52 protein-coding genes, 2 tRNA genes and 1 pseudogene (2 of these 55 running past the window's edge) are annotated in these 57,671 nt (G+C 67.9%); 13 read left to right on the top strand and 42 right to left on the bottom strand.

The annotated features are described in order from the left end of the window. The 3 genes in view from N4R40_RS04085 to smc are tightly spaced (at most 56 nt apart) and all read right to left on the bottom strand, a layout consistent with a single transcriptional unit that may run on beyond the window. Positions 1-300: the 5' portion of a DUF2004 domain-containing protein gene (locus tag N4R40_RS04085; protein WP_261606080.1), read on the bottom strand. Its footprint begins 201 nt before the window's first position; the window shows 300 of its 501 coding nt (coding positions 1-300); it begins with the start codon at positions 298-300; the stop codon falls past the left edge of the window. A 56-nt stretch (positions 301-356) separates the two neighbouring features. Continuing rightward, entirely contained in the window at positions 357-1,229 is an 873-nt protein-coding gene (gene ftsY / locus N4R40_RS04080; RefSeq protein WP_261606079.1) for a signal recognition particle-docking protein FtsY, read from the bottom strand. A 31-nt stretch (positions 1,230-1,260) separates the two neighbouring features. Next, positions 1,261-4,770: a chromosome segregation protein SMC gene (smc, locus tag N4R40_RS04075; protein ID WP_261606218.1), complete on the bottom strand. Its 3,510-nt coding sequence runs from the start codon at positions 4,768-4,770 to the stop codon at positions 1,261-1,263. A 369-nt stretch (positions 4,771-5,139) separates the two neighbouring features. Between smc and N4R40_RS04070 the strand changes: the two genes are divergently transcribed. The 3 genes from N4R40_RS04070 to N4R40_RS04060 are packed head-to-tail and all read left to right on the top strand — an operon-like array spanning position 5,140 to position 7,613. Then, complete coding sequence (locus N4R40_RS04070) at positions 5,140-5,403, top strand: hypothetical protein (protein WP_261606078.1); 264 nt, start codon at positions 5,140-5,142, stop codon at positions 5,401-5,403. 39 nt (positions 5,404-5,442) lie between these two features. Then, positions 5,443-6,543, top strand: coding sequence for a GNAT family N-acetyltransferase (locus N4R40_RS04065; RefSeq protein WP_261606077.1), 1,101 nt, complete (start codon positions 5,443-5,445; stop codon positions 6,541-6,543). After that, positions 6,540-7,613: a GNAT family N-acetyltransferase gene (locus tag N4R40_RS04060; protein WP_261606076.1), complete on the top strand. Its 1,074-nt coding sequence runs from the start codon at positions 6,540-6,542 to the stop codon at positions 7,611-7,613. The genes N4R40_RS04065 and N4R40_RS04060 overlap by 4 nt, the downstream gene beginning before the upstream one ends. 12 nt (positions 7,614-7,625) lie before the next feature. On the opposite strand, the gene mutM is transcribed toward N4R40_RS04060, so the two are convergent. The 6 genes from mutM to N4R40_RS04030 form a co-directional block, all read right to left on the bottom strand. Then, positions 7,626-8,519: a bifunctional DNA-formamidopyrimidine glycosylase/DNA-(apurinic or apyrimidinic site) lyase gene (mutM, locus tag N4R40_RS04055; protein ID WP_261606075.1), complete on the bottom strand. Its 894-nt coding sequence runs from the start codon at positions 8,517-8,519 to the stop codon at positions 7,626-7,628. Continuing rightward, positions 8,512-9,204 carry a ribonuclease III gene (rnc, locus tag N4R40_RS04050; RefSeq protein WP_261606074.1) on the bottom strand — a complete coding sequence of 231 codons (693 nt, stop codon included), beginning with the start codon at positions 9,202-9,204 and terminating at the stop codon, positions 8,512-8,514. Before rnc ends, mutM begins: the two co-directional genes overlap by 8 nt. 16 nt (positions 9,205-9,220) lie before the next feature. Then, positions 9,221-9,430, bottom strand: coding sequence for a 50S ribosomal protein L32 (gene rpmF / locus N4R40_RS04045; protein WP_100810879.1), 210 nt, complete (start codon positions 9,428-9,430; stop codon positions 9,221-9,223). Positions 9,431-9,432: 2 nt separating this feature from the next. Next, on the bottom strand, positions 9,433-9,981 hold the full coding sequence (locus tag N4R40_RS04040; protein WP_261606073.1) for a YceD family protein: 549 nt from the start codon (positions 9,979-9,981) through the stop codon (positions 9,433-9,435). Between the two features lie 69 nt (positions 9,982-10,050). Continuing rightward, positions 10,051-10,545: a pantetheine-phosphate adenylyltransferase gene (gene coaD, locus N4R40_RS04035; protein ID WP_261606072.1), complete on the bottom strand. Its 495-nt coding sequence runs from the start codon at positions 10,543-10,545 to the stop codon at positions 10,051-10,053. 9 nt (positions 10,546-10,554) lie between these two features. After that, positions 10,555-12,720, bottom strand: coding sequence for an ATP-dependent DNA helicase RecG (locus N4R40_RS04030; protein ID WP_261606071.1), 2,166 nt, complete (start codon positions 12,718-12,720; stop codon positions 10,555-10,557). A 30-nt stretch (positions 12,721-12,750) separates the two neighbouring features. Here N4R40_RS04030 and N4R40_RS04025 point away from each other — a divergent pair, with 30 nt between their 5' ends. Both N4R40_RS04025 and rsmD read left to right on the top strand, forming a co-directional pair. Continuing rightward, on the top strand, positions 12,751-13,329 hold the full coding sequence (locus N4R40_RS04025) for a 1-acyl-sn-glycerol-3-phosphate acyltransferase (protein WP_261606070.1): 579 nt from the start codon (positions 12,751-12,753) through the stop codon (positions 13,327-13,329). Further along, on the top strand, positions 13,326-13,883 hold the full coding sequence (rsmD, locus tag N4R40_RS04020) for a 16S rRNA (guanine(966)-N(2))-methyltransferase RsmD (RefSeq protein WP_261606069.1): 558 nt from the start codon (positions 13,326-13,328) through the stop codon (positions 13,881-13,883). The genes N4R40_RS04025 and rsmD overlap by 4 nt, the downstream gene beginning before the upstream one ends. 1 nt (position 13,884) lies before the next feature. On the opposite strand, the gene thiL is transcribed toward rsmD, so the two are convergent. Further along, positions 13,885-14,868, bottom strand: a complete 984-nt coding sequence (gene thiL / locus N4R40_RS04015) for a thiamine-phosphate kinase (RefSeq protein WP_261606068.1) — start codon at positions 14,866-14,868, stop codon at positions 13,885-13,887. Between the two features lie 22 nt (positions 14,869-14,890). Between thiL and N4R40_RS04010 the strand changes: the two genes are divergently transcribed. Next, positions 14,891-15,361 (top strand): DUF3515 domain-containing protein, encoded by a 471-nt coding sequence (locus N4R40_RS04010; RefSeq protein WP_261606067.1) that lies wholly within the window; start codon positions 14,891-14,893, stop codon positions 15,359-15,361. A 7-nt stretch (positions 15,362-15,368) separates the two neighbouring features. Here N4R40_RS04010 and N4R40_RS04005 read toward each other — a convergent pair whose 3' ends face one another. The 7 genes from N4R40_RS04005 to N4R40_RS03975 form a co-directional block, all read right to left on the bottom strand. Then, entirely contained in the window at positions 15,369-16,451 is a 1,083-nt protein-coding gene (locus N4R40_RS04005; RefSeq protein ID WP_261606066.1) for a D-alanine--D-alanine ligase family protein, read from the bottom strand. Next, the gene (locus tag N4R40_RS04000; RefSeq protein ID WP_261606065.1) at positions 16,357-17,484 is read right to left on the bottom strand and encodes an NAD(P)H-dependent glycerol-3-phosphate dehydrogenase; all 1,128 of its coding nucleotides are present in this window, start codon (positions 17,482-17,484) and stop codon (positions 16,357-16,359) included. Before N4R40_RS04000 ends, N4R40_RS04005 begins: the two co-directional genes overlap by 95 nt. Next, the gene (locus N4R40_RS03995) at positions 17,474-18,238 is read right to left on the bottom strand and encodes a lysophospholipid acyltransferase family protein (protein ID WP_407665826.1); all 765 of its coding nucleotides are present in this window, start codon (positions 18,236-18,238) and stop codon (positions 17,474-17,476) included. Before N4R40_RS03995 ends, N4R40_RS04000 begins: the two co-directional genes overlap by 11 nt. Before the next feature lie 5 nt (positions 18,239-18,243). Next, a complete protein-coding gene (gene murA, locus N4R40_RS03990; protein ID WP_261606063.1) occupies positions 18,244-19,620 on the bottom strand; it encodes a UDP-N-acetylglucosamine 1-carboxyvinyltransferase in 1,377 nt (458 codons plus the stop codon). Between the two features lie 68 nt (positions 19,621-19,688). Further along, on the bottom strand, positions 19,689-20,285 hold the full coding sequence (leuD, locus tag N4R40_RS03985) for a 3-isopropylmalate dehydratase small subunit (protein WP_261606062.1): 597 nt from the start codon (positions 20,283-20,285) through the stop codon (positions 19,689-19,691). Between the two features lies 1 nt (position 20,286). Next, on the bottom strand, positions 20,287-21,732 hold the full coding sequence (gene leuC, locus N4R40_RS03980) for a 3-isopropylmalate dehydratase large subunit (protein WP_261606061.1): 1,446 nt from the start codon (positions 21,730-21,732) through the stop codon (positions 20,287-20,289). A 307-nt stretch (positions 21,733-22,039) separates the two neighbouring features. Next, entirely contained in the window at positions 22,040-23,149 is a 1,110-nt protein-coding gene (locus N4R40_RS03975) for a TerC family protein (protein WP_261606060.1), read from the bottom strand. A 237-nt stretch (positions 23,150-23,386) separates the two neighbouring features. On the opposite strand from N4R40_RS03975, the gene N4R40_RS03970 reads away from it, so the two are divergent. Together N4R40_RS03970 and N4R40_RS03965 are read left to right on the top strand one after the other, a co-directional pair. Then, positions 23,387-23,947 (top strand): RNA polymerase sigma factor, encoded by a 561-nt coding sequence (locus N4R40_RS03970; protein ID WP_261606059.1) that lies wholly within the window; start codon positions 23,387-23,389, stop codon positions 23,945-23,947. Positions 23,948-23,973: 26 nt separating this feature from the next. Beyond that, positions 23,974-25,044: a DUF4349 domain-containing protein gene (locus N4R40_RS03965; protein WP_261606058.1), complete on the top strand. Its 1,071-nt coding sequence runs from the start codon at positions 23,974-23,976 to the stop codon at positions 25,042-25,044. A gap of 4 nt (positions 25,045-25,048) precedes the next feature. On the opposite strand, the gene N4R40_RS03960 is transcribed toward N4R40_RS03965, so the two are convergent. Together N4R40_RS03960 and N4R40_RS03955 are read right to left on the bottom strand one after the other, a co-directional pair. Continuing rightward, complete coding sequence (locus N4R40_RS03960) at positions 25,049-26,527, bottom strand: phytoene desaturase family protein (protein WP_261606057.1); 1,479 nt, start codon at positions 26,525-26,527, stop codon at positions 25,049-25,051. A 76-nt stretch (positions 26,528-26,603) separates the two neighbouring features. After that, positions 26,604-26,676 (bottom strand) — tRNA-Glu (locus N4R40_RS03955). Positions 26,677-26,789: 113 nt separating this feature from the next. Here N4R40_RS03955 and N4R40_RS03950 point away from each other — a divergent pair. Further along, a complete protein-coding gene (locus N4R40_RS03950) occupies positions 26,790-27,428 on the top strand; it encodes an MBL fold metallo-hydrolase (protein ID WP_261606056.1) in 639 nt (212 codons plus the stop codon). Between the two features lie 72 nt (positions 27,429-27,500). Here N4R40_RS03950 and N4R40_RS03945 read toward each other — a convergent pair whose 3' ends face one another. The 4 genes from N4R40_RS03945 to N4R40_RS03930 are packed head-to-tail and all read right to left on the bottom strand — an operon-like array spanning position 27,501 to position 31,604. Then, entirely contained in the window at positions 27,501-27,767 is a 267-nt protein-coding gene (locus tag N4R40_RS03945) for an HPr family phosphocarrier protein (RefSeq protein ID WP_261606055.1), read from the bottom strand. Between the two features lie 29 nt (positions 27,768-27,796). Beyond that, entirely contained in the window at positions 27,797-29,836 is a 2,040-nt protein-coding gene (locus N4R40_RS03940; protein WP_261606054.1) for a PTS fructose transporter subunit IIABC, read from the bottom strand. A gap of 41 nt (positions 29,837-29,877) precedes the next feature. Then, complete coding sequence (pfkB, locus tag N4R40_RS03935; RefSeq protein ID WP_261606053.1) at positions 29,878-30,825, bottom strand: 1-phosphofructokinase; 948 nt, start codon at positions 30,823-30,825, stop codon at positions 29,878-29,880. Next, positions 30,822-31,604 carry a DeoR/GlpR family DNA-binding transcription regulator gene (locus N4R40_RS03930; RefSeq protein WP_261606052.1) on the bottom strand — a complete coding sequence of 261 codons (783 nt, stop codon included), beginning with the start codon at positions 31,602-31,604 and terminating at the stop codon, positions 30,822-30,824. The genes pfkB and N4R40_RS03930 overlap by 4 nt, the downstream gene beginning before the upstream one ends. Before the next feature lie 292 nt (positions 31,605-31,896). Between N4R40_RS03930 and N4R40_RS03925 the strand changes: the two genes are divergently transcribed. Then, entirely contained in the window at positions 31,897-33,744 is a 1,848-nt protein-coding gene (locus N4R40_RS03925) for a YhgE/Pip domain-containing protein (protein WP_261606051.1), read from the top strand. 70 nt (positions 33,745-33,814) lie between these two features. Here N4R40_RS03925 and N4R40_RS03920 read toward each other — a convergent pair whose 3' ends face one another. Beyond that, positions 33,815-34,588, bottom strand: a complete 774-nt coding sequence (locus N4R40_RS03920; protein WP_315902486.1) for a hypothetical protein — start codon at positions 34,586-34,588, stop codon at positions 33,815-33,817. Between the two features lie 127 nt (positions 34,589-34,715). Here N4R40_RS03920 and N4R40_RS03915 point away from each other — a divergent pair, with 127 nt between their 5' ends. Then, a complete protein-coding gene (locus N4R40_RS03915; RefSeq protein WP_261606049.1) occupies positions 34,716-36,743 on the top strand; it encodes a DUF262 domain-containing protein in 2,028 nt (675 codons plus the stop codon). 46 nt (positions 36,744-36,789) lie between these two features. Here N4R40_RS03915 and N4R40_RS03910 read toward each other — a convergent pair. From N4R40_RS03910 to N4R40_RS03900, 3 genes are all read right to left on the bottom strand, one after another. Next, positions 36,790-36,861, bottom strand: a tRNA-Gln gene (locus N4R40_RS03910). A gap of 72 nt (positions 36,862-36,933) precedes the next feature. Further along, positions 36,934-38,448, bottom strand: a complete 1,515-nt coding sequence (gene gltX, locus N4R40_RS03905) for a glutamate--tRNA ligase (protein WP_261606048.1) — start codon at positions 38,446-38,448, stop codon at positions 36,934-36,936. Positions 38,449-38,458: 10 nt separating this feature from the next. Then, a complete protein-coding gene (locus N4R40_RS03900) occupies positions 38,459-39,418 on the bottom strand; it encodes a LysR family transcriptional regulator (RefSeq protein ID WP_261606047.1) in 960 nt (319 codons plus the stop codon). A gap of 81 nt (positions 39,419-39,499) precedes the next feature. Between N4R40_RS03900 and N4R40_RS03895 the strand changes: the two genes are divergently transcribed. Then, positions 39,500-40,546 (top strand): aminotransferase class V-fold PLP-dependent enzyme, encoded by a 1,047-nt coding sequence (locus N4R40_RS03895; protein WP_261606046.1) that lies wholly within the window; start codon positions 39,500-39,502, stop codon positions 40,544-40,546. Positions 40,547-40,561: 15 nt separating this feature from the next. Here N4R40_RS03895 and N4R40_RS03890 read toward each other — a convergent pair whose 3' ends face one another. The 5 genes from N4R40_RS03890 to N4R40_RS03870 are packed head-to-tail and all read right to left on the bottom strand — an operon-like array spanning position 40,562 to position 46,334. Further along, complete coding sequence (locus tag N4R40_RS03890; RefSeq protein WP_261606045.1) at positions 40,562-41,794, bottom strand: MFS transporter; 1,233 nt, start codon at positions 41,792-41,794, stop codon at positions 40,562-40,564. After that, positions 41,787-42,554, bottom strand: a complete 768-nt coding sequence (locus tag N4R40_RS03885; protein WP_261606044.1) for a fumarylacetoacetate hydrolase family protein — start codon at positions 42,552-42,554, stop codon at positions 41,787-41,789. The genes N4R40_RS03890 and N4R40_RS03885 overlap by 8 nt, the downstream gene beginning before the upstream one ends. Next, positions 42,551-43,660, bottom strand: coding sequence for a branched-chain amino acid aminotransferase (locus N4R40_RS03880; RefSeq protein ID WP_261606043.1), 1,110 nt, complete (start codon positions 43,658-43,660; stop codon positions 42,551-42,553). The genes N4R40_RS03885 and N4R40_RS03880 overlap by 4 nt, the downstream gene beginning before the upstream one ends. A 43-nt stretch (positions 43,661-43,703) precedes the next feature. Continuing rightward, entirely contained in the window at positions 43,704-44,753 is a 1,050-nt protein-coding gene (locus N4R40_RS03875; RefSeq protein WP_261606042.1) for a 3-isopropylmalate dehydrogenase, read from the bottom strand. A 33-nt stretch (positions 44,754-44,786) separates the two neighbouring features. Beyond that, positions 44,787-46,334, bottom strand: coding sequence for an MFS transporter (locus N4R40_RS03870; protein WP_261606041.1), 1,548 nt, complete (start codon positions 46,332-46,334; stop codon positions 44,787-44,789). Positions 46,335-46,399: 65 nt separating this feature from the next. Between N4R40_RS03870 and N4R40_RS03865 the strand changes: the two genes are divergently transcribed. Further along, positions 46,400-46,942: a TetR/AcrR family transcriptional regulator gene (locus N4R40_RS03865; protein WP_261606040.1), complete on the top strand. Its 543-nt coding sequence runs from the start codon at positions 46,400-46,402 to the stop codon at positions 46,940-46,942. A 120-nt stretch (positions 46,943-47,062) separates the two neighbouring features. Here N4R40_RS03865 and serA read toward each other — a convergent pair whose 3' ends face one another. The 10 genes and pseudogenes from serA to N4R40_RS03815 all read right to left on the bottom strand — a co-directional run. Continuing rightward, positions 47,063-48,667, bottom strand: a complete 1,605-nt coding sequence (serA, locus tag N4R40_RS03860) for a phosphoglycerate dehydrogenase (protein ID WP_261606039.1) — start codon at positions 48,665-48,667, stop codon at positions 47,063-47,065. A 111-nt stretch (positions 48,668-48,778) separates the two neighbouring features. Continuing rightward, positions 48,779-49,123, bottom strand: coding sequence for a bacitracin resistance protein (locus N4R40_RS03855; RefSeq protein ID WP_261606217.1), 345 nt, complete (start codon positions 49,121-49,123; stop codon positions 48,779-48,781). Beyond that, a complete protein-coding gene (locus N4R40_RS03850) occupies positions 49,123-49,608 on the bottom strand; it encodes a DNA polymerase III subunit gamma/tau (RefSeq protein WP_261606038.1) in 486 nt (161 codons plus the stop codon). The genes N4R40_RS03855 and N4R40_RS03850 overlap by 1 nt, the downstream gene beginning before the upstream one ends. After that, the gene (locus N4R40_RS03845; protein WP_261606037.1) at positions 49,605-50,330 is read right to left on the bottom strand and encodes a copper homeostasis protein CutC; all 726 of its coding nucleotides are present in this window, start codon (positions 50,328-50,330) and stop codon (positions 49,605-49,607) included. Before N4R40_RS03845 ends, N4R40_RS03850 begins: the two co-directional genes overlap by 4 nt. A gap of 146 nt (positions 50,331-50,476) precedes the next feature. After that, the gene (gene ilvC, locus N4R40_RS03840; protein WP_324291874.1) at positions 50,477-51,661 is read right to left on the bottom strand and encodes a ketol-acid reductoisomerase; all 1,185 of its coding nucleotides are present in this window, start codon (positions 51,659-51,661) and stop codon (positions 50,477-50,479) included. After that, positions 51,573-52,046, bottom strand: a pseudogene (gene ilvN, locus N4R40_RS03835) (acetolactate synthase small subunit); the annotation flags it as partial. The gene ilvC and the pseudogene ilvN, both read right to left, overlap by 89 nt. A 1-nt stretch (position 52,047) precedes the next feature. Further along, complete coding sequence (locus tag N4R40_RS03830; protein ID WP_261606034.1) at positions 52,048-53,850, bottom strand: acetolactate synthase large subunit; 1,803 nt, start codon at positions 53,848-53,850, stop codon at positions 52,048-52,050. A 35-nt stretch (positions 53,851-53,885) separates the two neighbouring features. Further along, positions 53,886-55,592: a dihydroxy-acid dehydratase gene (gene ilvD / locus N4R40_RS03825; protein ID WP_261606033.1), complete on the bottom strand. Its 1,707-nt coding sequence runs from the start codon at positions 55,590-55,592 to the stop codon at positions 53,886-53,888. Between the two features lie 9 nt (positions 55,593-55,601). Further along, positions 55,602-56,369, bottom strand: a complete 768-nt coding sequence (otsB, locus tag N4R40_RS03820) for a trehalose-phosphatase (RefSeq protein WP_261606032.1) — start codon at positions 56,367-56,369, stop codon at positions 55,602-55,604. Then, a protein-coding gene (locus N4R40_RS03815) for an alpha,alpha-trehalose-phosphate synthase (UDP-forming) (RefSeq protein ID WP_261606031.1) crosses the window boundary here: on the bottom strand, positions 56,366-57,671 show its 3' portion. Its footprint extends 119 nt past the window's final position; only the last 1,306 of its 1,425 coding nucleotides appear in the window; its start codon lies off the right edge, out of view; it ends in the stop codon at positions 56,366-56,368. The genes otsB and N4R40_RS03815 overlap by 4 nt, the downstream gene beginning before the upstream one ends.

The following is a 57,671-nucleotide window of genomic DNA, read 5'->3' as shown; positions in this document are numbered from 1 at the left end:
GAGCACGTCCTCGATCTCCTCGCCCAGGGCTTCCTGTTGCTGCAGCAGGTACTCCGTCACTTCACTCGTGCGGTCGTCGAGTTCGGTGACCATGGCGTTTCGCGACTTCAGGTCGATCGCTTCGAGCGCCGAGATCATGGCGGCGGCGACATCGAGCGCCGCCTCGGAGACATCGTCCTGATCCGGGGCTGTGAGATCGATCGTGACGTGCTGATCACCCAGCTCGACGTGCTCAGACCAAAAGATCGACCCGTCGGGGCCAGACTCCAAGAGTCCGAAGTAGTCGTGCTCGATCGCCATACGCCCATGAAACCAGCACCGCCGCCGCTTCGCGACCCCGACGGCGTGTCGGCGTGTCAGTCCACGAGCGCTGAGACGAAGACGTGCGGGGTGAAACCGGTGAGATCGCCGATGCCTTCGCCCTGACCGAGAAGCTTCACGGGGATCCCCGTGCGCTCCTGCACGGCGAGAACGAACCCGCCCTTGGCCGAGCCATCCAGCTTCGTGATCACGAGCCCCGTGACGCCGGCGTGCTCGAGGAAGGCCGAGGCCTGCATGACGCCGTTCTGCCCCGTGGTCGCGTCGAGGACGAGAAGAACCTCGCTGATCGGCGCCTGCTTCTCGATCACCCGGCGGATCTTGGTGAGCTCATCCATCAGTCCGGCCTTGGTGTGGAGACGCCCGGCCGTGTCGACGAGCACGATCTCGATGCCGTGCTCCTTGGCGTAGTCGATCGTCTGATAAGCGACGGATGCCGGGTCCTGACCCTCGTGCTGGGGTCGGACGATCGTCGCGCCGCCGCGCTCCGCCCAGGTGGCCAGCTGATCGACAGCGGCCGCGCGGAACGTGTCGGCCGCGCCGACGACGACGGTGCGTCCGAACCGCTTGAGGTAGTTGGCGAATTTGCCGATCGTCGTCGTCTTGCCGACGCCGTTGACGCCGACGACGAGCACGACAGCGGGCCGTTCGGTCAATCGGAGTGTCGTGTCGAACTTCGCGAAGTGCTCTTCGAGCGTCTCCTTGAGCATGCGCTGCAAGTCCCGAGGGTCCGTCGTCCGGTACCGGTCGACTTTCTCGTGCAACTCATCGATGAGGCGCTCGGTGATCTCGGGACCGAAATCCGCCGTCAGCAGAGCCGTCTCGAGGTCCTCCCACGTGGTCTCATCGATCGTGGGTTTGACGAACATGCCGCGTAGCGCGCGACCGAGCGACCAGGGATTCTCCGCCATGACTCCAGCCTACGGTCGTCCGGCGGGGCGGTCACGCCGTCTCGCGCTCACGCACGCGCTGTCCGACGACGGCGGAGACGCCGTCCTGCCTCATGGAGACCCCGTACAGCGCGTCAGCGATCTCCATCGTGCGCTTCTGATGCGTGATGACGATCAGCTGACTCGATGCCCGCAATTGCTCGAAGACGCCCAACAGGCGTCCGAGATTCGCGTCGTCGAGGGCGGCCTCCACCTCGTCGAGAATGTAGAACGGACTGGGACGGGCCTTGAAGATCGCCGTGAGCAGCGCCACCGCCGCGAGCGATCGCTCGCCGCCGGAGAGCAGCGAGAGCCGCTCGATCTTCTTGCCGACCGGGCGCACGGACACTTCGATACCGGTCGTCAACGGATGCTCCGGATCGGTGAGCGAGATACTGCCGGTGCCGCCGGGGAAGAGAATCGGGAACACCTCGCCGAAGGCGACGCGGGTGTCTTCGAACGCCGCGAGGAAGATCGTCTGCATCCGCTCATCGAGTTCCTCGATGATCGTCATGAGGTCGGTCCGGGTCTGCACGAGGTCGGCGAGCTGCTCGGTGAGGAACGCGTGCCGCTGCTCCAAAGCGGCGTACTCTTCGAGTGCCAACGGATTGACTCGACCCAGCTGGCCGAGTTTCCGGTCGGCATCCTGGAGTCGGCGCCGTTGCGCGGCGCGGTCGAACGCGACGGGTTCACCCTTGCCGTCATCGGCAGGGACGACCTGATCCGGTCCATATTCCTGAACGAGAATGTTCTCGTCGAGGCCGAGCTCCGAACTGATCCGCTCCCGCAGACTCGTGACATGCAGACGCTTTTCATGCATCTGCAATTCGAGTCCGTGCACGCTCTCCGTCAGCCCGCTGAGCCGCTCGCGGACGCTCACGTCCTGCGCGCGCAACTGGGCGAGTTCGGCCGTGACGGCGGTGCGCGTCTGCTCGGCGAGCTCCAATTCGACGCGCGCCTGCGCGACCGATCGGTCGACGGAGTCCAGGAGCGGCGGCAGAGTCTGCGCGACCTCGGCCGCGATCTCACGCTGGGCCCGCCGGATCACCGAGCGCCGCGCCGCTTCATCCGCCGCCGCACGCTCACGTTCACGCTGCCGCTCGAGCTGGACCACGCGCGCTTCGCCGGCGCGGACACGCTCCTTGAGCGTCTCCACATCGAGCCGCGCGCGCATCTCCGAATCACGCGCCGTTTCCAGCGCCGCGAGCAGCCCCTCCCGCGCCGACGCATCGAGCATGGGGCGGGGCGCTTCCCGCGCCATCGTCAACGCGTCGTCGGCGGCACGCGCCGCGGTCTCCGCTTCGGTCACCGCAGCCTGCGCCTGGCGCACACCGCTCTCGAGGCGCTCGCACTCCGCGACGGCTGCCTCATGCCGCACGGTCGCGCGGTTGACCTGTTCCGCGTGGGCGGCGAGAGCCGCATCATGCTCGCGGAGGCGTGTGAGAGCTTCACGGGTCCGCCGACGCGACTCTTCCCACCCCTGCTGACTGTCGGCGAGAGCCTCGCGGAGCGAATCGACCACGACGGTGATCTCACGGAGCCGATCCAGCGCTCCGTCACGCTCCGCCGCGAGCTCCAGTCGTGACCGACCCGATCCCGACCCCGCGCGCACGGTGAAGGTCGTGACGATCTCCCCCGCGCGAGTGACGAGCGTCACATCGGTCCGACCGCCCGCCGTCAGCCGGTCCCGGGCATCCACTGCCGCCGGCAGGTCATCGACGATCACGACCCGAGCAAGGATGCCCACGATCCCCGGAGGAGCCGACACCACATCTCGCGCACGAGTCGCGCCGACAATGTCAACCGGTGATTCGGTCGAGGCGAGGGCGTCGGCCACAGCGATGTCGATCGTTCCGAGGTCTTCGTCGCGCGCGGCGCGGGCCACCTCGAGCGCCGCCGCGACGTCGTCGACGAGGACACCCTCCGCCAGCGCGCCGAGAGCCGCGGCAATGGCAGGTTCGAATCCGGGCGTCACCTTCACGGCGTCACCGATCAATCCCCGTACGCCCTGTCCGCCGCGCGCGACGACCGCCGCTGCCGCATTGCGGACATCGAGGGCACGGCCGAGCGCGGCGGCCTGCGCCGTGAGCGACTCGACCTCGCGTTCGGCGGCGTGCAGTCGCTCGCGGAGTGCGGCCACCTGCGTCTCGCCGTCGGCGGCGTCGCGTTGCGCTCGTTCGTAGGTGGATGCGTGCTTCGCCGTAGAGCCCTCGGGGACGAGAGACGGATCGACACCCGCGAGCACCGCCTCGGCCTCGGCGCGACGGGTGAGTGCGGCATCCCACGCGCGCTGCTGACGCTCGACGGCACCGCGCACGGCCTCGAGCCGTGATGTCGCCGCGTCCGCGGCCCCGCGAAGCTTACTCAGACGCATGTCGTGCGCGGACACCAGGGCGCTCTGCGCGGCGATGTCCGCGTCCAGTGCGTCGAGTTCCGCCCGCGCGCGGATCACATCCCTCGAAGCCGCTGCCGCGGCATCCTGCGCCGCACCGAGTCCTCCGCCGATCTCGTCGATCTCGGCACGGGCCTCATCGATCGTGCCCTGGCCGACCGTCGCGACTTCGAGCGCGAGCTGGCCGTCGTCTTCCAGAAGAGCAAGCCGTTGACCGGCCAGCGAGTACAGCCCCCGCAAGCGCTCCTGCACCTGCGCGAGGGAGAACGTGACGCTGCGCGCACGATCGACGGCCTCGGAGCGCTGCTGCGTCTCAAGCGTGTCGATACGCACCTTCAGCTGATCGGACTCGTCTTGGAGCACCAGCCTCTCGGTGTGGCGTTCCTGCTCGTTGCGCGCGTGATCGGCCAACTGGGTGCGCAGCGCCACCAGATCGTCGGCGTACAGGCGCGCCTTCGCGTCGCGGACGACAGCCGCAATCGTCGCGGCTTCTCGCGCGATCTCAGCCTGCTTCCCGAGCGGCTTGAGCTGGCGGCGAAGTTCACCGGCAAGGTCGCTGAGACGAGTGAGGTTGGCCTCCATCGCCTCGAGCTTGCGGAGGGTCTTCTCCTTGCGTCGACGATGCTTGAGGATGCCGGCGGCCTCCTCGATGAAGCCGCGCCGATCTTCGGGACTCGCGGCCAAGACGCTGTCGAGGCGACCCTGCCCGACGATCACGTGCATCTCACGGCCCAGTCCGGAGTCACTCAAGAGCTCTTGGACGTCCAGGAGTCGACACGTCTGCCCGTTGATGGCGTACTCGCTCGCACCGTTGCGGAAGAGGGTGCGGCTGATCGTCACTTCGCTGTACTCGATCGGGAGGGCCCCGTCGGCATTGTCGATCGTCAGCTGCACTTCCGCGCGACCGAGCGGGCCCCGCGTCGACGTGCCGGCGAAGATGACGTCCTCCATCTTGCCGCCGCGGAGCGTCTTGGCGCCTTGCTCGCCCATGACCCAGGCGAGAGCATCGACGACGTTGGACTTGCCGGATCCGTTCGGGCCGACGATGCACGTGACGCCCGGTTCCAGGGCGAACGTCGTCGGCTGTGCGAACGACTTGAAGCCCTTGAGCGTCAGGCTCTTCAGGTGCATGCTCGCCTCTCGGATGCGGGTGTCGGCACCCACGCTACCGGCACCCTCTTGACACCGGCGCTCGCCACGCGCTAGCGTCACTTCTCGCGTAGAACGTCGAGAGGAGGTCCCAGACATGATGATGATCACGCCCATCCGTACGACGGGACCCGTCTCCGTCCGCACCAGCGTTTCCTAGCGACGCGCATCGCCTCCGGGCGACGCTCGGCAGCAATCTCCTTGGCGCAGATGCTGCCTCTTCCGCCGCCATCCCGGCGTTCACCGGATCTGCCCGGTACAGCCGCCCGGCTCCGGCATCCGCGCTCCGCCCGGTGATCACTGAGGCGGCTCCGTGCTCTGCATCCATCTTCTTCTCCGAAGGCGCACACCGTGAATACGACCACGTCCGAGACCGCACGGTCCGGGACGCTCCGCCCATCCGACACCCTCCGATTGCCGGGTCGCACCCCGCGCACAGCGCTGCCTGATCGTCTCGCCATGCGCGTAGCCCTCTGGCTCGTGCTCTGGGGAACGCGCCCCGCTCGCCACCGCGCGGGCAATACCGATCCCTGGCTCGATCACCGTCGCGATGTCGACCGTGACGGGCGGGAGCAAGCCTGGCTCGCCCTGGCCCGCCACACGCATCCGTACTGACTCCTCTTCTTCCCAGAAAGGCCCCGCACGCGGGACATCATGAACGCAGACAGTCCGACCACCGCCGCCGCCGTATCGTTTGACCCCATCCCTCTCCCCGCCACGGGGGGTGACGCGCTGTCCGCCGACTTCGAGGACATGACGCGCGTGCGCAACGCCGTCCTCCGCGAGGTCATGGGCTCCGACGTCGACGCCCAGACTCCGGAGGATCTGGCGCCCTTGTTCCTTCCCGACCCCGACGAACTGCGCTACCTGTGGCTCATCCGTCGGGGCGGGGAGGTCATCGGCCGACTCGGCGTCGACATCCCGCAGATCGAGGGATCCCGAACTGCCTTCTGGTTCCTCGACATCCTTGCCGCGCACCACGGGCAGGGAATCGGGACGCGCGTCCACGAGGAGGTCGTCGAACCGACCGCGCGCTCCCACGGACGCAGCGTCTTGCAGACGTGGGCGCAGCACACCGAAGAACCGGGCGAGCGACTGCATTCTCCCGCCGGGCTCGGATCGATCCCCCGTGATCACGCGGCGCGCTTCGGTCTCCGCCACGGCTATACCCTCGCGCAGGTCGAGCGTCGCAGCGAGTTCGATCTGACAACGGGTTTGCCGCACGTGGAAGAGCTCTTCGCCCAGGCGCAGTCCGCCGCCGAGGGATACCGCATCGTGCAGTGGCAGGTCCCGACCCCGGCAGAGTTCGTCGAGGACTACGCGTGGATGAAGTCGCGGATGAGCACCGACGCTCCCGCCGCCGATCTGGAATGGGATGAGGAGCCCTGGGACGCCGACCGCATCGCCCGCCACGACGCGATGCTCGTGCGGGGTGAGGGAGGGCGCGCCCTAGTGACCGCCGCGCAGCACATCGCGACGGGCCGCCTCGTCGCCTTCAACGAGTTGACCATCCAGTCCGACCCGGAGGGGGTCACGTCGCAGGAAGACACGCTCGTCCTCAAGGAGCACCGGGGACATCGCCTGGGGATGCTCGTCAAGTGCGCCGGCCTGCGAGCATGGCCGGCTCTCGCGCCGCGGTCTCGCCGGGTCGTCACATACAACGCCGAGGAGAACCGGCCCATGCTCGACGTGAACGAGACCATCGGGTTCGTCCCGGTGGCCTACGAGGGCGCGTGGAAGAAGGTTCTCGAATGAGCGTGGAGATCACCGCGGTTCCCGTCCCCGCCGACCTCTTGGACGTCGGCGATCACCCCTTCGTGCAGATGGCCACCGTGTTCAATCAGGCCGTGATGTTCGACATCGGGCTGGACCATCTGCGGTGGGAGCCTGCGGAGATGCTTCCCGATTGGCACGACGAGAGCTACCGCATGCACCGCGGGTTCCTCGCTCGTGATGATTCCGGCCGCCCGGTGGGAGCGCTCCAACTCGTCGCACCGTGCGAGGACGGCGCAACCGAGATCGAGTTCGATGTCGCCGTCCTCCCCGACGCCCGCGACGGTCACATCGAGCGGCAGCTTCTGGAGCGGCTCGAGCACGAGGCGCGTGCACTCGGGCGCTCGGCGCTGCAGACCTACTCGATCCACCGGATCGACACCGATCACCAGCGCCTGCCGTCTCCGTCCGGCTTCGGATCCGTGCCGATCGACCACCACACTCGGCTATTCCTGGATGCCGGCTTCACTCTCGCGCAGGTCGAACGCAACAGCAGGCTGGATATGACCGAATCGCACGAGGGAGTGCGGGCCATGCTCGACGAAGCCATTCGGTTCGCCGGGCCCGACTACCGCATTGTGACGTTCTCCCCTCCCACTCCGCCCCTCTTGCGGGAGAGCTTCGCGTTCGTCCTGTCTCGTATGTCCACCGACGTGCCCGCGGGCGGCCTGACGATCACCGAGGAGACCTGGGATGCGGAGCGAGTCGATGTGCGTGACGCGCGCATCGCGGCTGCCGGGCTCACTGTTTCCGTCGCCGCCGTCGAGCACCTCCCGAGCGGGCGGATCGTGGCCTACAACGATCTCGGCATCGGCGCCGACCGGAGCCGTCCGACGTCCCAGTGGGGGACGCTCGTCGTGCGTGGACACCGCGGCCACCGACTGGGAACGATCGTGAAATGCGCGAACATCCTGCGATGGCGCGAACTCGTACCCGAGTCGCCGTTCATCTCCACGTTCAACGCGGAGGAGAATCGGCCGATGCTCGACGTGAACGAGCGGATCGGTTTCACTCCCCTCACCGTCGCGGGGGCGTGGGAGCGACGCCTGTGACGGGACGTGCCCTCACCGCTGCCGCTGGCACTTCGGGCAGTAGTGCGAGCCGCGGTTCATGAAGCTCTCCCGCACGATCGGAGTCCCGCAGCGCGGGCACGGCGCGCCCTGCCGGCCGTACGCGTTCAGCGAATGAGCGAAGTATCCCGCTTGCCCGTTGACGTTGACGTATTGGGCGTCGAAACTGGTTCCGCCCTCGGCGAGGGCCTTCTCGAGCACGGCCCGCACCTCCAGGAGGATGCGGGTGACTGCACTCGACGTCAGTGACGCTGCGGGCGTCTCCGGGTGGATGCGCGCGGCCCACAGGGCCTCATCGGCATAGATGTTGCCGATGCCGCTCGTGACCGTCTGATCCAGGAGGACCCGCTTGATGCCGGATGCCTTTCGCCGCACTCGCGCCGAGAAGGCATCCTCGTCGAACGCAGGATCGAGTGGATCGCGGGCGATATGGGCGACCTGCTGTGGCACCGTCGCCGCGTCTGTTCCCCATCCCCCCGCCGCTCCGTCGGCCGTCGCGACGAGGGCGTCGATCGCGAGCGAGCCGAACGTGCGTTGATCGGCGAACACGATCGCCAGGTCTCCGTGCAGGGGGTGGACGATGTCCAACCGGATGCGTTCGTGTCGCTCCCTCGCGGCGCCCGGAGCGCGCAGCAGCATCTGACCGCTCATCCCCAGATGGACGAGAAGCGACTCGTCCTCCCCCTCGATGGGCAGCCAGAGAAATTTGCCCCGACGAGCGGCACCGACGAATCGGCGACCCGTGAGTGTCGCTTCGAAATGCGATCCGCCGCCGAGATGCCGCGTGAGCGCACGTTGATCGAGCACCGTGACGCCGGTCACGGTGCCCCCCGTGACAGCGGGGTCGAGCCCTGCGCGGACGACCTCGACTTCGGGGAGTTCAGGCACGGTCAGACAGAGCGTGCCAGACGGCGAGGGCCGCGGCCATCTCCGCCTGCTTCTTGCTGGAGCCCACGCCGGAGCGCTCGACCTCGCTGACCGCGACAGTCGCCGTGAACATACGGTTGTGGTCGGGGCCCTCGGCTATCACGGTGTAGACCGGCGGCGACATGCCCAGTTGAGCCGCCCGTTCCTGCAGGCTGGTCTTCGGATCCATCGCCGCCCCGTACCGTTCCGGGTCCGCCATGAGCGGCGCGACGAGACGCAACACGAGCGCGCCGGACGCTTCTGCTCCCGCTGAAAGGAACGCTGCACCGATGACAGCTTCCATCGTGTCGGCGAGGATCGAGTCCTTGTCGCGCCCGCCGGTCTGATCTTCGCCACGTCCGAGGCGGATGTGCGCGCCCAACCCGATCGTGCGCGCCACTTCGGCAAGGGCGACGGTGGACACGACGCTCGCGCGGCGCTTCGCCAGGGAGCCCTCATCCAGGCCCGGATGGGTGGTGAAGAGATGGACGGTGACCGCCTGACCGAGGATCGAATCGCCCAGGAACTCGAGGCGCTCGTTGTGGGCAAGCCCCCCGTTCTCATACGCGTACGACCGGTGTGTCAGCGCAAGCGACAGAAGCTCGGGGTCGATGTCGACCCCGAGCTTGTCGGTGAGCACCGCGTGCTCAGCAGAGATATCCGTCACGGCTGTGCCGCGATGATCAGACGTCGGCGACCTTGCGGCCCTTGTACTCAAGGAACAGCTCGGTGCCCTGCGAGTCGGTGACGACCTTCGCCTGGTGCGGGCGGCTGTAGACGACCTTGCCGTTCTCGACGGTCTTGACGAGCGCGATCGGCTCGGCCTTCCACTGCGCGCGACGCGAACGAGTGTTGGAGCGGGAGACCTTCCGCTTCGGGGGGTTACCTGCCATGGCTAGCTCTTCTCTGTGTTGGAGGTGACGTGGCGCGGGGCCTCGTCCTCTGGGTCTGGGGTGAGGGCCTTTAGCGCGGCCCAGCGCTCGTCGATCGGGATCTCCGGCTCGGCGGTTTCGGTCAACTTGTCGCCCGTGGCCGGATCAAGGCCGGGGCAATCCGGCTGACACACCGGCTGGAACGGAAGCGACAGGACGATCGAATCCCTGACCAGACTTTCAAGATCCACGTGGTCGTCTTGAACGTCGAAGTCCGTCACTTCCTCCCCAGGATACCCGAAGAGTTCCTGAAACTCGACTTCCAGCGGCTGGACGATGTCGATGAGGCACCGACCGCAGACTCCGGCATACTCGGTCGCGATCTCGGCCGTGACCAGAATTCCCTCATGCACCGACTCCAGGCGCACCGAAAGGTCGAGCGGCTCACCCTCCCGGACCGCCACCAATCCTTCGCCCCACTTCTCCGGAGCGTCGATCGTGCTCTCGAACTCGCGCATCTCCCCCGGATGCCCGACGATGTCTCGCACGGGATAGATGAACGGACCGCTCACATGCCTTCTTCTGACCACTACGCCATGTTAGCGTCCGCCGACTGGCGAAGGCCCGGCGCTCCGGGCGTCTCAGCGCTCAGGGCCTGACGCAAGGAATCGGGCGACGGGTCCCGGGACGAACGGCGTCACATCGCCACCGAGTCCGGCGACCTGACGCACGAGCGAGCTCGAGACCAGGGCGTGCGTCGGATCGGGCAGCAGGAAGACGGTCTCGATGTGGGCAAGGTGACGGTTCACGATCGCCATCGGCGTTTCGTACGCGACATCGACTTGCGAGCGGATGCCCTTCACCAGAACACCGGCTCCGACGTCCTCCGCGTAGTCGACGAGCAGACCCATACTCCAGGACGCGACGACCACGTTGCCTTCGATGCCCTCTTCCGCGATCGACTGCTCCAACAGCGTGAGTCGTTGAGCGATGGGCAACATGGCCTCTTTGCCGGGATTGTGCACGACCAGCACGTGGAGCTCGTCATAGAGCGCCGCCGCGCGTCGGATCACATCGAGGTGTCCGAGTGTCGGAGGGTCGAACGAACCGGGAACCACGGCAATGCGGTTGCTCATGCGTCCATCCTAGTTTTTGGCGAGGGCAGCGCGCTCCTGCTGACCGACGCGGCGGCTGATGGATGCGGCGAGCCCGGGATGGCTCATGAGCGCCGGGTCGTCTGAGAGCACGCGCTCGGCAGCCGCCCGGGCCACAGCGATGAGATCGGCGTCGGTGACGACGCGGAGCAGGCGCAGCGACGAGCGAACACCCGACTGCGCGTCGCCGAGGACATCGCCCTCGCCGCGCAGCTCGAGGTCGACTTCGGCCAGCGCGAATCCGTCGGTGGTCGATGCGACCGCTTCGACGCGCGAACGGGCCGGCGTGCCTGCCTGCGCTTCGGTCACGAGAAGGCAGATGCCGGGAACCGCACCCCGACCGACGCGTCCTCGCAACTGATGCAACTGCGAGACGCCGAACCGGTCGGCTTCGAGGATCACCATCGCCGACGCGTTCGCGACGTCGACGCCGACCTCGACGACGGTCGTCGCGACAAGGACGTCGATCTCGCCTCGGGCGAAGGCCTGCATCGTGGTGTCCTTCTGATCACCCGGCATCTTGCCGTGGAGCATTTCGACGCGGATGCCCGCATAGGCCGGATGATCGGCCAGCAACGCATGGACCTGCACGACACCCCACCGCGTACGTTCTTGCTCCCCTTCGAGCACCGGCGCATCGGGACCCGGTTCGACCCCCGCCTTCGTCGTCGCCTCCGCGTCGATCGCGGCGCACACGATGAAGGCCTGATGGCCTTCGGCGGCTTCTTCGGCGACACGCTCCCACACTCGCCCGAACCACGCGGGCTTCTCCGCAAGCGGTGCGACATGAGTCGTGATGCCCGCGCGGCCGCCGGGGAGCGAGCGGATCGTCGACACATCGAGATCACCGAACACCGTCATCGCCACGGTACGCGGAATCGGGGTCGCCGTCAGCACCAGCACGTGGGGTGCGGTGCCCTTGGCGCGGAGGCTCTCGCGCTGCTCGACGCCGAACCGGTGCTGTTCGTCGACGACCACGAGCCCCAGGTCGGCGAATGTCGTCGACTCGCTCAACAGGGCGTGGGTGCCCACGACGATCCGCGCCTGCCCGGCGGCGACACGCAGGGCGGCCTTACGTCGCTCCGCGGCGGGCTGCTGACCGGTGAGGAGGGTCGGCATGAGTTCCGGTGCGAGCTGAGGTCCCAGCATCCTCGCGATCGAGCGCAGATGCTGGCCCGCGAGCACTTCCGTCGGCGCGATCAGCGCGCTCTGCCCCCCGGACTGCGCGACCTGCAGCATCGCGCGGAGCGCAACGAGGGTCTTCCCCGATCCCACCTCGCCCTGCACGAGGCGGTTCATCGGCCACTCCCCCTCGAGATCGGCCGCGACGCGCTCTCCGACGACCGCCTGATCGGGCGTCAATGCGAACGGCAGTGCGGCGTCGAACCGGGCCAGGACATCGCCCGCGGGACGGCTGGTCGCCGCCATCGCGCGCACGAATTGGCGCTGTTGCAGGAGGGCCGCTTGCAGAACGAAGGCTTCGTGCATGCGCAGGGTGTCGCGGGCCGGCTCGATCTGCTCGGGAAGATCAGGGCGGTGAATTCGCTCGATCGCGGTGCGGGCATCCAACAGACCGTGCGCACGGCGGAACTCGTCCGGGAGCGGATCGGGGACCTCTCCGAGCACGTCGAGGACGACTTTCATCGTCTGGGCGATCTGCCAACTGGTGACGGTGCTGGTGGCCGGATAGATCGGAATCGGCTCGTTCTGGTGCGCGACGGCGGTGAGTCGGGCAGCATCCTCATCATCGAAGAGCTGGTAGTCGGGATGCGCGAACTGCAGGTGTCCCTTGAACGCGCCGACCTTGCCGGAGAAGATGCCCTGCCGACCGACGACCAGTTCGTTCTGGCGCCACGGCTGATTGAAGAACGTGAGACTGAGCACTCCCGCTCCATCGCTGATGACGACTTCCAGCAGCATGCCTTTGCGCTGACGCATCGGTCGGGTCGAGACGCTGCGGACCTCGGCCACGATCGTGACCTGCTCCCCCAGCGGCAGCGAGGCGATCGGGGTCAACTCGCCCCGTCTCGCGTAGCGGCGCGGGTAGTGGTCGACCAGGTCGCCGACGGTCGCCATGCCGAAGGCCCGCGACAGAGCGGTCGCGGTCTTGCCGCCCACGACACCCTCCAGGCGTGTCTCCAGGGTCACGGCGGGCATGTGACGAGTCTAGGGACGTAGGGTGACAAGGTGATCCGCCGAACTCTCGCCCGTGTGTACTGGGCCCTCAGTCGCTGGCAGCTGCGCACCGAGCCGGCCCCCACGCGCCCCACGATCCTCATCGGCGCACCCCACACGTCGAACTGGGACTTCGTGCTGATGCTCGCGATCTCGTGGCGGTTGGGGATTCCCATCCGCTGGCTCGGAAAGGAGAGCCTCTTCGCCGGGTGGCGCGGACCGATCATGCGCGGACTCGGCGGGATCGCGGTGGATCGCGCGGACGCCGGACAGGTTGTCTCCGAGGTCGTCGCGGGCGTCCACGCGGGCGACGTCTTCGGGCTCGTCGTGACCCCGGACGGCACCCGCGGAGGCAACACGCACTGGAAGAGCGGCTTCTACCGGATCGCCCGAGAGACCGGCATGCCGGTCACCCTCGGCTACGTGGATCGCACGACGATGACGAGCGGTCTGGGGCCGACGATCGAACTGACCGGAGACGTCGCGGGCGATATGGACCGCATCCGCGCCTTCTACGCTGACAAGGCGGGCCTGCGTCCCCACCTGCGCACGGAGCCGCGCCTCCGCGACGAGAGCACTGCACGGCCGTGACCAGGATCATTGCCGGGCGTGCCGGGTCGTTGACTCTCGTCGTTCCGGATGCCGGGACGCGCCCGACGAGCGACCGCGTGCGCGAGTCACTGTTCGGCGCCCTGGAGTCCGCGGACCTGATTCAGGATGCCGGCGTCCTCGATCTCTACGCAGGATCCGGTGCGCTCGCGCTCGAGGCGGTCAGCCGCGGTGCGGTGCAGGCCGACCTCGTGGAGAAGTCGCCACGAGCTGCTGGCGTGGCCGACCGCAACGCGCGCGCCGTGGGCCGTGCGGTACCGGATGCCACAATCCGCGTACATCGGACGAGTGCCGATGCGTTCCTGCGAAGCACGACGATCGGGTTCGATCTGGTCTTCCTGGATCCGCCCTACGACATCTCGGACAGCGACATCGCCGCGACGCTTACGCTCCTGCGTCCGCGATTGCGCGCGGGCGCCGCCGTGATCATCGAACGGTCATCACGGTCTCCCGAGCCCGTGATGCCCCCCGGGCTCACGATCGAGCGGTCGAAGACCTACGGCGACACGACACTCTGGTGGGCGTTCGCCGACTGACTCAGCCCCGGTGCGCGTCCCAGTCGCGGTAGGGATCCCAGCCACCGCGCCCGGAAGCCGGGATGCCCCCCACGGTGACGGCGGCATCTCCGGGACCCGCCACCACACCGAGCCGGACGAACCCGTCGGGGATTCGCACGGTCGGCGGGAAGCACGCCAACAGCGCGTGGTCTTCGCCGCCGCGCAACGCATGATCATCCAACGGTCCGTCGAACGCGATCGTGACATGCGAGGCCTCCGCCATGCGCGTCGCATCGAGCAGAAGGCCGTCCGAGACATCCATGAGTGCGCTCGCGCCGGCGCGCGCAGCGACCGGTCCCAGGCCGATCGGTGGGTTCGGGCGCAGCTGGGCGTCGAGGTCCGCGCGCTCCGTCGCGTCGAGCAAAGCCGCATCCACCGCCAGCGGAGTCCCGTCAGGCGTCCGGAAGCGGTCGAACAGGATCGCGAGACCTCGCGCCGCCGCACCGAGCTCACCCACGACGGCGACGACGTCGCCGGGGCGCGCCCCCGAGCGCAACACCGGCGCCAAGCCGTCCAACACGCCCACCGCGGTCACCGCGATCGTGAGCGTGTCGGAGGCCGTCAGATCGCCGCCCTCGATGGCGCACCCCGGCGCGAGCCGGTCGCACGCCGCCCGGAGCCCGCGGGCGAGCTCGTCGACGAAGGCGACGGGGAGCGCATCGGGCAGTGCGAGCGCGACGAGCAAGGCCGTCGGCCGCGCGCCCATCGCGGCGACATCGGCGAGGTTCACGGCTGCGGCCTTGACCCCCAGGTCATATCCCGTCGACCAGGCCAGGCGGAAGTCCGGACCGTGCACGAGCGTGTCCGTCGTCAGGACGACCCGACCGTCCGGGACCGCGAGGACGGCGGCATCGTCACCGGGACCGACCTCCGCTTGCGATGCATCGCCGACGGCGGCGAGGATGCGGGCCAGGAGCGCCCGCTCGGACAGGTCACCCACGGTCTGCTCGCGCTCGGTCTCCATGCCTCCACGGTAGCCTGGACAGGTGTTCCGACTGCGCGCCTCCGTGCCCCTCCTGGCCGCCGCCGTCCTCGCGGCGAGTCTCACCGGCTGCAGCACGACCGTCGCGATGACGCCGGCATCCGAGTCGAATGATCCGGGTTGCGCGGCCGTGACGGTCAGGCTCCCGGACAGCGTCGACGGCCAGTCGCGCCGGTGGACGGACGCACAGGCCACGGGTGCCTGGGGAACACCGACGACGGTGCTCCTGACGTGCGGCGTGGCCGCCCCCGGGCCCTCCACTCTCCCGTGCCAGAGCGCGGGTGGTGTCGACTGGCTCATCGACGACTCCGAGGCGCCGAACTATCGGTTCACGAGCTTCGGGCGCACCCCCGCGGTCGAGGTCTACCTGGACTACGACGTGGTGAGTGCCCGGACCGTGCTGGATGCTCTCGGAACGGCCGTGCAGCAGCTTCCCGCGGACGGCAGCATCTGCACGGAGCGCCCCACGAGCTGACGGGGAGTCAGCGCACGTCCGCGAGATCGATCAACTCGCTGAGGAGCTCTTCGTACGTCATACCGGAGGCGATCCAGCACGTCGGGAACATCGAGATCGGAGTGAAGCCCGGCATCGTGTTGACCTCGTTGACGAAGAATTCCGTGCCGGTGAAGAAGAAGTCGACGCGGGCGAGGCCTTCGCCGCCGACAGCCTCGAACGCGCGTGCCGCGATGCGTTGCATCTCCGCGAGTTCGCCGTCGCCGAGGTCCGCGGGGCACACGAGGTCGATGCCGGCGGCACCCTGATACTTCGCGTCGAAATCGTAGAAGTCACGTCCCGTGATCACGATCTCGCCCGCCACGCTGACCCGGGGGGCTCCCCCGTCGCGCCCGGCGAGCACGCCGCACTCGACCTCGCGTCCGGTCACCGCCTGCTCGACCAGCACCGTCCGGTCTTCGGCGAATGCGGTCGCCAGCGCGGCGTCGAGCTCACTCCAGTCCGAGACTTTCGAGACACCGACACTCGATCCGGCGCGCGCGGGCTTGACGAAGACCGGCAGCCCGAGCGCGCGGATGCGGCGCTCCCACAACTCGCGGTCACGGCCGAGGCCGCGCTGCGTCACGGTGACCCAGGGGACGACCGGAACCCCCGCCGAGCGCAGGATGCTCTTGGTCGTGTGCTTGTCCATCCCGATTGCGGACATCAGCAGCCCGGCTCCGACATAGGGAAGGTCCAGCAGCTCCAGGAAACCCTGGATCGTGCCGTCCTCGCCGAAGCGGCCGTGCAAGATCGGGAAGACCACGTCGATGTCTCCCAGGGAGCGCACGCCGTCGGCGTCCGCGACCTTGATCTCCCGTGAACACGCCGAGTCAGGCCAGATGATCCGGGTGTCGTTGTCGCTCACTTCCGGCAGGTGTCCGGGGGCCAACGCGAACTTGTCCGGATCGTCGTCCTCCAGAATGAAGGCTCCGTCACGGGTGATCCCGATCGGGATCACGTCGAACCGCTCGCGATCAATCGCGCGCAGTACGCCCCCGGCCGTTGCGGAACTGATCGAGTGTTCGCTGGAGCGACCGCCGAAGAGCACCGCCACCGCCATCTTGTCCATTCTGGGTCCTCTCGCCCTTGGGCTTGTCGTCCGTCGTCAGGTGCGGTGCGATGTCACGCGGATTCATCGTGCCGTCCAGCACCATCTTCACCTGCTCGACGATGGGCATGTGCACCCCCGCCTCGCGCGCGAGCTGCAGGATCGGCGCGACGGATGCCAGGCCCTCTGCCGTCTGGTTCATCTGCTTGACGACATCCTGGAAGCTGTAGCCCTGCCCGAGCAGACGCCCGGCCGTGTTGTTGCGACTGAGCGGCGATTGGCAGGTCGCGATCAGGTCGCCGAGCCCGGCGAGTCCCTGGAGGGTTTCGGGCTGCGCGCCTTGGGCGACCGCGAAGTCGGTCATCTCGACGAGGCCGCGCGTGATGATGGATGCTTTCGTGTTCTCGCCGTACCCGACCCCGTCGACGATGCCGATCGCGACGGCGATGAGGTTCTTCAGCACGCCGCCGAACTCGGTACCGATGACATCGGTGTTGACGAACGTCCGGAAGTACGCGTTCCGGGAACGGAGTGCGACGGCTTCGGCCGTCTCCCGGCTCGTCGAGGAGATGACGGCCGCCGTCGGCTGCTCACGGGCGATCTCGAGCGCGAGGTTGGGGCCGGACGCGACCGCGATGCGTGCGGGATCGCAGTGCAGTTCTTGCTCGATGACCTGACTCATCCGCAGGCCGGTGCGCTTCTCCACGCCCTTCATGAGCGAAATGATCGGCGCGTCCGACTGGGCGACGAGGGGCCGTACCGCCTTGAGATTCTGCCTGAGGGCTTGACTGGAGATCGCCAGATAGATCTGGCTGGCACCGTCGAGCGCTTCGGACAGGTGCGTCGTCGCCGACATCGTGCGTGGGAGGTTGATTCCCGGAAGGTACTCGCTGTTGCGCTTGCCTTCCTGGATCTCCTGGGCGAGCTCGGCGCGGCGCGCCCACATCACGACGTGTGCGCCACCGTCGGCGAGCACCTTGCCGAATGTCGTGCCCCAGCTTCCGGCACCGATGACAGCGACCCGCGGCAGCGCGGAATCGGCTCTACGGTTCAAGGCGACCCGTTTCCTTCTGTCCGTGCGCAGACGGATTCCATCGCTCGGCCGGTGGGGTGAGCCCGCGGAGTTCGCCGAGCAGAGCCGACACGTCCGCCATGACGACGTCGGTCGCGGCCACGAGTTTCGCCGGTCCCGTCGTTCCCCGGAAGGCGGACAGATCGCTCGCGGGGCCGAGACGCACCTGCACGCGCTTTCGGGGCGGCCAGAAGCGCAGCTTGCCGTAGCGGGGCATGATCCGATCGACGCCCCACGTCGCGACCGGGATCACCGGGATGTCGCCGGCGACCGCCAGGCGCACGGCGCCTGTCTTCCCGCGCATCGGCCACATGTCGGGGTCCCGGGTGAGCGTGCCCTCGGGGTAGACGATGACCCCGCGCCCGTGCTCCACGAGAGATTCGGACTGCTTGAGAGTCTGCTTCGCCGCCGCGGCCGAGGATGACCGTGCGACCGGGACCATGCCCGTGGCGCGCAACGCCCATCCCAGGACCGGGACGCGGAACAGGCTTTCTTTTGCCATGAACCGGGGCGCGCGCCCCAGCCGCCACGTTGCGACGGCGATGATCAGCGGGTCGAACTCGCTGTAGTGGTTGGGGGCCAGGACATACGGTCCTTCGACGGGAAGGTGTTCCGCGCCCGTGATCTCGATCTTCGCGAACCAGCCCGTCACCGGGACGACGACCGCCGCGAGTGGCCAGAACACCGTCGGCCGGGACTTCTCGGGCGAGATCTGTCGGCGTGGAGACTTCGACACTCCGGTCACCCGACGACGTCGAAGTCGGCGCCGACGTCGGTCAGCTTGTCGAGGAACTTCTCGTATCCGCGGCGGATGATGTCGACGTTGCGCACCGTGGAGGTGCCTTCCGCCGTCAGTGCGGCGATCACGTAGGAGTACCCTCCGCGGAGATCGGGAACGACGACATCGGCGCCGTGCAGAGGCGTCGGGCCGTTGATGACGGCGGCCTGCTCGAGTTCGCGGCGCGGCACGCGACGATCGGCGCTCGCGATGCCCTCCGGGTGCACGACGATGTCGGCGCCCATCTGGACGAGCGCTCGCGTGAAGCCCAAGCGGTTCTCGTACACCGTCTCGTGGACGATCGAGGTGCCCTCGGCCTGCGTGAGCGCGACGATCAGCGGCTGCTGCCAGTCCGTCATGAATCCGGGGTGCACATCGGTCTCGACGACGACCGGCTTGAGCGGGCCACCCCGACGGAAGCGGATGCCGTCCTCCGCGATGTCGAAGTCGCCACCGGCTTTGCGGAAGACGTTGAGAAAGGTGAGCATCTCCTGCTGCTTCGCGCCCCCGACGAAAATGTCGCCGTCGGTGGCGAGCGCCGCGCAGGCCCAGGATGCTGCTTCGTTCCGGTCGAAGATGCACCGGTGGTCGTAGCCACGAAGCGAATCGACGCCCTCGATGAAGATGACCCGGTTGGGCTCGTAGGAGATGATCGCGCCCATTTTCTGCAGGACGGCGATGAGATCCATGATCTCGGGCTCGATCGCGGCGTTGCGCAGTTCCGTCGTGCCCTTCGCGCGGACGGCCGTGAGCAGGACCTGTTCGGTTGCGCCGACGCTCGGGTACGGGAGCTCGATGTCGGCCCCGGTCAGTCCCTCCGCCGGCGCGGAGAGGCGAATGCCGCTCGGGAGCTTCTCGACGGTCGCGCCGAACGCACGCAGCGCATCGAGGTGGAAGTCGATCGGGCGATCGCCGATCCGGCATCCACCGAGGTCGGGGATGAAGGCCTGACCCAGAAGGTGCAGCAACGGCCCACAGAACAGGATCGGGATGCGGGATGCCCCCGCGTGCGCGTCGATTTCCTCGAAGTGCGCCGACACGGCGCCGCTCGGGTCGAGCCGCAGCACACCCTCGCCGTCGTCTTCGACTGTCACACCGTGCACCTCGAGCAACGAGCGCACGACGTGCACGTCGCTGATGTCGGGGACATCGCGCAACACACTCTCGGTACCGCCGAGGAGTGCGGCGACCATCGCCTTGGTGGCGAGGTTCTTCGCGCCCTTGACCTCGACACGCCCGGTGAGCGGACGCCCGCCACGGATCGTGAGCGCTTGACCGGGCGACACGTTGCCGCCCGAGCCGGGCTGGGGCGATGCCGACTCGCTGAGAAGGGTATTCATCGAGGGAACCTCACTTGTTACTCGAGGATGCAGCCAGCGACGCCCCAGGGTGTGGGGCGTGCTTCGGGCTACGGAACGGGGATCGTCCGTGGTCGCCACGCCTCACGGCGCGCCTCGAACTGCGCGATCTTGTCTTCGTTGCGCAGAGTGAGCCCGATGTCATCGAGCCCTTCGAGGAGCCGCCACCTAGTGTAATCGTCGATCTCGAAACCGACCCGGAGATCGCCGATGACGGCGGTGCGCTCCTGCAGATCGACGGTCATCGCCACACCCGGTTGCGCCTGGATCGCTGCCCAGATCGCCTCGATGTCGGCCTCGGCCACGACGCCCGTGACGAGTCCCTGTTTTCCGGCGTTGCCACGGAAGATGTCGGCGAACTTCGGACTCAGCACGACGTGGAAACCGAAGTCGCGGAGCGCCCAAACGGCGTGCTCGCGGCTGGAGCCGGTGCCGAAGTCGGGCCCGGCGACCAAGATCGACGCGCCCTGATAGGCAGGCTGATTGAGGATGAACTCGGGATCCTGACGCCAGTTCGCGAACAACGCATCGTCGAAGCCGGTCTTCGTGACCCGCTTGAGGTAGACGGCCGGGATGATCTGATCCGTGTCGACCGCCGAACGTGTCAACGGCGCGGCAATCCCGGTGTGGGTGTGGAACTTCTCCATGTCAAGCCTCCACTCGCTGGATCGCAGGCACATCGCTCGGGCTGGCCAGGTGGCCCAGAACGGCCGTCGCGGCGGCGACGAGCGGTGACACGAGATGCGTGCGGCCGCCCTTGCCTTGACGCCCCTCGAAGTTCCGGTTGCTCGTCGACGCGCACCGCTCACCGGGTGCGAGCTGATCGGGGTTCATCCCGAGACACATCGAGCACCCCGCGAAACGCCACTCGGCACCGAAGTCGGTGAACACCTTGTCCAGGCCCTCGGCTTCGGCTTCCAGGCGCACGCGTGCGGAGCCGGGGACGACCATGACGCGAACGCCGTCGGCCTTCGTGCGACCTTGGACGATCGATGCGAACTGACGAAGGTCCTCGATGCGGCTGTTCGTGCACGAACCCATGAACACGGCATCCACCGGCACGTCTTTCAGTGGCGTTCCGGCAGTCAGGTCCATGTAGGCGAGGGCCCGCTCCGCGGCAGCGCGCTCGTTGGGATCGGCGAAGGATGCCGGGTCGGGGACGACGTCACTCAGCGACACGCCCTGACCGGGGTTGGTCCCCCACGTCACGAACGGCTCGAGCTCCGCGGCATCCAGGAACACCTCGGCGTTGTACACCGCGCCGTCATCGGACGGCAGGGTCCGCCAATAGGCGACCGCCTCGTCCCAGTCCGCGCCCTGCGGAGCGTGCGGCTTGTCCTTCACGTACGCGAACGTCGTCTCATCAGGAGCGATCATGCCGGCGCGAGCGCCCGCTTCGATCGCCATATTGCAGATCGTCATGCGGCCCTCCATCGAGAGAGACCGGATGGCGGAGCCGCGGAACTCGAGCACGTAGCCCTGACCGCCGTTCGCCCCGATCTTCGCGATGATCGCGAGGATGATGTCTTTCGCGCTCACGCCGGGCGCGAGCTCGCCCTCGACCGTGATCGCCATCGTCTTGAAGGGCTTGAGCGGCAGCGTCTGGGTCGCCATGACATGCTCGACCTCGCTCGTCCCGATCCCGAAGGCCATCGCTCCGAACGCGCCGTGCGTCGACGTGTGCGAGTCGCCGCACACCACCGTGATGCCGGGCATGGTGAGACCCAGCTGGGGACCGACGACGTGCACGATCCCCTGCTCCTTGTCGCCCAGCGAGTGCAGGCGCACGCCGAACTCCTCCGCGTTGCGCCGCAGCGTCTCGATCTGGGTGCGACTGGTGAGGTCGGCGATCGGCTTGTCGATTGCCAGGGTGGGCGTGTTGTGGTCCTCGGTCGCGATCGTCAGATCCACGCGGCGCAGGGGGCGACCCTCCGCGCGGAGACCATCGAACGCCTGGGGGCTCGTGACCTCGTGGACCAGGTGGAGGTCGATGTAGATGAGGTCGGGCTGACCGTCTTCGCCCTTGACGACGAGGTGGTCATCCCAGACCTTTTCGGCCAGGGTGCGGGGATGCTCGGAAATGGGAGTGCTCATGATGTCTCGTTCTTGTCGACGTCGGATGTGCCCGCGAAGGACTCCGCGACGAGAGTGGGCTCAGAGCGAGATCTCGTCGCGGCCGCTAAGGAGAAGTCGAGCGATCCGCACGAACGTCACATTACCACCGCGGCGCGGACACCCGTGCGGTGCCTCCACGAGGCGCCGCGCTCTTCGGACCTGCGCGATCTCCGCAGAAATGCGCGAACTCCGCACTCGATGGCGCCATCGGATGCGGAGTTCGCGGCATTCTGCGGTGATCGTGACCCGCGCGGGGGCGGGTCGGATCACGCAGGATGACGTCGGTTCAGCGCGGATCGGTCGGGGGCTGTTCGACGGTCGGCGGCGTGCCCTTCTCGTCAGCGACCTTCTCGGCTGCCGTGACCGGTGTCTTCTCCGGCGCGGCCTCGGCGTCGATCCGTCCGGCGGTGACCGGAGCGGCCTTCCGCTCACGCGACGACGCGATGAGGCTCGCGACGGTCGCGACGACCATGGACGCGATGATGACGCCGAGCGACATCCAGGTGGAGATCTCCGGAGCCCATTCGATGTGCTCGCCGCCGTTGATGAACGGCAGTTCGTTCTCGTGCATCGCGTGGAAGACGAGCTTGACACCGATGAAGGCGAGGATGAATGCGATGCCGTAGTGCAGGTACTTGAGGCGGTCGAGCAGGTCGCCCAGAAGGAAGTACAGCTGGCGGAGGCCCATCAGCGCGAACAGGTTCGCGGTGAAGACGATGAACGGACTCTGGGTGATGCCGAAGATCGCGGGAATCGAGTCGAGCGCGAACAGCAGGTCTGTCATGCCGATCGCGGCGAACACGATGATCATCGGGGTGAACATCTTCTTGCCGTTCACCACGGTGCGCACCTTCGCACCGTCGTACTCGTCGGAGATGTCGACCGTGCGGCGCAGGAGGCGCACGATGAAGCTCTCCTGCTTGACGTCGGAGTCGTGATCGCCGCCGGGGAACGCCTGACGCCACGCGGTGAAGACGAGGAACGCACCGAAGATGTAGAAGACCCAGCTGAACTGCTCGATGATCGCGGCGCCGGCGAGGATGAAGAGGCCACGCAGGATCAGCGCGATGATGATGCCCACCATCAGCACCTCCTGCTGATAGCGCCGCGGGACCGAGAACTGGCTCATGATCAGCACGAAGACGAACAGGTTGTCGATCGACAGGCTGTACTCCGTCAACCAACCCGCGACGAACTGGCCGGCGTACTCACCGCCGGCGAAGTACCACATCAGACCGGCGAAGATCAGCGCGAGCGTGACGTAGAACACGACCCACAGGGTCGATTCGCGGGTGGAGGGGATGTGCGGACGCTTGAGGATCAACAACAGGTCGGCGACGAGGATGAGCGTCAGCACGACGAGCGAGCCGATCTCAAACCAGATGGGGAGCTCCATGCGGGCCTTTCGGAGGGATGGACGAATCGTCGAAAGTCTCTCCCCCGCAGAATGCGGCGCGCACCCGGAGCCTCGACTGCAAGACCCGTATTGACGGATGCGCGAGAACGGGATACTCCCTCTCGCTCGCACAAGAATACAGTCCCCACCAGGCGGTACCGTCCATCTGAGACGATCACCGTCCGGTCGACACTCTTCTCACAGGGAGGATGATTCTCCCCGGACGACAAGGACACGATGAGCGACACGGCGACGCACGGCGATGCAGAACTGGTCGCCGCCGCGGCGGCGGGCAGCGAGCATGCCTTCCGCCAGTTGTACCGCGCCTACGTACGCCCGGTCTTCTGGCTGGCGCACGGGCTTCTCGGATCACGCACGGATGCCGAGGACGTGGCGCAGGAGACGTTCCTGGCCGCGTGGCGCAAACTGCCGGAGCTCGACCTCGTCAGCGATTCCCTGCTCCCGTGGCTCGTCACGATCTGCCGCTTCCAGTGCGCCAACCGCATCCGGCGTCAACAGCGCGACCGCGCCCACCTGACGACGGCGGCGGAAGAGGCCATACCCGCGGCCGTGGACATCGAAGCGCAGGTGATCGACGCGGCCCTGGTGGAACGGATTCTTCACGAGGTGGGATCGCTCGGTGTGCTCGACCAGCAGATCTTCCGGCTGTGCGCCGCCGAGGGCTACGCCTATCAAGCCGCAGCCGATCAGCTCGGTGTGAGCCATGGCGTCGTCCGCAATCGTCTGTCCCGCATCCGCACGCAACTGCGGAACACGATCGAACCGGAGGGGACATGAACACCGACGAAGTGACACTACCGACGTTGAGCGATGCACGTGTCGAAGAGATGGAGACGGCCGTCTTCGCACGGATCGCCGACGAACGGGGCGAGGAGCGTGCCCGCATCGAACGTGCACGCGTGCGCGCCGTCCGTCGCGGACGATGGTGGATGGGCGGGGCTGCGGCGGTCGCCGTGATCGCTGTCGCCGCCGTGATCGCACCGCTCGTGCTCTCAGGCATCCAGGGATCGACCGGAGCTGCGGGCTCGGCTCACTCGGCGGCCGTCGCACCGGCATCCGCACCCCAGATGGGCGGGTCGTCACTCACCGATATCGCCGAAAGCTCGGGCGATATGGCCGGGACGGAGGCCGGCACCGGCGGCGCGGAACGAGAAATCGCCGTTTCCGCTTCCGCGACCGTCGAGGTCGACGATGCGCCCTCTGCAGCCGCGTCGATCGGTGAGGCGGCTGTCCTGGCCGGTGGGTATGTCGAAACGATGAGCATCGGCTCGTCGGCACCGATGGACCCCGCAGTCTCCACCGACGTCTACGCGCCGATGCCGACGGGCACATGGATCACCGTGCGCGTGCCGTCGGATCAGCTCGCCACAACACTGTCGGGCTTGACCGACCTCGGAACGGTCACCTCGTCGCAGATCGACCGACGGGATGTCACGACGGAAGCTGTCGACCTTCGCGCACGCGTCGCGGCACTGGAAGCGTCGGTCGCCCGACTCACCGAGCTCATGGCGCAGAGCGCGTCGACCGCCGACCTGATCGCGGCGGAGTCGGCTCTCTCGCAGCGCCAATCGGAGCTCGACTCGCTGCGTCAGCAGCTGACGTGGCTCGAGGGTCAGGTCGACATGTCGAGTGCGATGATCACGCTCACCGAACCGACACCGGTCGTTGTGGCCGACCCCGCCGGTTTCGGCGACGGGGTCACGGCCGGCTGGTCGGGACTTGTCGCGACGGTGAACGGGATCGTCATCGCGATCGGTTTCCTCCTCCCCTGGCTCGCCGTAGCGGCGCTCGCCGGCAGCCTCATCTGGGCGGTGCGTCGCGCCGTGCGCCGACGGCGATCGCGGAGCGCGAGCTCGTCACCTGCCGAGGAGTGATCGGCTACCGTGTTGCGGCCGTCGGCGAAAGGTCGGGGGACGTACGGATGCCGAACTCGTTCCGCAGGGCGCTCTGCGCGGCGTGCCACCCGGCGAGACCGTGCACGCCCGGCCCCGGGGCGGTCGAGGCCGACGCCAGATACACGCCGGGAATCGGCGTGCGCCACGGGTCGGTGCGCACGACAGGCCGTGCGAACAGCTGGCCGAGCGTCGGTGCGCCGCTGGATATGTCTCCTCCGATGTGGTTCGGATTGACGTGCTCCATCCCGACCGCCGTGCGCGACGACACCGCGAGGATCGTGTCGCGGAAACCTGGCGCGAATCGCTCGATCTGATTGATGACCGCCTCCCTGCGGTCCACGGGGCTTCCCGCGGGGACGTGCGTGTAGGACCACAGGGTGTGCCGGCCGGCGGGAGCACGCGTCGGATCGAACGCCGATGGTTGCGCCACCAGGACGTACGGGCGCTCCGGATGCCCGCCTCGCAGAACCTCCCGCTCCGCGGCGACCATCTCTGCGCGCGTGCCGCCCAGATGAACTGTGCCGGCCCGGCGGAGGTCGGCGTCGGCCCAGGGCACCGGCTCGCCGAGGGCGAAGTCGACTTTGGCGACTCCCGCGCCGTAGCGGAACCGCTCCATCGCCTGCCGATACCGGGCCGGCATGAGCGGCCCGGCCAACCGGACGAAGGCGCGCGGCGTGACATCGAGCAGAATCGCGCGTGCGCGTGGAACCGCGGCGAGGTCGGCGACCTCATGGTCGCTCACGATCTCACCGCCGTGCGCCTCGAGGTCGGCGACCATGGCCGCGATGATGGCGCCGCTGCCACCGATCGGCACGGGCCAGCCCTCCGCATGTGCGTAGGCGGTCAAGACGAGGCCCGCGCCCGCGGCAGCGATACTCGGTTGAGGCAGAAGCGTGTGCGCGCTCGCGCCGGTGAGGAGAGCGGGCGCCGCGGCGTCTCGGAAACGCAGGCCCCACCCACGGCTCCCCTGCTCGAGCGCACGCGCCGCCAAGACACCGGCAGCGACCAGATCCCGGGGAATGCGCAGGAGCGAGCCACCCGTGAGGGCGGCGATCCCGCCTGTCCGATCGACGAGAGGACGGAGCAGCCGCGCATACGTGGCACCATCGCGGCCGAGCCGGTCGGCGGTCCGCTCCACGTCGCGGTACGCGATCGCGGAGTGGCCGGGAACGAGGGGTTGTGCGAACGACACGTCGGGCGTGACGAAGCGCACACGATCGCGGAGACCGAACTCGCGGAAGAAGTGGGATGCGAACGCCAACGGATGGATTGCGGCTCCGACATCGTGGTGAAACCCCGGGAGCGTCAGCTCGCGCGTCGCTGCACCGCCGCCGGGCCACCCAGCCCGCTCGTACACCCGCACGCGCAGACCGGCGCGCGCCGCCGTGACCGCCGCCGCGAGGCCGTTGGGGCCGGCGCCCACGACGATGACATCAATCTGCGCGTTTCTCCGGGATGCCATGCGGTCTCCCTTGCCCCTGCGTACATTCCGGATACGGAAGAAGCCCCGACCATTCGGTCGAGGCTTCTTCGTGTTGTGACCCCAGCGGGATTCGAACCCGCGTTACCGCCGTGAGAGGGCAGCGTACTAGGCCGCTATACGATGGGGCCATTTCCTTCGAAAGCTCCGAAGGCAACCGTTCGATTATGCCATGCTCCTCCGGTCTCAGCAAAATCGCCGCCGATCCTTGCCGACTGACGCGCGGCGGCGTTGACTGGAGCGCATGCGCGTCACAAAGCACGAACATGCCTGCCTCCGCCTCGAGCTGGAGAATCGGACCCTGCTGATCGATCCCGGTTCGTTCACGCTCCCCCTTGCTGATCTTCGCCATGTGGTGGCCGTGGTGCTCACGCACGAGCATCCAGATCATTGGACCGCCGAGCATCTTTCACGTATCCGCCAGCAGTTCCCCGAGGTGCCGGTGTATGCGCCGGCGGGTGTGGCGGCCGCGGCCGCGGGTGAGGAGATCCACCTCGTCGCACCGGGCGAGACCGTCACCGCCGGACCCTTCACCCTGAGCTTCTTCGGCGGGCGTCACAACGTCATCCACGAATCGATTCCCGTCGTCGACAACGTCGGCGTCCTCGTCAACGAGACCTTCTACTACCCGGGGGACTCGTATGCGCTACCCGGCTCGTCGAAGATCGATCTCCTGGCGGCACCGGTCGGCGCACCGTGGTTGAAAATCGGCGAGGCGATGGACTTCGTTCTCGCTGTCGCCCCGCGGCGCGCCTTCGCGACTCACGACATGACCCTGTCGCGGGTCGGCCTGGACATGGGCCGCGCCCGGATCCGCTGGGCCGTCGAGCAGGGCGCTGGCGAGTTCGTCGCCCTCGAACCGGGTGAGAGCACCGACCTGTAGCGCACACGCGGATGCCGCATCCCGAGCGCTGTGCGCGGGATACGGCATCCGTCGTTCTGCGAGGAAACAGCCTTACGCGTCGTGGTCCGTCTCGAGGAACGCGACGAGGGTATCGAGCGCCGCGTCGGCACCCTCGCCCTCGGCCTTGAGCGTGACGACCGTGCCTTGCGTCGCGCCCAGACCCATCAGGGTCAGGATGCTGCCGGCGTTCTGATCGGGTCCGCCTTCGACGGCGATCGTGACGGGCACACCGGTCTGCTGAACGGCCTGCACGAAAAGCTTCGCGGGGCGGGCGTGCAGCCCCGAGCTACTGGCGACTGTGGCCTGGCGTTCTGCCATGGGATCCTCCTAGATCGTGTCTTTCGAGACTATGCCGTGACGGCGACCGACGGTACCGTTTCGGCGCCGGAAGTACCGTCGTCGGCGGCACCACCTCGACGGGCGAACCGCTTCAAGGCGACCACGGTGAAGGCCGAGACGACCGCGCCCGCTGCAATCGCGATCAACCACAACCAGAAGCCGTCGATAGCGAAGAACACGAACACACCGCCGTGGGGCGCCTTGCTGGTGACCGCGAACGCCATCGAGAGCGCACCGGTGACGGCGCCGCCGAGCATCATCGCCGGGATGACGCGGAGGACGTCGGCGGCGGCGAACGGAATCGCCCCCTCGGTGATGAAGGCCGCGCCGAGCAACCACGCGGCCTTGCCGTTTTCCCGCTCGGGTTCGGTGAACAATCCTCGCCCGAGAATCGTGGATGCCAGGGCCATCGCGAGCGGCGGGACCATTCCGGCGGCCATGACCGCCGCCATGATCTGCAGGTATCGCTCATCTCCGGCGATGCCGGCGGCGAGGTTCGCGGTGGCGAAGCCGTACGCAACCTTGTTGACCGGGCCGCCGAGGTCGAAGCACATCATGAGCCCGAGCACGACACCGAGGATGATGACGCCGACACCGGTCAAGCTGGAGAGCCAGTCGTTCAGCACGGTCATCAGCCACGCGATCGGACCACCGAGCACCAACAGCAGGAGCCCGGAGGCGAAGATCGATGCGAGCAGCGGGATGATCACGACCGGCATGAGACCGCGCAGCCAGCGCGGGACGTCGAGCGAGTTGAGCCACCGCGCCGCGATACCGGCCAACAGACCACCGACGATGCCGCCGAGGAACCCGGCGTTCATGAAGCCGGCCACGGCACCCGCCACGAAGCCGGGTGCGATACCCGGGCGGTCGGCGAGACCGTAGGCGATGTATCCCGCGAGCGCGGGCACGAGGAAGCTGAACGAGAGCGAACCGATCTTGAACAGCACCGCGCCGAGGTAGACGATGAGCGACGTATCGCCGGGATTCCAGATCGTGGATGAGCCCAGGATGTCGTCGACGGTGAAGGCGATCTCGTAGCCGCCGAGCAGGAAGCCGAGAGCAATCAGCAGACCACCACCGGCGACGAACGGGATCATGTAGCTCACACCCGTGAGCAACGACCGCTTGATGCTGCCACCGAGTGATGCCCCGGTCGCCCCGGCCGTGTCGGAAGGGCCGGCGGCGGAGCCGCTGACGCGGGTCGCGTTCGGGTTCTTCGCGGCGGCGATGGCTTCCGCGACCAGTTGGGCCGGCTGCTCGATGCCGCGCTTGACGCCGGCGCGGACGACCGGCTTGCCGGCGAAGCGCTGGGGTTCGCGGACATCGACATCGACGGCGAAAATCACGGCATCCGCGTCGTCGATGATCTTCTGGTCGATGGCTTTGTATCCGCTCGAGCCTTGCGGCTCGACGACGAGGTCGATCCCGTCCTTCCCGCCCTGCGCGGTCAGCGCGTCGGCGGCCATGAAGGTGTGCGCGATACCGGTCGCGCACGCCGTGACGGCGACGATGCGCGCCGGTCGGCCGTCGATGAACACAGCGGAGTCCGCGGGAGCCGGGGCGGTCGCACCCACGGGCGCGGCTGTCGCGGGAGTCTCACTGACCGCGGCGATCACGAGGTCCACGACCTCCTGCGGCGTCGCCGCAGAGCGCAGCCCCGCCGTGAAGTCGTCCCGCATGAAGCTGCGGGCGAGCCGCGAGAGCACCGCCAGGTGCTCTTCGGCGGCGGTATCGGGCGCCGCGATGAGGAACACCAGGTCGGCGGGGCCGTCGTCGGCGCCGAAGTCGACACCCGGGCTCAGGCGCGCGAAGGCGAGCGTCGCCGCGAGCACCGCAGGGCTCTTGGCGTGCGGAATCGCGATCCCGCCCGGAAGTCCGGTCTCATCCTTCTGCTCGCGCGCCCAGGCGTCGGCGGCGAGGGCGGCGGCGTCGCTGGCCCGTCCGGCCGACGCCACGCGAGCGGCGAGGGCCTCGATGACGGCGCGTTTGTCCGCACCGAGAGATTCGTCGAGGCTGACGAGCCCCGAGGTGATGATGTCAGACACGGTGACCTCCAGTGGTCGTGTTCTTGTGGGATGGGGGGTGTTCAGGGAGCGAGAGAGCGAACCGGGACGTCCCCGGGGAGCAGATCAGCCGGTGTCGGGGCCTGCGTGCCGGGGAGGGCCGCGGCTGCGGATCCGTAGCGGATGCCGGTGCGCACGCACTCCTCGGCCTCGGCCCCCGCGACGCGCGCGAGGAGAAAGCCGGCGAGCGAGCTGTCGCCGGCCCCCACCGTGCTGCGCACGCGGGTCGGCGGCGGTGTGCCGTGCCACGCACCGTCGGCGGTCACGAGCACGGCGCCCTGCGCGCCGAGAGTGACGAAAGCGGCTCCCACCTGGGTCGGCACGAGAGTGCGCGCGACGTCGTGGACGGCCTCGGCGAGGTCGCGAGCGCCGTCGAGAGCGATGCCGGCCAGTTCGGCAAGCTCCTCATCATTCGGCTTGATGAGATCGGGATGGGCACGGGCCACCACAGCGTGAAGCGCCGGACCGGACGCGTCGACCGCGATCAGCGGCGCACGATCGTGAGCGGCTCGGACTGCGTCGATCACGCGGACGTAGAAGTCATCCGGCAGGCCAGGCGGCAGTGAGCCTGCCAGCACCAGCCACGACGCCGATGCGGTCGCTGAGACGACGGCAGCGATGAGCGCGTCCGCATCGGCGTGGGTGCGGGCGACACCCGGAAGGTTGATCTTGGTCGTCGTCCCTTCGCTGTCGGCGATCGTAAGATTCGCGCGGGCAGCGCCGTGGACGGCCACCGCGAGCGACGGCACATGCGCCGCGCGCAACGCCGCGGCGAACGGGTCTTCATCGTCGAGCGGCAGGACGGCGAGCGTCTCGCGGCCGGCTGCGTCGATCACGCGTGCGACGTTGATGCCTTTCCCCCCGGCATCTTCCCGAGTACTGCGCGCGGTCTGCACTTCTCCCGGACGCAAGGGGCCCGAAAGTGTCACCGCCCGATCAAGCGACGGATTCGCGGTCAGAGTGACGATCATGGCTGCCACACCTCCATGTCGGCCGCGTCGACCGCGTCAGCGAGCGTGCGGGACAGTACGCCGTCGGTCACCAGGACGTCAACATCGTCGAGGCGCGCGAAGGAGACGAGGAGCTCCGCCTCGAGCTTGTCGGCGTCTGCCAGTACGACGCAGCGTCGGGATGCGGCAACAATCGCGCGCTTGACGGCGGCTTCGTCGGGATCGGGGGTGGACAGACCGAACGTCGCCGAAAGTCCATTCGTGCCGATGAAGGCGATGTCCGGACGCAGACGGGATATCGCATCGACAGTCTGTGACCCGACGGCCGCCGCGGTCAGCCCGCGGACCCGCCCACCGATCGCGGTCAGGCTCAGCCCGGCGGACCCGGCCAGGACATGCGCGATCGCCATCGAATGCGTCACCACCTCGAGTGGACTGTGGCCTGCGCCTCGCTCGATCATCAGCTGCGCCAGCGCCGCCGTCGTTGTCCCCGCGTCGAGATAGATCGACCCGTCGAATCCCGCGGGAACGGCATCCAGAGCGCGGCGGGCGATCGACAACTTCGCCTCGCGACGACGTTCGGTGCGTTCGGCTACCGACGACTCCGCCGTGCTGACGCGCGACCGTACCACCGCCCCACCGTGCACTCGCCGAACGACTCCCGCCGCTTCGAGCTGGCCGAGGTCGCGCCGAACGGTTTCGGTCGTGACGCCGAAACGCCGTGCGAGATCGACCACGGCCACACGGCCATCGATGCTCACGAGTTCCTCGATCACCTGCTGACGCTCCGTTGCGTACATCACCCCTCCTTGGAATATCCACACAATACAACACAAAACAACATTTAGACAAGGCTTCGTGAACACGATCACGCGAGACGGACCCTCACCTCCCGCGGAAGCCGGCTTGTAGGCAACCTCCAAGACACTCAGCCCCACAAGCCGTGAGACTTGGTCTCACTCGGCAGAGCCGTGACACGCATGAGAGTTTCCTCATTCACCACTGTTACGTTCAGTTCGCCTCACCCCGGTCCCCCGGGAGAGCCCCTACCCACGCCTGCAACGATGCAGGCGCGAGACAACGGAGTCCTCAATGACGAGAACCGACACCCACACCCATGGCATGGGTATGCGCGTCACCGTCATCGTGCTCAGCATCCTGCTGGCCGCGATGACGATCATGTACTTCCTGACGGCGGCCAAGCTGTCCGACGGCGCTGCACAGCTCGACACCGGCGCAGCTCAGGCGGCCGACGGTTCCGGAGACCTGTCTTCCGGGGCACGGTCGCTCGCGGACGGAGCCGATGACCTGTCGGCCGGGGCCGCGAAGCTCGACGCCGGCGCCGCCGCTGCCACATCCGGTGCCACCGAGCTTTCCGCAGGCGCCACGACGGCCGCCGCCGGAGCCGACGCACTGTCGACCGGGGCCGGCACGCTCGCCGCGGGCGCGGTGACCCTCGCGGAGGGAACCGTGACGGCACGCGAGGGCGCAACTCGCCTGAATGTGGGCGCGGCCACCGCCGCGAGCGGCGCGGGACTCCTCGCCGATGGCGCCGGGCGTCTCTCCTCCGGGATCAACGACGCGAAAGCCGGAATCGACAAGTTGGATGCCGGCGCGCAGCGTCTCGACGGCGGCGTCACGGCGGCGAACACCGGCGCCGGAGCGCTCTCCGCCGGTCTCGGGCAACTGGCCACGGGCGCCAGCGCACTCTCCGGTGGCATCGGCACCGCGTCCTCGGGCGCGTCGCAGATCTCGGCCGGTCTCGGCTCCGCGGCATCCGGCGGCGCTCAGCTCTCCGCCGGGCTGTCCGGACTGAACGCGGGCGCCGCATCTGCGTCGACCGGCGCGACAAACCTCGCAGCCGGAACCGCGCCGCTGGCCGCAGGCACCGCGTCCCTGGCGACCGGCGCGAAGGGCGTCGCAGACGGCACGGCCCAGGTTGCCGGTGGCGTCGCCGCTCTGCAACAGGGTCTGATCGACTACGCGAACGCACTCGAAGGCGCGGGCGCTGACGCCGGCATCGTGGCCCAGGTGCGTGGACTCGCCACCTCGGCCGGTCAGGTGCGCGCGGGCGCCGACGGCGTCAGCGCGGGCGCACAATCGCTGAAGGCCGGCGCAGAGGCAACGCGCGATGGCGCGGCTGCCGTCGACGCGGGTGCCCTCGCGCTCAAGAACGGAGTCGCCACACTGGCCGGTGGAGCGGCGCAGCTCGACGCGGCCGCCGCCACACTGTCCGGCGGTCTGACCACGCTGTCCACGAAGTCGGGCGAGCTGGCGAGCGGACTCGGCACATTGACGACCAAGTCCGGCGAACTCGCCGGTGGCATGGGGACCGCATCGACCAAGTCCGGCGAGCTCGTCGCCGGACTCGGACAGCTCGACGGCGGCGCCGACGAGCTCGCCGCGGGCCTCGCGACGCTGAAGGCGCGGTCGGGGGAACTCACGACCGGCGGCGCCACGCTGGCCGGCAAGGCGGGTGAGCTGTCGACCGGGCTGCAGACCTTGACCGCGGGAACGCAGACTCTGAATGACGGATCGCTGCGCCTTATGACCGGCGCGCAGAACCTGTCGACCGGAGCGGGTTCGCTCGCCGAGGGCGCTTCATCGCTCGCCGAAGGGACGGGGAAGATCTCCACCGGCGCCTCAAGCCTCGCGGACGGCCTCGGTGAGCTCTCCGCGGGAGCGACGTCTCTCGCCGAGGGATCGACGCAGCTTGCCGACGGGTCGGACGAGCTTTCCGCCGGCGCCGTCGCGTTGGCGGACGGCAACGCTCAGATCGCCGATGGCACCGGCCAGCTGGCTTCGGGGACATCGAGCCTCACGCCGACGCTGTTGCCGTGGCTGTTCGGCGCGGCGATTCTCGGTCTCATCGGCATTGCCGCATGGGTGGCGCACCGCTTGGCGCACCGGACCCGAGAGCGCGAACTCGCGATGGCGTGATCGACAGACGCAGAACAGAGCGGGTCCCGACCGATCGGTCGGGACCCGCTCTGTTCGTTTCAGAGAAGGCTTATGCCTCGCTCATGACGTTGACCTCGACCTGACCCCGGGCGGCGAGGGCCGCGGCGCGAGCCGCGATACGGCGCGCCTGCTCGGCCTGTCCGGCATCCAGCGTCTCCTGGTCGACGGGGTAGCTATCGACCTTGTTGACGCCGTTGTACTTCGCGATGTACGCGTCGAGCTCGGGACCGCTGGTCCACGAGGTGATGAGGCAGTAACGCGGTTCGTCACCGTAGTGCGCCGCCGCGTGCCAGAGGCGTTGCGTGTCGACGATCAGCTGAGCACCGGCGGGGAGAGCGATACGCGTCTCTTCACTCGGGTCCGTGCGGTTCTCGCGGAGCACGAAGTAGCTCGTCTTGTCATCCGTGAGGTTGAAGAATCCGCGGACGACCCAGCCGGTGCCATCCGGGTTCAGCCGGTTGTTGTCGTCCTGATGCAGGTTGTACAGGCAGTCCGCATATGTATTCGGCTGCAGTTCGATGATGCGGCAGCGTCCGACGTTCGCGCCGGGCTCCTTCGCACGTGCGGTGAGCGTGGGGGCCTTCTCGGTCTGCGAGTCGATCCACACACCGTCCTTGTCGGTGCGCGGCGGCTTGTGGTTCCAGAAGCCGTTGCATTCGATCTCGCCCTTGGCCGATGCGAGCGGCGCGAACCGCGTGTCGCCGGAGCTCTTCCAGTCGTTGTACTCGACATCGAGCCATTCTTTCGGGTCGATCTCTTTGTTGTAGCGGTCGAGGACGACGTAACCCGTCTCTTCCAGTGCCGCAGACTTGATGTATCCCATGATGAGAGTCATGCCCTTTCGTAGAGGACCAGCGCGTTTTTACAGGTCCAACTAAGGTCAGCCTACCGAGGCCGATTGTGAACGCGATTAGACTCGTCCGAAGCCTGTGAGATGCGATTCGGAGAACATGAGCACCGTCACGAATGTCGCCGCTTCGCACGTCGATGCGACCGCGGTCAACACGATCGGATGGCTCTCGGCATCCGACACCACGATCGTGGTCCCGGTCTATCAGCGCCAATATCGGTGGGACATCGGCGCGTGCGAGCAGCTCCTGGGCGACGTGCGGGCCGTCGTCGACTCCACCGACACGCACACCCACTTCATCGGCTCGATACTCTCCACGGCGTCCACCCGCGACGCAGATGATGCACAGCTCGTGCTCATCGACGGACAGCAGCGCATCACGACCCTCATGCTGCTGATCGCCGCCTTGCACCACACGCTGCGGGACGACGATCCGGAACTCGCCCGTGAACTCGCGCGGGTGCTCGTGCGGGCCGATGACCCCGACCGTACGAAACTGCGTCCCCACCGCGCGTGGGCCGAAGTGTTCGAAAGCGTCGTCCTCGGCCGCCGCTCCCCCGGTGATGCCCGTCGCGAGTCACGCTTCGACGACAACTACGCGTTCTTCCGGAGCCAGATCCGACCGGGGGAAGCCGTCGACATCTGGCGAGGGCTCCAGCGCCTCGAGCACGTCGCGATCACCCTCGGCGCGCACGCCAACGCGCAGCAGATCTTCGAGAGCCTCAACTCCACCGGTGAACCGCTCCGGGATCACGAACTGATCCACAATTACGTGCTGATGGGTCTCTCGCACGCCGAACAGAGTGAGATCGAGAACGAGTACTGGCTGCCGATCGAACGGGGCACCGGGGACCAGATCGGCGCATTCTGGCGGCATTACCTGATCATGCTGACGGGCCGCGAAGTCACCGCCGCGGGCGAACGGGGTGTGTACGACGCATTCCGCCACGAATTCCCGCGGCTCGACGTCGAGACGCTCCGGCAGCGCGCAGCCCAGTGGCGCGAGTATGCGGGGATCTACCGGATGCTGCGAGAGCCGGCCGAGGCCCCGGATGCCGTGCTCGCCCGCCAGTTCGCCTTCCTCGGCACGTTCGGGCCCGAGACGGCCCCCCTCGCGATGCGGCTGTGCCACGATCACCTCCACGGTCTTCTCGGCCGTGCCGAGCTGATCGACGCATTCGAACGCCTGCAGTCGCTCTTGTTGCGGCGGACCGTCGTCGGCATCCCGACCGATCGCCTCATCGCTCGGCTGTGCCGTGCCGCCGAGCTCGGTCCCGAAGAACTCACCCGCGCGATCGCCCGCATCACGCCGTCGGATGAGCGCACGCGCGTGGGTCTGAAGTATTCCGAACTCCCCCACGCGCGCTATGTGATCGGGCGCCTCGCGGACGCCGATCCCCTCGCGCCGTTCGATCTCGAACACATCGTCCCCCTCTCCCCGGGCGATGACTGGACGGGCGACGGCGAACGCCGCTGGGCGGATTACACCGACGACGAACAGAACAGTCATCGCGCGCTCGCGCACACGCTCGGAAACCTCACCCTGCTCGAGCCGGAACTCGCCGATCGTGCGTTCGACGCATCGTTCCCCGCGAAGCGCAATGTGTACGCCGCCAGCGCGCTCGAGGTGACGCGCGAGGTGGCGGAGAACTCGGTGTGGGGAACGGCATCCATCGCGAACCGCACGGCCCTGCTCACCGAACGCTTCATGACCGTGTGGCGGCGACCGGCGGTCGTCAGTATCGACGACGACAACCTCACCCCCATTTTGGATGCCCGCAAGCGCCGCGGCTGGCCCCACGGCTGGCAGCGGGAGTTCGACTATGTGGAGTACCGCGGCGAGCACTGGGAGGTCCCCGACGTCCGGTACTTGTTCAACCGGATCTTCCAGCGCCTCTGGGCGGATTCACGCCAGAGTGTCATCGATTTCAGTGACCGCCGCGGCGGACCTGTCTACCCGGCGATGGCCTGGAACGGGCAGTGGGACGACCTCTCCGACGGCCAGTTCCTGTACATGGGATGGGATTCGAAGTACATGCTCACCGCCGTCCAGGGTGTCCTCGAAGAGGCCGGCTGGGCGAGCGAGGTTTTCCTCAAGTACTCGTATATCGGCGACGCGATGAAGTGATTCGGAGCATGCAAAAACCCCCGCCTGAGCGGGGGTTTTTTACTTGCTGGGGTACCTGGACTCGAACCAAGAACAAAGGTACCAGAAACCTCCGTGTTGCCAATTACACCATACCCCAAGGGGTCCGGCCGAAGCCGTACCGAAGATCAAGCTTAGCCCACGGACGGGTCTCAGCCAAACCCGCGGCGCGTCAGCCGACCCGATCGACCAACGCCGCCAGGCGCCGGATGGATTCGTCCTTGCCGAGAAGCTCCATCGACTCGAACAGCGGCGGCGAAATGCGTCGGCCGCTGACCGCCACCCGCAGTGGGCCGTACGCGACACGCGGCTTGAGCGCGAGGCCGTCGATCAGTGCCGCTGCGAGAGCGTCCTGCACCGCTGCGGCCGTGAAACCCTGCGCCGGAACGAGTTCGAGCGCGCCGACCGAGGCGACCAGGACCTCACCGGCGTTGGCGGGGAGCCCCTTCAGCGCGTCGTCGTCGTAGACGACCTCCTCGCGGAACAGGAAGCCGAGCAAGCCCGGCGCTTCACCCAGGAGCTGCATGCGCTCCTGCACGAGCGGCGCCGCCGCATCGAGGATCTGCTGCTGCGTCGCCGTCGGCGGCTCAGATACGAGACCTTCCGCCGCGAGGTACGGCACCAGACGGCTCGCGAAGTCCGCGGGCTCCAGCATCCGAATGTGGTCTCCGTTGATGGACTCCGCCTTCTTCTGATCGAAGCGGGCGGGGTTCGGGTTGACATCGGCGATGTCGAACGCGGCCGTGAACTCGTCGAGCGAGAAGATGTCGCGGTCGGCGGCGATCGACCACCCGAGAAGTGCCAGGTAGTTCAGAAGCCCCTCGTGGATGAAGCCCTTGTCCCGCTGCAGGAAGAGGTCGGCCTGCGGGTCACGCTTGGAGAGCTTCTTGTTGCCGGTCTCCCCCAGCACAAGCGGCATGTGACCGAAGCGGGGGACGAAATCCGTCACACCGGCGTCGTTGAGCGCGGCGTACAACGCCAGCTGCCGAGCCGTCGAGGGCATGAGGTCCTCACCGCGGATGACGTGGGTGATACCCATGAGGGCGTCATCGACCGGGTTCGTGAACGTGTACAGCGACTGACCACCGGCGCGCACGACGACGAAGTCGGGGAACGAGCCCGCCGGGAACGTCACCTCTCCGCGGATCAGGTCGACGTAGGTCAGATCGTGCTCCGGCACGCGCAGACGCCACGCGGGTTCGCGGCCCTCGGCGCGGAAGGCCGCCTTCTGATCGTCGGTCAGGCCGCGGTCGTGGTTGTCGTAGCCGAGCTGCTTGGCCCGGCCCGCGGCAGCATTGCGCGCATCGATCTCTTCTGCGGTGGAATAGGACTCGTACACCGCGCCGGATGCGATGAGTTTCTGCAACACGTCGGCGTAGATCTCACCGCGCTGCGACTGACGGTACGGGCCGTGCGGACCGCCCTTTTCGACGCCCTCGTCCCAGTCGATCTTGAGCCACGTGAGCGCGTCGACGAGCTGGTGATAGCTTTCCTCACTATCGCGCGCCGCATCGGTGTCCTCGACGCGGAAGATGAGCTTGCCGCCGGTGTGCCGGGCGTAGGCCCAGTTGTAGAGCGCCGTGCGGATCATGCCGACGTGCGGCAGACCGGTCGGAGACGGGCAGAACCGCACACGGACATCGGTTCCGCTGGCGGTGGTGGTTCGAGGATCGATCGAAGAAGGCATCCCGATCAGTCTAGTTCGCGGGCACGCGCTCACCCACGGACTGCCCCGGCCCCGTCACGGCGTCGACGACGTCTCGCATTGCCGCCAGCACGGCCGCGACAGCCGGAACTCGTTCGGCGCCGTGCGCTGTGATGACATGCAGCGTGCGGGTGTGCGCATCGGACAGCGGTCGCGTGACGATGCCGGGCAGGACCGGGAAGGATGCCACGGCCAACCTCGGCAGCGTCGCGACTCCGGTGCCGTGTGCGACGAGGCTCTCCACCGCAGCGATGTTGTCGGTCTCGAATCCGATGCGCGGCGTGAACCCTGCTCGCTCGCAGACCTCGAGGAGATGCCCACGACAGCGGGGGCATCCGGCGATCCAGTTCTCTTCGGCGAACGACGAGAGGCTCGGCCGCTCCTCACCCGCGCGCGCATGATCGGCCGGCAGGATGAGCAGGAGGTCATCGCTTCCCACTTCGGCCACCGAGAGACCGTGTGCGCTGGCGCCGTGCGGGTCGTCGCGGTCACCGGGATAGCTGAAGGTGAGCGCGATGTCACTGCGATCCTCTCGCACGGCCTCCACTGCTTCGGGCGGTTCGGCCTCGACGTAGGTGAGCGTGATCCCCGGCGCGGTGACGCCCAGCCGCGCGATCAGTCGTGGAATCACTGTCGGCGAGGCAGAGGGGAAGCCGACGATCCGGACGGTCGCAGATCGGAGACCCCGCAGTTCGGCGAGCTCCCCGGCCGCCGCGTCGAGGGCTGTCGTGACCGCCGGGGCGTGCTTCGCGAGGATCCGTCCCGCTTCGGTCAGCCGCAATGTGCGTCCGACGCGCTCGACGACCGGCACTCCGAGTCGCTGTTCGAGCCGCCTCATCTGCTGACTCAGTGCGGGCTGGCTGTAGCCGAGCGTCTCCGCCGCGCCGGTGAGCGAGCCGGTGTCGGCGATGGCACGGACGACCCGCAGGATCTGAACATCGAACTCGGACACGACTCCACATAACCAGATGTCATGTCTTTCATGCAATACCTGCCGTAGACCTATGCATCAGGGGTCCGGACACTGGAAGACATGATCCTCGACGCCGGCGACCCGCTCGCCCACCTCCGAGCGCAGTTCCGCTCCCCCGGCGGATACCTCGCGGCGTGCACTGCTGGATTGCCGATGATCGGCACCCGTGTCGCGATGGCCGCGGAATACTCTCGCCGCCCCGACGTCGACGAATACTGTCGCGCCGTCGAGGCGACGCGCGCACATTTCGCGTCTCTCGTGGGAGTAGCGGCCGACCGCGTCGCCATCGGGTCGCAGACCTCCGTCCAGGTGTCGGTCATCGCGGCATCGCTGCCCGACGGTGCCGAGGTGCTCGTGCCCGAACACGAATTCTCGTCGCTGGTTCTTCCCTTCGTGCACGCGGGACGCGACATCCGCGTACGCGCCGTGCCGCTCGCCGACCTCGCTGTCGAGATGACGGCCGAGACGAGGCTCGTCGCGTTCTCGCTCGTGCAGTCCGCCTCCGGTGCGGTCGCCGACGCCGACGCGATCTGCGCGGCGGCAGCCCGCGTGGGTGCGCGAACACTGTGCGACGCGACGCAGGCCGTCGGCTGGATGCAGGTGAACGCGGAGCGTTTCGACGCTCTGGTCTGCCACGCCTACAAATGGCTGTGCGCCCCGCGCGGCGTGGCATTGCTCACGCTGTCCGAGGACTTCGCACGGACGCTCCGCCCGGTGCACGCCGGCTGGTATGCGGGCGATGATCCGTGGGCATCCTGCTACGGCGGCGCTGCGGCGCTGGCCGGCTGCGCCCGGCGTTTCGACGTCTCTCCGGCCTGGCAGGCATTCGTCGGCGCCGAGCCCGCGCTCCGCGCCTTCGCCGAGGCAGACATGCACGCCATCCACACGCACGTGACCGGGCTGGCAGCGACATTCCGCGCTCGCCTCGCACTACCCGAGCGCACCAGCGCCATCGTGACCTGGCCGGATGCCACCGGCGCAGATCTCGCACGCCTGACGGCGGCCGGGATCACCGCCTCGGGCCGCAACGGTAGCGCCCGCGTGGCGTTCCATGTGTTCAACGACGCCGCCGATGTCGAGCGGGCCGCGGTCGCGCTCGACTGCTGAACAGCTCACCCGGCCTCAGCGACCGGAGCGCGCATAGGGCGAGAGCACCGTGACCGCCACGACGACGACGAGCGCCACCAGGGCGAGCCCGCCGTATCCGATCTGGCTGAGGATGATCCCGGCACACACGGCGCCGACCGCCGCGCTGGAGGTCATGATCGTGTCGCTCAGGCCCTGCCGGCGCGGGCGCATGACCGTCAGCGTGCTTTCGGTCAGGAGCGCGGCCCCCGCGACGGTCGCGGCACTCCACCCGACGCCGAGGAGGAACAGGGCCACCAACACCGCCCACTGCGAGGTCGGCGCCAGCGCCGCGGTGAGCAGGGATGCGGCCAGCAGACCCTGCCCCAGCACGATCGTCGACGTCCGGCCCCACCGGTCGGCGAGCACCCCGAACACCGGCGACAGCCCGTACATGCCGAACACGTGCAGAGCGATCGTGGTGCCGACGATCAGCGTCACGTGATCGGGCGCCAGATGAGCGAGATGGATCGGCGTCATCGCCATCACGGACGCCATCACGACGTGCGAGCCCGACACCGCGAAGATCGCGTAACGTGCCGTGACGGGTCTGTCGGACTCGACGATGTGCTCGCGGCGCGCGTCGGCGCCCCGCGCCAACTGCTGCGCGATGAGCAAGGGATCGGGGCGGAGGGCGACGAGGTAGAGGATGAGCGCGGCGAACTGCGCGACGATCGAGAACGCATACGCACCGGTGAGCGGCGGCATCCCGATGACGGCGCCGAGGGCTTCGCCCGGCGTCAACATCAGCGGTCCGAGCACACCCCCGACGGTCGTCGCCCACACGACGGTACCGAGCGCGCGTCCGCGGCGCTCCGAGGGGGCGAGGTCCGTCGCCGCGAAGCGCGACTGGAGGTTTCCCGCGTTTCCGGCGCCGACCAGAACAACCCCGATCAGCAGGAGCGGGAATTCTCGAACTGCCGCCGCGGTGATCACCACCGCGATGCCGATGAGCGCGAAGAGATTCCCGAGTGTCAGCGCCAGGCGACGCCCGCGGCGCCCCGCAAGCCGGGCGAGCGGGATGGCGCACACGGCGGCGCCGAGCGTGACGGATGCCGTGGCCAACCCCGACAGCGCCTCCTGGCCGGAGATGTCCGCCGCCAGAAGCGCGCCGAGCGAGACCGTCGCGCCGAAGGCGATGCCCCCGAGGACCTGTCCGGCGGCCAGGACGCGGACGGTACGGCGCTGGATGCTCTCGACATCACCCGAGGTGAGCGTGGCGTCAGGCATTGCGGGCAGGATTGCGCAGTACGCCCAGCCCGGTGATCTCCACTTCGACGCTCTGACCCGCTTCGAACGGCCCGATGCCCGCCGGAGTTCCCGTAAGGATCACATCACCCGGGAGCAGCGTGAACGCGGCGGACGCGTAAGCGATGATGTCCGACACCGAGTGCACCATGTCCGAAATCGGCCCGTCCTGCCGGACCTCGCCGTCGACGCGCGTGACGATACGCGCGCCGCCGTCGAGATCGAATTCCGTCTCGATCGCAGGGCCGAGCGGGCAGAACGTGTCGAACCCCTTCGCGCGCGCCCACTGGCCATCGGCTTTCTGCAGATCACGGGCGGTCACGTCATTGCCGATCGTGTAGCCGAAGACATACTCCAGCGCACGATCGGCGGGGACGTTCTTGGCCACGCGGCCGATGACGACCGCGAGCTCGCCCTCGAAATCCGTGCGCTCCGATTGCGCGGGCCGGACGATCGCGTCGCCGGGTCCGATGACAGAGGTGTTCGGCTTCAGGAACAGCAACGGAGCCGCCGGCGCTTCGCCACCCATTTCCGCCGCGTGGTCGCGGTAGTTCTTCCCGACACAGACGACTTTCGATCGCGGGATCACCGGAGCGAGCAGGGCCGCGTCCCCGAGGGGAACACGCTCCCCCGTCGTCTCGAACCCGGCGAAGAGCGGATCTCCCGCCAGAACGACGAGATCCTTGTCGTCGACGATTCCGAACCGGATGGTGTCGGCGTGACTGAACCGCACGATCTTCATGCGTCGGCATCCAGACGCACGAGCCAGTTATGGCGGTCTTCGCGACGACCGTACTGAATGTCGGTCAACTCTTCGCGGAGCGAGAGCGCCAGCGGGCCGAGGGGCTGCTCGTCGAAGAAATCACGGCCCTTGAGCACACCGATCGGTGCCACGACGGCGGCCGTGCCGCACGCGAACACCTCGACGATGTCGCCGGAGGCCACGCCCTGCCGCCACTCGTCGATCGAGACGGCGCGTCCGCTGACCTTGTGACCGCGGTCGGCGGCGAGCTGCAGGATCGAGTCGCGGGTGATGCCCTCCAGAATCGAATCGGACTGCGGGGTCACGATCGACCCGTCCTTGTAGACGAACACGATGTTCATGCCGCCGAGCTCTTCCACGTTGCGGTCGGGGTCGAGGAAGACGACCTGGTCGCACCCCTGCTCATAAGCTTCCGCCTGCGGAAGCAGGCTCGACGCGTAGTTGCCGCCCGTCTTGGCTGCGCCCGTACCGCCCTTGCCGGCGCGCGCGTAGTCCTCGCTCAGCCAGATCGAGACGGGCTTCGCGCCGCCCGTGAAGTACGCGCCGACCGGACTCGCGATGACGTAGTAGCCGACCTTGTTCGCGGGACGCACACCCAGGAATGCCTCCTTCGCGAACATGAACGGCCGGAAGTACAGGCTCTGATCCTCACCCGACGGCACCCAGGAGCCGTCCACCGCGATGAGCGCCTTCAGCGACTCGATGAAGTACTCGACGGGGAGTTCGGGCAGTGCGAGCCGCCGCGCCGAACGCTGCAGACGCAGCGCGTTCTGACGCGGACGGAACGTGTGGATGGACCCGTCCGCATGGCGGTAGGCCTTGATGCCCTCGAAGATCTCCTGACCGTAGTGGAGAACGGCCGCCGCGGGATCGAGCGACAGCGGACCGTAGGGCTGCACGCGGGGGCGATGCCACCCCCCACGTACCGACCAGCAGATGTCGATCATGTGATCGGTGAACTTCGTCCCGAATGCCGGTGAGGCGAGGATCTCGTCACGCTCGGCGGGGGTCTTCGCGGCGAGGTTCTTCGTGACAGAGAACTCCAGCGGCGTGAGGTCTGCGTCGGGGTCGTACGTAAGGCTCATGAGGATTCCTGAGAAGTCGTGGCGGGTCGTGCTGGCGTCCAGGCTACGCCCGAAGGCGGGCCGAGATCGCGTCGCCGACCTGCGCGGTCGTGCGGGCTGAGCCGTCTCGCTCGGCGATGTCCTGTTCCGCGGCGTGGGTGACGCGCGCGGCTTCGGCCGTGAGCCCGAGGTGATCGAGCATGAGGGCGATGGACAGGATCGCCGCCGTGGGGTCGGCGATCTGCTGGCCCGCGATGTCCGGAGCCGAGCCGTGCACCGGCTCGAACATCGAGGGGAATGCGCCGTCGGGATTGATGTTTCCCGATGCGGCGAGACCGATGCCACCGGTGACGGCGCCGGCCAGGTCCGTGAGGATGTCTCCGAAGAGGTTGTCGGTGACGATGACATCGAAACGAGCCGGGTTCGTGACCAGGTAGATGGTGGCCGCGTCGATGTGGACATAGTCTACGGCGACGTCCGGATGCTCTGCGGCCACGGCATCCACGATCCGCTTCCACATGCCACCAGCGTGGACGAGCACGTTCGTCTTGTGCACGAGGGTGACCTTGCCGCGACGACGAACCGCTTGAGCGAATGCGTAGCGCACGACCCGCTCGATGCCGAATGCCGTGTTGACAGACGTCTCGTTGGCGACCTCGTGAGGCGTGCCGGTGCGGATCGAGCCGCCGTTTCCGACGTACGGGCCTTCGGTGCCTTCGCGCACGACCAGGAAGTCGATCTCGCCGGGATCGACGAGCGGCCCGGGAGCCCCGGGATAGAGCTTGGACGGACGGAGGTTGACGTAGTGATCGAGCGCGAACCGGAGCTTCAGCAGCATCCCCCGCTCGATGTTCGCATTGGTCAACCGCGGATCGCCTGGTACTCCCCCGACGGCACCGAGGAGGATGACGTCGTGCGCCGCGATCGCCGCGAGGTCGTCATCGGTCAGCGTGTCACCGGTCTCGAGAAACCGCCCCGCGCCGAGCGAGAAGCGCGTCTTGTCGAAAGTGACGTCGGAACCGCGTGTCACGGCATCCAGGACCTTCTCGGCCTCTGCGATCACCTCGGGACCGATGCCGTCACCGGGGATGACGGCCAACTTGACGCGCGACATTACTCTCCTCGTACCTCGGGGGTTGCCGCGCTGTCAGTGCTCCACAGCGACGGTGCGCGACCCTCCCAGCGTAGTGGCCGCAATCACGGCGGCGATCGCGACGAGGATCGCACCGATGACCGCCGTGATCCCCACGCCCGCGTCGAACGCGTGCGCCGCCGCGGTGCGGAGCGCCTCGGCGGCGGCGGGTTCCAGTCCGTCGGCAACGGACATCGCCCCGGCAAGAGTTTCGCGTGCGGCAGCGGCGGCGTCACCCGAGACGCCGGACGGCATCACGATGCCCGAGCGGTAGGCCGCGGTAAGGATGCCGCCGAGCACGGCCGTACCGAGCACCGCACCGAGTTCATAGGCCGTCTCGGAGACGGCGCTGGCCGCGCCCGCCTTCGCCGGCGGCGCGCTCGCGAGAATCAAGTCGTTGGAGACGGTTTCGGCGGCGCCGATCCCGAGACCAAGCAGGGTGAATGCGGCCACGAGAAGCGGAAGCGCACCGTCGCCGACGGCCCCCGGAACGAGCAGATACGCCGCGACCGAGAACGACAGGGCGACCGGCACCACGATTCGCGCCGAGACACGACGCGAGATCGGAACGACCAACAGGCCGGAGACGATCATCGCGAGCATTCCCGGCACGAGCGCGAAACCGGCATTCATCGGCGAAAGGCCGACGATCAGCTGCAGGTGCTGTGCGACGAAATAGAGGAAGCCGACGAGGGCGATCACGCTCAGGAGGTTCACCAGGAGTGCCCCGCTGAAGGTCCCGCGCGCGAACAGGCGCATGTCGAGCATCGGCCTGTTCGAGGCCAATTGGCGACGCACGAAGATCGTCCCGAACGCGATACCCGCGACCGTCAGGACGATCGGGAGCCAGCCGAAACCGTGGACGGCGACTTCCTTGATCGCGTAGACGACGGGGACCATCGTGGCCATCGACAGCACGATGCTCACGGGGTCGATCGCACCGGGGTGCGGGTCTCGGCTTTCGGGAACGAGGAGCGGGGCGAGGATCAGCAACGGGACGAGGACCGGCACCGACATCAAGAAGACCGATCCCCACGCGAAGTGTTCGAGCAGGATTCCCCCGACGATCGGGCCGAGCGCCGCACCGGCCGAGAACATCGCGGCCCAGACCGCGATCGCGAGGCGGCGCTGGTCGCGGTCGGTGAAGATCGATCGCAGCAGCGACAACGTGGACGGCATGAGCATCGCGCCGAAGACGCCCATCCCGGCGCGCGCCGCGATCAGCCACTCCGCCGACGGCGCGAAGGCGGCGAGCACCGACACGGTGGCGAATCCCGTCGCGCCGATCAGCAGCATCCGGCGCCGCCCGAAGCGGTCGCCGAGCGTGCCCATCGTCACGAGGAGACCGGCGAGCACGAGCGGGTACGCGTCGATGATCCAGAGTTGCTGCGCACTCGTGGGGGTGAGATCGAGCGCAATGTCGGGCAGTGCGAAGCTCAGCACCGTGTTGTCCACCGACACGAGCAGCACGGGGAGCATGAGCACGATCAGTGCCGCCCAACCGCGCCAGCCCACGCGGGAGCCCTGCGCGTCGGCGATCGAGATTTCTTCTGTCAAAGTCATAGTTTGTATACCGTCCAGCCGGTATAGTAACAGATATCGCTGCTCCCCCGCGAGAGGATGGGACCATGAGCCGACCGCCGCGTGCCCGCGCGAGCGTCCTCGATGCATTCGAGAGCCTGCTGATCGACGACGGTGAGCGGGCAGCGACCATGGATGCCGCGGCTCGCGCCGCGGGCGTCTCCAAGGGCGGCCTGCTGTACCACTTCGCGTCGAAGGACGCGCTGGAGCAAGCCCTGCTCGATCGCCTCAGCGCGCTCGTCGACGCCGACGTCGCGGCCATGGCGACGGCACCGGACGGACCGGTCGCCTTTTTCCTGCGCACATCGGTGATGGACGGCGATCCCCTCGATCGCGCGTTGATCGCGGCATCCCGGCTTGCTCAGGGCGGTCACGCAGGCGCGACGGAGGGACTCCGCCAGGTGCGCTCCCGCTGGGAGGAGGCTCTGCGCCCTCACGTCCGCGATGAAACCGCCCTCGCGCTGGTCCTACTCGTGAGCGACGGGCTCTACTTCAACAACGCCCTGACGGTCGCCGGCGCAACGGGCCCCGTCCCCCGCGGCCCCGCGCTGGACGCGCTGGTGACCCTGGTGGAATCCGCCGTCCGCTGACTCACCCCGTCGATCCCCCCGCCCGCGAGCCGACAGTTTTCGCGCGTGCCGACATGCTGCGCGCGCACGCAACCTGTCGGTTCGCGCGGAGCGTGTCGGCTCGGCGGATGGCGGGGACGCTCAGGCTTCGGTGATCTCGATCTGACGGAACAGGTCGGCGCCGACAGACTCGCGCATCTGGTCGAGGATGCCGTCCGGCACCGGCGAGTCGACCGTCAACACCGAGAGGGCGCGGCCGCTGGCGTCCGGATGCGCCACGAAGAGGCCGGCGATGTTGATGCCGGCTTCGCCGAGCTTCTGCCCGTAAATCGCGACGATGCCGGGGCGATCGGCGTAGCGCATGACGATGTGGTGCGCCTCGATCGGCACCTCGATCTCGTAGCCGTTGATCTCCACGATCTTGGGCACCATACGGGTACCCGCAAGAGTGCCGGCGACCGTGAGCACCGTACCGTCGGCGAGCGTGCCGCGCAGGATCGTGATGTTGCGGTACAGCGGGCTTTCGGCTTCGACGATGAGACGCGTCTCGATGCCCCGCTGCTCGGCGAACACCGGCGCGTTGACGTACGAGACGTTCTCACTGACGATGTTCGTGAAGATGCCCTTGAGCGCCGCGAGTCGATAGACGCTCACGTCGTAGTTCGCGAGCTCGCCGCGCACCTCGATGTCGAGATTCGTGAGAGCGGCGGGGGCGAGTCCGGCGAAGACCTGGCCGAGCTGCTCGACCAGCGCGATGCCGGGGCGGACGAACGGGTCGATGACGCCCCCGGCGACGTTGACCGCGTCGGGGACCAGGTCACCCTCGAGCGCCAACTTGACCGAGCGCGCGACGGACACTCCGGCCTTCTCCTGCGCCTCGTCGGTCGAGGCACCGAGGTGCGGCGTGACGATCACGTTCGGCAGGGCGAGCAGGGGGAAGGCCGTGCCGTCCTCCTTCGGCGGTTCGCTCGTGAAGACGTCCAGGCCCGCGCCCGCGATCTCGCCCGTCGTGAGCGCCGTGTACAGCGCTTCTTCATCGATCAGTCCGCCACGGGCGACGTTGACGACGAACGCGGTGGGCTTCATGAGCGCGAACTGCTCCGTCGAGATCATGCCGGTCGTCTCGGGCGTCTTCGGCATGTGGATCGTGACGAAGTCGCTCTGCGCGAGGAGTTCGTCGAGGCTCAGCAGCGTGACGCCGAGCTGCTGCGCGCGCGCCGGAGTCACGTAGGGGTCGTAGGCCACAACGGAGACGCCGAAACCCTGCAGGCGCGCGGCGATGAGGCCGCCGATGCGGCCGAGGCCGATGATGCCGACCGTCTTCTCGAACAGTTCGGTGCCGGTGAACGAGCTCCGCTTCCATGCGCCCGCGGCCAGCGACGCGTGCGCTGCGGGAATGTGGCGAGCAAGGCTCAGGATGTGACCGACCGTGAGCTCGGCGGCCGAGATGATGTTCGACGTCGGTGCGTTGACGACCATGACGCCCGCCGTCGTGGCCGACTTGATGTCGACGTTGTCCAGGCCCACACCGGCGCGGGCGATGACCTTGAGCGCGGGGGCCGCGGCGATGGCCTCGGCATCCATCTTGGTCGCGGACCGGATCAGCACCGCGTGCGCGTCGGCCAGCGCGGGCAGGAGCGCGGCCCGGTCGGCGCCGTCGACGTGGCGGACATCGAAGTCCGGCCCCAGCGCATCGATCGTGGCGGGTGAGAGTTCTTCGGCAATGAGGACGACGGGCTTCGACACGGCAGGCAGACCTTTGAAATGCGAATGGGGATGCCGCAGGCCGCACCATCGGGGGCCACAGCGTGTCCCCAGCTTATCGGGGTCTGTCTGGGCCGACTGACCGTGTGACGCTCAACCCAAAAGCGACGCGCCGTAGGCAGCGCTGTAGGCGACGACGTTGAGCCAGAACACGGCGACCAGGCCGAGCCCCGCGAACAGCACGAGCGCAAGCTCCCACCAGGAGCGACGCCATCCGAGAGCGAAGGCGACACCGAAGGCGATCAGGGGGAACAGCGCGGCGAGCAGGAGAACGAACCAGCCGTACGCGTTGAGACCGAGCGGACCGGAAGCCTGTGCCGCCAGGAAGTCGATCGCATTCCAGACCGCATAGGCGTAGAACAGGCCGAAGACACCGGAGATCGCCACGGTGACCCACGTGGGCTGGCGCCGAGTGCGTACGGCATCCTGGACGCCCATCACGCCACCGCCCCGACAGCGCCGACGAGGATGAACGGCCACGGCAGGAGAAGCGCGAGTCCGGCGACCAGCCAGCCGATACGGACCCACGACTTCGACGTGCGGGTCAGGACGAACGCCGTGACGAACCAGAGGATCGGTGCGGCCACCGCCAACCAGAGTGCCGCGCCGTAGCCGACGGGGCTCACCAGAAAATTCGCCGTGCCCTGCAGTCGCACTCCGCCGATGAACCAGCCGACGACGTACAGCGCGTAGATGCCGCCGATCACCCCGATCGTCACCAGCATCGCGTTGCTGAGCGGCACGGGTCCGGCGACAGGGGTCGCCGTGCCGGCCTGCGCGATGCGCGCGACATCGTCGCTGCCCCGTCCGACGGCGGTGAACCCGGCCGGCAGCGTCGGGGCGGCAACGGGCGTCCCCACCTCCAAGGTCGGGTCGTCGTCGCCACCCCAGCTGAGGGGATCGTCGTCGCGTCCGGTACTCACTCCTTCAGCGTAGCCGTCGCGGCACGCACGGCGTCGGCGACGATGGCGGCGTCGGTCGCGTCGTGGCCGGACGCCCCGCCGCCCGGTCCCGAGGGGACATCGGTTCCCACGATCACCCGCGCGGAGAGGTGGACGGCGTCGACGCCAGCAGCCACGAGCAAGGCGATGTCGCCGACACGCACTCCCCCGCCCGCCATGATCTCGACAGGCCCGCTCCGGCGAACGAGGTCTTCCAACACCGGGATCCCGTCAACGGAGTGAGCCGCGCCGCCCGAGGTGAGGATGCGGTCGACGCCCGCCACGCGCAGGACGTCCAGAGCTGCCTGCGGATCGGCAGACGCGTCGATCGCGCGGTGGAAGACGAGCGCGGCGTCCCCGGCGGCATCCCGCCAGATCGCGAGCGCTGCCGCGTCAACGGCGTGCTCGCGCGTCAGAGCACCCACGACAACGCCGCCCACGCCGCGTGCGACACACGCGCGGATGTCATCGGCGACGAGCGCAATCTCATCGGTGTCATAGACGAAACCGCCGCCGCGGGGACGCACGAGCACGTGGACGAGCGCCGGCTCGACAACGGCGACGACCCGCTCGATGAGGCCGAGGGACGGAGTCAGGCCTCCGACACCGAGTGCCTGACACAGTTCCAACCGTGTCGCCCCGGCTTCCATCGCCGCGCGGGCACCTCGGGGGTCTTGGACGGCGATTTCGACAGCGACGGTCACGACCTCACGGTAGCAACCCGGCGGAAACGCCGAAGGCCCGGCCCCCTTGTAAGGGACCGGGCCCGGTGTGGCGATCATCTCGATACACCGCTTGCGGCGGCACTCGATGAGCGACCTGCTCGGCGTGTATGCCGAGAGCTTGTGCGTCAGCGCGCGGCGCTGCCCTCCGTGTAACCCTCGTCCTGCTGCTTCCAGGCGAACAGCGCGCGCAGGTCGCGGCCGACGGCCTCGATCGGGTGTGCAGCCGCCTTCTCGCGCAGTTCGAGGAACTCGACGGCGCCGTTGTCCTGATCGCCGATGAAACGCTCGGCGAAGGCGCCGGACTGGATGTCCCCGAGAACCGCCTGCATGTTCTCCTTGACGCGCTCGTCGATGACGCGCGGACCCGAGACGTAGTCGCCGTACTCGGCGGTGTCGGAGACCGACCAGCGCTGCTTGGCGATGCCGCCCTCCCACATGAGGTCGACGATGAGCTTCAGCTCGTGGAGCACCTCGAAGTAGGCGATCTGCGGCTGGTAGCCGGCCTCGGTCAGGGTCTCGAAGCCGTACTGCACGAGCTGGGAGACGCCACCGCAGAGCACAGCCTGCTCGCCGAACAGGTCGGTTTCGGTCTCTTCCGTGAAGGTCGTCTTGATGACGCCGGCGCGGGTTCCACCGATCGCCTTCGCGTACGAGAGCGCCGTCTGCCACGCTGTGCCGGTCGCGTCCTTCTCGACGGCGATGATGTCGGGGATGCCGCGGCCGGCGACGAACTCGCGGCGCACCGTGTGACCCGGAGCCTTCGGCGCGACGAGGATGACGTCGACGCCCTCGGGCGCGTCGATGTAACCGAAGCGGATGTTGAATCCGTGCGCGAAGGCGAGCGTCTTACCGGCCGTCAGCTTGTCCTTGATCGACTCGCTGAAGATCGACCGCTGGTGCTGGTCGGGCGCGAGGATCATGATCAGGTCGGCCCACTCGGCGGCGTCGGCGACGCTCTTGACCGCGAATCCGTCCTCCTCGGCCTTCGGAGCCGACTTCGAGCCGTCCTTCAGCGCGATGACGACCTCGACACCCGAGTCACGCAGGTTCTGCGCGTGGGCGTGGCCCTGGGAGCCGTATCCGACGATCGCGACCTTCTTGCCCTGAACGATGGACAGATCGGCGTCGGCGTCGTAGAAGATCTCAGCCATGGTGTGTGTTTCTCCTTGCTCGTGGTGTGAAAGTTCAGCCGCGCAGAACGCGTTCGGTGATGGATTTTCCGCCGCGGCCGATGGCGACCATGCCGGATTGGGCGAGCTCTTTGATGCCGAAGGGCTCGAGGGCCCGCAGAAGGGCCTCGACCTTGCCACGGTCACCGGTCACCTCGACCACGAGCGCATCGGTCGCGTAGTCGACGACCGAGGCGCGGAAGAGGTTGACGACCTCGATGACGTTCGAGCGGGTCTGGTTGTCGGCGCGCACCTTGATGAGCATGTGCTCACGCTGGACGGAGGCGGACTGATCGAGCTCGACGATCTTGATGACGTTGACGAGCTTGTTCAGCTGCTTGGTGACTTGCTCGAGGGGCAACTGATCCACGTCGACGACGACCGTGATACGCGACAGGCCCGGCACCTCGGTCACCCCCACCGCGAGCGAGTTGATGTTGAAACCGCGGCGGGCGAACAGACCCGCCACGCGGGTCAGCAGACCCGGCTTGTCCTCGACGAGGAGGCTCAGCACGTGCGTCGACATCTCAGTCCTCCTGATCGAAGCTGGGCGCGTGTTCGCGGGCGTACTGGACATAGCTGTTACTGACGCCCTGCGGCACCATCGGCCACACCATGGCATCGGCAGACACGACGAAGTCGATCACGACCGGCCGGTCGTTCGTGGCCAGCGCCGTCTGGATCGCGGCATCCACGTCCTCTTCCTTCTCGACACGCAACGCCAGGCATCCGTAGGCCTCAGCGAGCTTGACGAAGTCGGGAACGCGGATGCTGCCGTGACCCGTGTTGAGGTTGGTGTTCGAGTAGCGCCCGTCGTAGAAGAGCGTCTGCCACTGACGAACCATGCCGAGGCTGGAGTTGTTGATGATCGCGACCTTGATCGGGATGTTGTTGATGACGCAGGTCGCAAGTTCCTGATTGGTCATCTGGAAGCATCCGTCGCCGTCGATCGCCCAGACCGTTCGGTCGGGTTCGGCGACCTTGGCGCCCATCGCGGCCGGCACCGAGTAGCCCATCGTGCCGGCGCCGCCGGAGTTCAGCCACGCGTTCGGGCGTTCGTACTTGATGAACTGCGCCGCCCACATCTGGTGCTGACCGACACCCGCGGCGTAGACGCCCTCGGGCCCGGTCAGCTCGCCGATGCGCGAAATGACGTACTGCGGGGACATCAGCCCGTCGCTCGGCTGGGTGTAGCCGAGCGGGAACTCGGTGCGGAGTCCGTCGAGGTAGGACCACCACTCGGTCGTATCGGCGGCCGCACCACCCGAACTCGCACCGGCGTACGCGGCGTCGAGGTCGACGAGCACGTCTTTGAGATCGCCGACGATCGGGACGTCGGCCGCCCGGATCTTCGAGATCTCGGCGGGGTCGATGTCGACGTGCACGACCTTCGCGTTCGGAGCGAAGAGGGCGGCTTTCCCGGTCACCCGATCGTCGAAGCGAGCGCCGAGCGAAACGAGGAGATCCGCTTCCTGGAGAGCCAGCACCGCCGGGACGGTGCCGTGCATACCCGGCATGCCGAGCTGCTGCGGGTGGGAATCCGGAAAGGCGCCGCGCGCCATGAGGGTCGTCACGACCGGTGCGCCCGTCGACTCCGCAAAGCGCAGCAGTTCTGCCGAGGCGTTGGCGCGGATGACCCCGCCACCCACGTAGAGAACGGGCTTCTTGGCGGTCGCCAGCAGCTGCGCGGCAGCTTGGATCTGCTTGCCGTGCGCCTTCGTGACGGGCCGGTAGCCCGGAAGGTCGATCTTCGGCGGCCAGATGAAGGGGGCCTCGGCCTGCTGCGCGTCCTTCGTGACGTCCACGAGCACGGGGCCCGGCCGGCCGGTCGACGCGATCTCGAACGCAGCCGCGATCGCGGCCGGGATCTCCGCGGCATCCTTCACGAGGAAGGAGTGCTTGGTGATCGGCATCGTGATGCCCACGATGTCGGCCTCCTGGAACGCGTCGGTCCCCATGAGCGTCGAGAAGACCTGCCCGGTGATGCAGACGATCGGCACCGAGTCCATGTAGGCGTCGGCGATCGCCGTGACGAGGTTCGTCGCTCCCGGACCGCTCGTCGCGATCGCGACGCCGGTCCTGCCGGATGCCGAGGCATAGCCTTCAGCGGCATGGCCTGCACCCTGCTCGTGCCGCACGAGGATGTGGCGCAGCTCAGTGGAATCCATGAGCGGGTCGTAGACCGGAAGGATCGCGCCGCCGGGCAGACCGAAGACGTCGGTCACCCCCAGCAGCTCGAGGGATCGGACGACGGCCTGTGCTCCGGTCAAGATCGGAGCAGAACCGCTTCGGGCGGGCGGGCGTGGAACGGCCGCAGTGTCGAAGGACATGAAGGTGACCTCTGATGTTGGGGTGTGGGGACGGCTCAACCCGTTGTCGCGCCCTCCGCAGCGGAGCGCACGAGTTTCGAGTATTTCGCCAGGACGCCACGGGTATAGCGCGGGGGAAGGGGCTCCCAGCCGTTGCGGCGGGAGTTCAGCTCTGCCTCATCGACGAGTAGGTCGAGAGAGCGAGCCGCGATATCGACCCGTATCAGATCACCATCGCGCACGAAGGCAATGGGACCTGCATCCACTGCTTCGGGTGCTATGTGGCCGATGCACAGGCCGGTTGTGCCGCCTGAGAATCGTCCGTCCGTCAACAGTAGTACATCTTTTCCGAGCCCTGCGCCCTTGATGGCTGCGGTGATCGCGAGCATTTCGCGCATACCGGGACCGCCCTTGGGGCCCTCGTAGCGGATGACGATGACATCGCCGGCGACGATTTCGCCGTTTGTCAGGGCATCCATGGCAGCGCGCTCGCGTTCGAAGACCTTCGCGGGCCCCTCGAAGACGGAGGCGTCGAAACCGGCGGTCTTCACGACCGCACCATCGGGGGCGAACGATCCCTGGAGGATCGTGATGCCACCGGTGGCATGGATGGGGTTGTCGAGGGTGCGGATGACCGTGCCGTCCAGCGGGTCGGGGTTCAGCGCCTCGAGGTTCTCGGCGACCGTCTTGCCGGTGACGGTGAGCGCGTCACCGTGGATGAGACCCGCATCCAAGAGAGCCTTCATGAGCACCGGGATGCCGCCGTGTCGGTCGACGTCAGCCATGACGAAGCGGCCGAAGGGCTTCATGTCCGCCAGGTGCGGGACCTTGTCGCCGATGCGGTTGAAATCATCGAGGGTGAGTTCGACGTCGGCTTCGCGGGCGATCGCGAGGAGGTGCAGGACGACGTTGGTCGAGCCTCCCAACGCCATCGCGACGGTGATCGCGTTCTCGAACGCCTTCTTCGTCATGATGTCGCGCGCCGTGATCCCCTGGCGCAGCATGTTCACGACGGCCTCACCGGAGCGGTGGGCGAAGTAGTCGCGACGGCGGTCGGCCGACGGCGGCGACGCCGAGCCGGGCAGGCTCATGCCGAGCGCTTCCGCGACGGAGGCCATCGTGTTGGCGGTGTACATGCCGCCGCACGCACCTTCGCCGGGCGCGATCGCGCACTCGATGCGCTTGAGGTCTTCTTCGCTCATGGTGCCGGCTTTGCACGCACCGACGGCCTCGAAGGAGTCGATGATCGTGACTTCCTTCTCCGTGCCGTCGGAGAGCTTCACCCAGCCGGGCGCGATCGACCCGGCGTAGAGGAAGACGCCGGCAAGATCCAGGCGGGCCGCGGCCATCAGCATGCCGGGCAGCGACTTGTCGCAGCCGGCGAGGAGGACCGTGCCGTCCAGGCGCTCGGCCATGACGACGGTCTCGACGGAGTCCGCGATGACTTCTCGGCTCACGAGCGAGAAGTGCATGCCCTCGTGGCCCATCGAGATGCCGTCGGAGACGGAAATCGTGCCGAACTGCAGCGGGTAACCACCGCCGGAGTGCACGCCTTCCTTGGCGCCCTGGGCGAGACGGTCCAGGGACAGGTTGCAGGGCGTGATCTCGTTCCAGCTGGACGCGATGCCGATCTGGGGCTTCTCCCAGTCCTCGTCACCCATCCCCACCGCGCGGAGCATTCCGCGGGAAGTCGTGGCTTCGATGCCGTCGGTGACCACGCGACTGCGCGGCTTGATGTCGATGGGGTCAGTGCTCGCGGGCATTCTTGAAGTCTATTGCCGGGCGAGGGTGCGCTCGCGCGCCAGGCGTACAAGCATCTCGGCGAGTTCTGTGATGTCACGCACACGCACGGCCGCCGCGGTCTCCCCCGGTCCGACTCGGACGCCGACATCGGCCGGGCCGAGAGAGCGCAATGCATCTTCATCCGTGACGTCGTCACCGGCGAACAACACGGCCGTGGCCTCCGTGAGGCGCCGAAGGTGCGCGACAGCGGCATCCTTGCCCTCCTCGCGGAACGAGAACTCGAGGACGTCGTGGCCGGTGCGGCGACGCCATTCCGGCGCTGTCGCCGCGACGATCGCATCGACCGCGCGGGCCGCTTCCCGTGCGGCGGCGGGTGCCGCACGCCGCGTGTGCAGCGCGAATCCGAACGCCTTGTGCTCGATCCAGGCTCCCTCGTAGCCCGAGACCGCCGCTGCGGCACGCGCGGTCAGCTCGTCCCGCACTGCCTCGGCGGCACCGTCGGATGTGATCTCGGCATCCGCCGGCCACTGCTCGGCGCCGTGAGAGCCCGCCAAGAGGATCGACGAGTCGTCATCGTGCTCGGCGATGACACGCAGGTCCCGGAGGGCGCGTCCCGACACGAACGCGACGGTCGTCTTCGGCGCGGCGACCAGCGCCGCGACCGCGGCTGCGGCGTCCGGTGTCATCCGCGAGGCCATGGGGTCGTCCTGCAGCGGAGCGAGGGTTCCGTCGAAGTCCAGCGCCACGAGAAGCCGCTCGGTCGCAGCCAGCGTCCGCACCGCCTCACGCGGTGTCACGAGCGATGCCCCCGCGCGCGTGCACGGTCGAGATCGGTGAGGAATCCGCGCGACCAATCGGACACATCGTGGTCGCGCACCCGACGCCGCAGTGCCCGCATCCGGCGAGACTGCTCCGCCGGCGGCATCTGGATCGCCTGCACGATGGCATCTTTCAGACCCTCGATGTCGTGCGGATTGACTTTGACAGCCTGCGTGAGTTCGTCTGCGGCGCCGGTGAACTCGCTCAGCACCAGCACGCCGCGGTTGTCGACCCGACTGGCGATGTACTCCTTCGCGACGAGGTTCATGCCGTCGCGCAGAGCGGTCACGAGCATGACGTCGGCGGCGAGGTAGAGCGCGACCATCTCCTCCCGCGGGTAGGAGTGGTGAAGATAGCGGATCGCGGTGTGGCCGACCGTGTCGTGGTCACCGTTGATGCGCCCGACCGTCAACTCGATCTCGTCCCGCAACTGCATGTACGCCACGACGCGTTCACGGCTCGGGCTCGCGACCTGCACGAGCGTGACGTCCTCGACCTCGAGTCGATGCTCGACGAGCAACTCGCCGTAGGCCTTCAGCCGGTGCGTGATGCCCTTCGTGTAGTCGAGCCGATCGACACCGAACAGGATCGTGTCGGGGGAACCGAGGCTCTCCCGGATCTCCTGCACCCGCGCCTGCACGTCAGGTCGTCGCGCCAGCTCGTCGTATGTCGCGACATCGATCGAGATCGGATAGGCCTTCGAGATCGCGACGCGATCGCGCCCTCCGCCGACGGGGACGCGAATGGATCCCGCCTTCGTCTCGAATCCGAGCTGCCGGCGAACGGCGCGCGCGAAGTTGCCGGCATCCTGTACCCGCTGGAACCCGATGACGTCGGCACCGAGCAGTCCTTCGAGAACCTGACGACGCCACGGCAACTGAGCGTAGATGCCGTAGGCCGGGAAAGGAATGTGGTGGAAGTAGCCGATCACGAGATCGGGACGGAGCTCCCGCAGCATGCGCGGCACCAACTGCAACTGATAGTCGTGAACCCACACCGTCGCCTCCGGGGCCGCGACGGATGCCGCCGCCTCCGCGAAGGCACGATTGACGCGGACGTAGGAGTCCCACCACACGCGGTGGTAGGCCGGCGGCGAGATCACATCGTGGTAGAGCGGCCAGATCGTGTCGTTCGAGAAACCCTCGTAGTACAACTCGACGTCGTCTGCCGTCAGCGCGACCGGAACGAGCGACATGCCGTCGAAATCGAACGGGTCGATCTCGATGTCCGGCTGGCCCGGCCACCCCACCCACGCGCCCCCGGACGCCTGGATGACGGGC

It is taken from the genome of Microbacterium memoriense, from assembly GCF_025398275.1.
GTDB lineage: Bacteria > Actinomycetota > Actinomycetes > Actinomycetales > Microbacteriaceae > Microbacterium > Microbacterium memoriense.
The sequence above is the reverse complement of the archived record's forward strand: the minus strand, read 5'-3'. Positions and strand labels throughout refer to the sequence as shown.

Bases quoted from the DNA above. Each gene is read 5' to 3' on its own strand.
- N4R40_RS03915 (WP_261606049.1), top strand. From the start codon at position 34,716: ATGAGCACCGTCACGAATGTCGCCGCTTCGCACGTCGATGCGACCGCG.
- N4R40_RS03930 (WP_261606052.1), bottom strand. From the start codon at position 31,604: ATGTACGCAACGGAGCGTCAGCAGGTGATCGAGGAACTCGTGAGCATC.
- N4R40_RS03945 (WP_261606055.1), bottom strand. From the start codon at position 27,767: ATGGCAGAACGCCAGGCCACAGTCGCCAGTAGCTCGGGGCTGCACGCC.
- N4R40_RS03970 (WP_261606059.1), top strand. From the start codon at position 23,387: ATGAGCGACACGGCGACGCACGGCGATGCAGAACTGGTCGCCGCCGCG.
- leuC (WP_261606061.1), bottom strand. From the start codon at position 21,732: ATGAGCACTCCCATTTCCGAGCATCCCCGCACCCTGGCCGAAAAGGTC.
- coaD (WP_261606072.1), bottom strand. From the start codon at position 10,545: ATGAGCAACCGCATTGCCGTGGTTCCCGGTTCGTTCGACCCTCCGACA.
- thiL (WP_261606068.1), bottom strand. From the start codon at position 14,868: ATGGAGACCGAGCGCGAGCAGACCGTGGGTGACCTGTCCGAGCGGGCG.
- N4R40_RS03880 (WP_261606043.1), bottom strand. From the start codon at position 43,660: ATGAGCCTTACGTACGACCCCGACGCAGACCTCACGCCGCTGGAGTTC.
- N4R40_RS03855 (WP_261606217.1), bottom strand. From the start codon at position 49,123: ATGGGCGTCCAGGATGCCGTACGCACTCGGCGCCAGCCCACGTGGGTC.
- N4R40_RS03870 (WP_261606041.1), bottom strand. From the start codon at position 46,334: ATGACTTTGACAGAAGAAATCTCGATCGCCGACGCGCAGGGCTCCCGC.
- gltX (WP_261606048.1), bottom strand. From the start codon at position 38,448: ATGCCTTCTTCGATCGATCCTCGAACCACCACCGCCAGCGGAACCGAT.
- N4R40_RS04065 (WP_261606077.1), top strand. From the start codon at position 5,443: ATGAACGCAGACAGTCCGACCACCGCCGCCGCCGTATCGTTTGACCCC.
- N4R40_RS04030 (WP_261606071.1), bottom strand. From the start codon at position 12,720: ATGCCCGCCGTGACCCTGGAGACACGCCTGGAGGGTGTCGTGGGCGGC.
- N4R40_RS03925 (WP_261606051.1), top strand. From the start codon at position 31,897: ATGACGAGAACCGACACCCACACCCATGGCATGGGTATGCGCGTCACC.
- N4R40_RS03875 (WP_261606042.1), bottom strand. From the start codon at position 44,753: ATGTCGCGCGTCAAGTTGGCCGTCATCCCCGGTGACGGCATCGGTCCC.
- ftsY (WP_261606079.1), bottom strand. From the start codon at position 1,229: ATGGCGGAGAATCCCTGGTCGCTCGGTCGCGCGCTACGCGGCATGTTC.
- smc (WP_261606218.1), bottom strand. From the start codon at position 4,770: ATGCACCTGAAGAGCCTGACGCTCAAGGGCTTCAAGTCGTTCGCACAG.
- N4R40_RS03890 (WP_261606045.1), bottom strand. From the start codon at position 41,794: ATGCCTGACGCCACGCTCACCTCGGGTGATGTCGAGAGCATCCAGCGC.
- N4R40_RS03865 (WP_261606040.1), top strand. From the start codon at position 46,400: ATGAGCCGACCGCCGCGTGCCCGCGCGAGCGTCCTCGATGCATTCGAG.
- N4R40_RS03975 (WP_261606060.1), bottom strand. From the start codon at position 23,149: ATGGAGCTCCCCATCTGGTTTGAGATCGGCTCGCTCGTCGTGCTGACG.
- N4R40_RS03960 (WP_261606057.1), bottom strand. From the start codon at position 26,527: ATGGCATCCCGGAGAAACGCGCAGATTGATGTCATCGTCGTGGGCGCC.
- N4R40_RS03920 (WP_315902486.1), bottom strand. From the start codon at position 34,588: ATGGGATACATCAAGTCTGCGGCACTGGAAGAGACGGGTTACGTCGTC.
- rpmF (WP_100810879.1), bottom strand. From the start codon at position 9,430: ATGGCAGGTAACCCCCCGAAGCGGAAGGTCTCCCGCTCCAACACTCGT.
- murA (WP_261606063.1), bottom strand. From the start codon at position 19,620: ATGAATACCCTTCTCAGCGAGTCGGCATCGCCCCAGCCCGGCTCGGGC.
- N4R40_RS03895 (WP_261606046.1), top strand. From the start codon at position 39,500: ATGATCCTCGACGCCGGCGACCCGCTCGCCCACCTCCGAGCGCAGTTC.
- N4R40_RS04005 (WP_261606066.1), bottom strand. From the start codon at position 16,451: ATGGACAAGATGGCGGTGGCGGTGCTCTTCGGCGGTCGCTCCAGCGAA.
- N4R40_RS04060 (WP_261606076.1), top strand. From the start codon at position 6,540: ATGAGCGTGGAGATCACCGCGGTTCCCGTCCCCGCCGACCTCTTGGAC.
- N4R40_RS03885 (WP_261606044.1), bottom strand. From the start codon at position 42,554: ATGAAGATCGTGCGGTTCAGTCACGCCGACACCATCCGGTTCGGAATC.
- N4R40_RS03950 (WP_261606056.1), top strand. From the start codon at position 26,790: ATGCGCGTCACAAAGCACGAACATGCCTGCCTCCGCCTCGAGCTGGAG.
- N4R40_RS03830 (WP_261606034.1), bottom strand. From the start codon at position 53,850: ATGTCCTTCGACACTGCGGCCGTTCCACGCCCGCCCGCCCGAAGCGGT.
- pfkB (WP_261606053.1), bottom strand. From the start codon at position 30,825: ATGATCGTCACTCTGACCGCGAATCCGTCGCTTGATCGGGCGGTGACA.
- ilvD (WP_261606033.1), bottom strand. From the start codon at position 55,592: ATGCCCGCGAGCACTGACCCCATCGACATCAAGCCGCGCAGTCGCGTG.
- leuD (WP_261606062.1), bottom strand. From the start codon at position 20,285: ATGGAGAAGTTCCACACCCACACCGGGATTGCCGCGCCGTTGACACGT.